This window comes from Paenibacillus sp. FSL H8-0048, assembly GCF_038002825.1.
Lineage (GTDB): Bacteria > Bacillota > Bacilli > Paenibacillales > Paenibacillaceae > Paenibacillus_AQ.
Genome location: NZ_JBBODF010000001.1, coordinates 6,854,744 through 6,912,414, shown reverse-complemented (window position 1 = coordinate 6,912,414; position 57,671 = coordinate 6,854,744). Strand labels below are relative to the sequence as shown.

Annotated in this window: 40 protein-coding genes and 1 riboswitch (2 of these 41 running past the window's edge); of the genes, 19 read left to right on the top strand and 21 right to left on the bottom strand. The window is 54.0% G+C overall.

Features of this window, described 5'->3' with window-relative positions; genetic code table 11:
• Together NSU18_RS29825 and NSU18_RS29820 are read left to right on the top strand one after the other, a co-directional pair.
• Nucleotides 1–1,394 carry the 3' portion of a sensor histidine kinase gene (locus NSU18_RS29825; RefSeq protein ID WP_341017913.1) on the top strand. The gene continues 400 nt to the left of window position 1, outside the view, so 1,394 of the gene's 1,794 nt are visible here — the last part of the coding sequence; the start codon falls outside the window, past its left edge; it ends in the stop codon at nucleotides 1,392–1,394.
• A gap of 60 nt (nucleotides 1,395–1,454) precedes the next feature.
• Entirely contained in the window at nucleotides 1,455–3,044 is a 1,590-nt protein-coding gene (locus NSU18_RS29820; protein WP_341018655.1) for a response regulator, read from the top strand.
• Here the strand turns inward: NSU18_RS29820 and NSU18_RS29815 are convergent.
• The 5 genes from NSU18_RS29815 to NSU18_RS29795 all read right to left on the bottom strand — a co-directional run bounded on the left by NSU18_RS29815 (nucleotide 3,020) and on the right by NSU18_RS29795 (nucleotide 12,564).
• Entirely contained in the window at nucleotides 3,020–5,887 is a 2,868-nt protein-coding gene (locus NSU18_RS29815) for a glycosyl hydrolase 115 family protein (RefSeq protein ID WP_341150780.1), read from the bottom strand. The two genes, NSU18_RS29820 and NSU18_RS29815, sit on opposite strands and share 25 nt — an antisense overlap.
• A gap of 564 nt (nucleotides 5,888–6,451) precedes the next feature.
• Complete coding sequence (locus NSU18_RS29810; protein WP_341151119.1) at nucleotides 6,452–8,362, bottom strand: DUF2264 domain-containing protein; 1,911 nt, start codon at nucleotides 8,360–8,362, stop codon at nucleotides 6,452–6,454.
• Between the two features lie 28 nt (nucleotides 8,363–8,390).
• Complete coding sequence (locus NSU18_RS29805; protein WP_341150779.1) at nucleotides 8,391–9,527, bottom strand: glycoside hydrolase family 88 protein; 1,137 nt, start codon at nucleotides 9,525–9,527, stop codon at nucleotides 8,391–8,393.
• A 44-nt stretch (nucleotides 9,528–9,571) separates the two neighbouring features.
• Nucleotides 9,572–11,383, bottom strand: a complete 1,812-nt coding sequence (locus tag NSU18_RS29800) for a hypothetical protein (RefSeq protein ID WP_341150778.1) — start codon at nucleotides 11,381–11,383, stop codon at nucleotides 9,572–9,574.
• Nucleotides 11,384–11,421: 38 nt separating this feature from the next.
• Nucleotides 11,422–12,564 carry a DUF2264 domain-containing protein gene (locus tag NSU18_RS29795; protein WP_341150777.1) on the bottom strand — a complete coding sequence of 381 codons (1,143 nt, stop codon included), beginning with the start codon at nucleotides 12,562–12,564 and terminating at the stop codon, nucleotides 11,422–11,424.
• A gap of 122 nt (nucleotides 12,565–12,686) precedes the next feature.
• Here NSU18_RS29795 and NSU18_RS29790 point away from each other — a divergent pair, with 122 nt between their 5' ends.
• Entirely contained in the window at nucleotides 12,687–13,517 is an 831-nt protein-coding gene (locus NSU18_RS29790) for a helix-turn-helix domain-containing protein (RefSeq protein WP_341017907.1), read from the top strand.
• Nucleotides 13,518–14,050: 533 nt separating this feature from the next.
• On the opposite strand, the gene NSU18_RS29785 is transcribed toward NSU18_RS29790, so the two are convergent.
• Together NSU18_RS29785 and NSU18_RS29780 are read right to left on the bottom strand one after the other, a co-directional pair.
• Nucleotides 14,051–14,821, bottom strand: coding sequence for a response regulator transcription factor (locus tag NSU18_RS29785; protein WP_341150776.1), 771 nt, complete (start codon nucleotides 14,819–14,821; stop codon nucleotides 14,051–14,053).
• 18 nt (nucleotides 14,822–14,839) lie between these two features.
• Nucleotides 14,840–16,636, bottom strand: a complete 1,797-nt coding sequence (locus NSU18_RS29780) for a sensor histidine kinase (protein WP_341150775.1) — start codon at nucleotides 16,634–16,636, stop codon at nucleotides 14,840–14,842.
• 191 nt (nucleotides 16,637–16,827) lie between these two features.
• On the opposite strand from NSU18_RS29780, the gene NSU18_RS29775 reads away from it, so the two are divergent.
• From NSU18_RS29775 to NSU18_RS29745, 7 genes are all read left to right on the top strand, one after another.
• Nucleotides 16,828–18,168 carry an ABC transporter substrate-binding protein gene (locus tag NSU18_RS29775; protein WP_341150774.1) on the top strand — a complete coding sequence of 447 codons (1,341 nt, stop codon included), beginning with the start codon at nucleotides 16,828–16,830 and terminating at the stop codon, nucleotides 18,166–18,168.
• Between the two features lie 91 nt (nucleotides 18,169–18,259).
• The gene (locus tag NSU18_RS29770) at nucleotides 18,260–19,132 is read left to right on the top strand and encodes a carbohydrate ABC transporter permease (RefSeq protein ID WP_341017903.1); all 873 of its coding nucleotides are present in this window, start codon (nucleotides 18,260–18,262) and stop codon (nucleotides 19,130–19,132) included.
• Complete coding sequence (locus NSU18_RS29765) at nucleotides 19,132–19,962, top strand: carbohydrate ABC transporter permease (RefSeq protein ID WP_341150773.1); 831 nt, start codon at nucleotides 19,132–19,134, stop codon at nucleotides 19,960–19,962. The genes NSU18_RS29770 and NSU18_RS29765 overlap by 1 nt, the downstream gene beginning before the upstream one ends.
• Nucleotides 19,963–20,146: 184 nt before the next feature.
• Entirely contained in the window at nucleotides 20,147–21,313 is a 1,167-nt protein-coding gene (locus NSU18_RS29760) for a YncE family protein (protein WP_341150772.1), read from the top strand.
• Nucleotides 21,314–21,547: 234 nt separating this feature from the next.
• A complete protein-coding gene (locus NSU18_RS29755; protein ID WP_341150771.1) occupies nucleotides 21,548–22,732 on the top strand; it encodes a hypothetical protein in 1,185 nt (394 codons plus the stop codon).
• A 131-nt stretch (nucleotides 22,733–22,863) separates the two neighbouring features.
• Entirely contained in the window at nucleotides 22,864–24,000 is a 1,137-nt protein-coding gene (locus NSU18_RS29750) for a YncE family protein (protein WP_341150770.1), read from the top strand.
• 18 nt (nucleotides 24,001–24,018) lie between these two features.
• Nucleotides 24,019–25,173: a YncE family protein gene (locus NSU18_RS29745; RefSeq protein ID WP_341150769.1), complete on the top strand. Its 1,155-nt coding sequence runs from the start codon at nucleotides 24,019–24,021 to the stop codon at nucleotides 25,171–25,173.
• Between the two features lie 85 nt (nucleotides 25,174–25,258).
• Here NSU18_RS29745 and NSU18_RS29740 read toward each other — a convergent pair whose 3' ends face one another.
• The 4 genes from NSU18_RS29740 to NSU18_RS29725 form a co-directional block, all read right to left on the bottom strand.
• Entirely contained in the window at nucleotides 25,259–31,138 is a 5,880-nt protein-coding gene (locus NSU18_RS29740; RefSeq protein WP_341150768.1) for an S-layer homology domain-containing protein, read from the bottom strand.
• 117 nt (nucleotides 31,139–31,255) lie between these two features.
• A complete protein-coding gene (locus tag NSU18_RS29735) occupies nucleotides 31,256–32,095 on the bottom strand; it encodes a carbohydrate ABC transporter permease (protein WP_341017897.1) in 840 nt (279 codons plus the stop codon).
• Nucleotides 32,096–32,110: 15 nt separating this feature from the next.
• Nucleotides 32,111–33,049, bottom strand: a complete 939-nt coding sequence (locus NSU18_RS29730; protein WP_341017896.1) for a carbohydrate ABC transporter permease — start codon at nucleotides 33,047–33,049, stop codon at nucleotides 32,111–32,113.
• Nucleotides 33,050–33,197: 148 nt separating this feature from the next.
• Nucleotides 33,198–34,541: an ABC transporter substrate-binding protein gene (locus NSU18_RS29725; protein ID WP_341150767.1), complete on the bottom strand. Its 1,344-nt coding sequence runs from the start codon at nucleotides 34,539–34,541 to the stop codon at nucleotides 33,198–33,200.
• A gap of 237 nt (nucleotides 34,542–34,778) precedes the next feature.
• On the opposite strand from NSU18_RS29725, the gene NSU18_RS29720 reads away from it, so the two are divergent.
• From NSU18_RS29720 to NSU18_RS29710, 3 genes are read left to right on the top strand one after another with little or no spacing between them, the layout of a single operon-like run.
• The gene (locus tag NSU18_RS29720; protein WP_341017894.1) at nucleotides 34,779–36,602 is read left to right on the top strand and encodes a sensor histidine kinase; all 1,824 of its coding nucleotides are present in this window, start codon (nucleotides 34,779–34,781) and stop codon (nucleotides 36,600–36,602) included.
• A gap of 39 nt (nucleotides 36,603–36,641) precedes the next feature.
• Nucleotides 36,642–38,264, top strand: a complete 1,623-nt coding sequence (locus tag NSU18_RS29715) for a response regulator transcription factor (RefSeq protein WP_341017893.1) — start codon at nucleotides 36,642–36,644, stop codon at nucleotides 38,262–38,264.
• A 57-nt stretch (nucleotides 38,265–38,321) separates the two neighbouring features.
• Nucleotides 38,322–38,849: a phosphotransferase-like protein gene (locus tag NSU18_RS29710; RefSeq protein WP_341017892.1), complete on the top strand. Its 528-nt coding sequence runs from the start codon at nucleotides 38,322–38,324 to the stop codon at nucleotides 38,847–38,849.
• 68 nt (nucleotides 38,850–38,917) lie between these two features.
• On the opposite strand, the gene NSU18_RS29705 is transcribed toward NSU18_RS29710, so the two are convergent.
• Nucleotides 38,918–39,688 carry a hypothetical protein gene (locus tag NSU18_RS29705; protein WP_341017890.1) on the bottom strand — a complete coding sequence of 257 codons (771 nt, stop codon included), beginning with the start codon at nucleotides 39,686–39,688 and terminating at the stop codon, nucleotides 38,918–38,920.
• A 404-nt stretch (nucleotides 39,689–40,092) separates the two neighbouring features.
• Between NSU18_RS29705 and NSU18_RS29700 the strand changes: the two genes are divergently transcribed.
• Both NSU18_RS29700 and NSU18_RS29695 read left to right on the top strand, forming a co-directional pair.
• Complete coding sequence (locus NSU18_RS29700; RefSeq protein ID WP_341150766.1) at nucleotides 40,093–41,088, top strand: LacI family DNA-binding transcriptional regulator; 996 nt, start codon at nucleotides 40,093–40,095, stop codon at nucleotides 41,086–41,088.
• Nucleotides 41,089–41,171: 83 nt separating this feature from the next.
• Entirely contained in the window at nucleotides 41,172–43,466 is a 2,295-nt protein-coding gene (locus NSU18_RS29695) for an alpha-galactosidase (protein ID WP_341150765.1), read from the top strand.
• Nucleotides 43,467–43,734: 268 nt separating this feature from the next.
• On the opposite strand, the gene NSU18_RS29690 is transcribed toward NSU18_RS29695, so the two are convergent.
• Together NSU18_RS29690 and NSU18_RS29685 are read right to left on the bottom strand one after the other, a co-directional pair.
• Entirely contained in the window at nucleotides 43,735–45,165 is a 1,431-nt protein-coding gene (locus NSU18_RS29690) for a flotillin family protein (protein ID WP_341017886.1), read from the bottom strand.
• A gap of 18 nt (nucleotides 45,166–45,183) precedes the next feature.
• The gene (locus NSU18_RS29685; RefSeq protein ID WP_341150764.1) at nucleotides 45,184–45,738 is read right to left on the bottom strand and encodes a hypothetical protein; all 555 of its coding nucleotides are present in this window, start codon (nucleotides 45,736–45,738) and stop codon (nucleotides 45,184–45,186) included.
• Between the two features lie 511 nt (nucleotides 45,739–46,249).
• Nucleotides 46,250–46,432: riboswitch (cyclic di-AMP (ydaO/yuaA leader) on the bottom strand.
• Between the two features lie 667 nt (nucleotides 46,433–47,099).
• Here NSU18_RS29685 and NSU18_RS29680 point away from each other — a divergent pair.
• From NSU18_RS29680 to NSU18_RS29670, 3 genes are all read left to right on the top strand, one after another.
• Nucleotides 47,100–47,726, top strand: a complete 627-nt coding sequence (locus NSU18_RS29680) for a TetR/AcrR family transcriptional regulator (protein WP_341150763.1) — start codon at nucleotides 47,100–47,102, stop codon at nucleotides 47,724–47,726.
• Between the two features lie 29 nt (nucleotides 47,727–47,755).
• Nucleotides 47,756–50,314, top strand: coding sequence for an MMPL family transporter (locus tag NSU18_RS29675; RefSeq protein ID WP_341150762.1), 2,559 nt, complete (start codon nucleotides 47,756–47,758; stop codon nucleotides 50,312–50,314).
• Between the two features lie 137 nt (nucleotides 50,315–50,451).
• A complete protein-coding gene (locus NSU18_RS29670; RefSeq protein WP_341150761.1) occupies nucleotides 50,452–50,874 on the top strand; it encodes a GNAT family N-acetyltransferase in 423 nt (140 codons plus the stop codon).
• A gap of 78 nt (nucleotides 50,875–50,952) precedes the next feature.
• Here the strand turns inward: NSU18_RS29670 and NSU18_RS29665 are convergent, their stop codons facing one another.
• The 3 genes from NSU18_RS29665 to NSU18_RS29655 are packed head-to-tail and all read right to left on the bottom strand — an operon-like array spanning nucleotide 50,953 to nucleotide 53,301.
• Entirely contained in the window at nucleotides 50,953–51,402 is a 450-nt protein-coding gene (locus NSU18_RS29665; RefSeq protein WP_341017879.1) for a DUF1877 family protein, read from the bottom strand.
• Between the two features lie 48 nt (nucleotides 51,403–51,450).
• Nucleotides 51,451–52,893 (bottom strand): cardiolipin synthase, encoded by a 1,443-nt coding sequence (gene cls, locus NSU18_RS29660; protein WP_341017877.1) that lies wholly within the window; start codon nucleotides 52,891–52,893, stop codon nucleotides 51,451–51,453.
• Between the two features lie 36 nt (nucleotides 52,894–52,929).
• On the bottom strand, nucleotides 52,930–53,301 hold the full coding sequence (locus NSU18_RS29655; protein ID WP_341017876.1) for a winged helix-turn-helix transcriptional regulator: 372 nt from the start codon (nucleotides 53,299–53,301) through the stop codon (nucleotides 52,930–52,932).
• Nucleotides 53,302–53,472: 171 nt separating this feature from the next.
• On the opposite strand from NSU18_RS29655, the gene NSU18_RS29650 reads away from it, so the two are divergent.
• Nucleotides 53,473–54,060 (top strand): NAD(P)H oxidoreductase, encoded by a 588-nt coding sequence (locus NSU18_RS29650; RefSeq protein WP_341017874.1) that lies wholly within the window; start codon nucleotides 53,473–53,475, stop codon nucleotides 54,058–54,060.
• A gap of 270 nt (nucleotides 54,061–54,330) precedes the next feature.
• Here the strand turns inward: NSU18_RS29650 and NSU18_RS29645 are convergent, their stop codons facing one another.
• The 4 genes from NSU18_RS29645 to NSU18_RS29630 form a co-directional block, all read right to left on the bottom strand.
• A complete protein-coding gene (locus tag NSU18_RS29645) occupies nucleotides 54,331–55,089 on the bottom strand; it encodes an alpha/beta fold hydrolase (protein ID WP_341150760.1) in 759 nt (252 codons plus the stop codon).
• An 85-nt stretch (nucleotides 55,090–55,174) separates the two neighbouring features.
• The gene (locus NSU18_RS29640) at nucleotides 55,175–55,417 is read right to left on the bottom strand and encodes a hypothetical protein (RefSeq protein WP_341150759.1); all 243 of its coding nucleotides are present in this window, start codon (nucleotides 55,415–55,417) and stop codon (nucleotides 55,175–55,177) included.
• Between the two features lie 125 nt (nucleotides 55,418–55,542).
• Nucleotides 55,543–57,051 carry a beta-N-acetylhexosaminidase gene (locus tag NSU18_RS29635; protein ID WP_341150758.1) on the bottom strand — a complete coding sequence of 503 codons (1,509 nt, stop codon included), beginning with the start codon at nucleotides 57,049–57,051 and terminating at the stop codon, nucleotides 55,543–55,545.
• 31 nt (nucleotides 57,052–57,082) lie between these two features.
• On the bottom strand, nucleotides 57,083–57,671 hold the final stretch of the coding sequence (locus NSU18_RS29630) for an alpha-mannosidase (protein ID WP_341150757.1). 2,201 nt of this gene lie beyond the right edge of the window; only the last 589 of its 2,790 coding nucleotides appear in the window; the start codon falls outside the window, past its right edge; its stop codon occupies nucleotides 57,083–57,085.

The following is a 57,671-nucleotide window of genomic DNA, read 5'->3' as shown; positions in this document are numbered from 1 at the left end:
GTGCGTATAGTTTGAGCAAAATTACCTCAAATGATACTTATAAACAGACCGTTGCCTTAAATGGTGCCTCCTACTGGTTCCCGCTGACAGAAGAGAACAATGTATTCATTCAAAGCAACCGCAATGACAAGCTCGGCATGACCCGGATTATCCGTGATATTGTGAACGGGAACCGGATCGGCTTCGTGTTCGTCGGCATTAATCTGGAGACCATCCGCAGAACCTATCTGACAAATCTGTATGACAAGGATCACGGCATCCTCATTCTGAGTGAACAGGGCACACAGCTGCTGTCGGCAGGCAAAGAGACCTATAGTCCCGCAGCCGTAAATTTCGTGATGAAGCAGGGGAAGGCCGGCATCCGATCCGGCAACACCATTGTCAGCCTGGAGGGTAAGGATACGCTGCTGAATTACAACATCAACGAGGATGGCTGGATTACCCTGTACAGTGTTCCACTCTCTTCGCTGACCGGGGAGCTGAATTCCATTAAATCGGCAGTGCTCATTATGGTATTAGCCAGCCTGGTGCTTAGTATTCCTCTGCTCATGTTCTTCTCCTCCTTCCTGACAGCGCCGATCAAGACGCTGCTGTTGTCCATGCGGCGCTTCCAGAACGGGCAGTTCGAGGAGAAGGTGGAGATCAAATATTGGGATGAGATCGGCCAGCTGAGCCGGGGCTACAATAATATGGTCAGCAACATCAAGGCGCTTGTGGACGACGCCTATCTGCTGAAGCTGAAGGAGCAGGAAGCGGAGCTGAAGGCGCTGCAATCCCAGATCAACCCCCATTTCCTCTACAACATGCTCGACACGATCTTCTGGGAAGCGGAGGCGGCAGGACAGGACAAGATCAGCGAGATGGTCATCAACCTCTCCCGGCTGTTCCGGTTAAGTCTGAATCAAGGCAAGAGCTTCACCAGCGTAGCCAAGGAAAAAGAGCTGATTGAGCTGTACCTTACGCTCCAGAAGATGCGGTTCCAGGAATCTCTGGAGTATGTGATCGACATTCCTGAGGAGCTGTACCCCTATGTCATCCTGAAGCTCAGCCTGCAGCCCTTCATTGAGAACGCACTGATCCACGGCATCGAACGCAAGCGCGGCGGCGGACGGATTAGTATCAGCGGACAGCGGACCGGAGATCAGCTAAGGTTCGTGATCGAGGATAACGGGGGCGGGATGAGCAGTGAGACGCTGCAAAAGCTTCTTGCCATGCCTGACGAGACAGATGTGTACACTGCCCGGGATGTCGGCGGCTATGCGGTGCAGAATGTACAGGCACGGCTGAAGCATTTTTATAAAGGTGACTATGCCTTGAACTATACCAGTGTTCCCGGAGAGGGCACGCGCGTAGAGATCGTAGTACCGGTGATCGTAAATGACATGCAAGAATAGACACAGCCAGGCGGACAGACAATACAAATACAGATCGGAGGGGATGGTCCCTTGTATAATATGATTATTGTGGATGATGAGGAGCGGGCGCGGGTAGGCATAACCACCCTGATTGACTGGCAGGCGCACGGCATCCATATTGCAGGCGAAGCCAGAGACGGACTGGAGGCACTTGAACTTCTGGATACCTATGCGGTCGATATCATGCTAACGGATATCCGGATGCCGCAAATGGACGGACTGGAGTTAATTAAGATTGTCTCCGAGAAATACCCCAGCGTCAAATCTGTCATTATGAGCGGATACGATGATTTCGCCTATGCCCAGCAAGCCATAAGGTCGGGAGTCAGCAACTATCTGCTGAAGCCGAGCCGCCGGCAGGAGATTCTGAGCACTGTGCTGGCCATCACGGAGCAGATTCAATCGGAGAAGCTGGAGATTAGTACGCTTGAGCATCTGCGGCAAGGCTTCCGGGAGAGTCTGCCCCTGCTGAAGGAGAAGACGTTAAGCCAGCTCATTCTCACCGAGAGTCCCTCTTATTCCCGGCTGCTGGCTAATCTGAAGATGAACCAGCTGGTTTTCCCTTATCTGCTGTACGGCATCATTCTGCTGCGGATCGACAATTTCCAGCTGCTGCATGAGAAGTATATGCATGAGGATACGGAGCTGCTGAAGTACGGGCTGAAGAATATTTGCGAGGAGTCGCTGCCGGAGACTGTGCTGTGTGTTGCCTTCGAGCATCAGGACGATATTGTGCTGATTCTGAATACGGATGAGCTGCCGGATCAGGCTGAATTAAGCGGTTATATCCGGATTATTCAGGAGAATATCGCCAGCTTCTTGAAGTTCACTGTGTCCGCCGGGATCGGAAGCATTGACAAGAATATTGAGCATCTGCGCCACTCCTTCGTGGAGGCCTGCCAGGCTTTGAATACAACCAACTACACTGGCATTGCTAAAATCGTGGAGTACAGCGGGGAATTCGATGCCGAGTCCTCTCAGTCCTCCTATCCCCTGCATGAGGAGCAGGAAGTGCTGAAGGCGGTACGCGGCGGTTCTCCCGGCGACATTGCCGATAAGCTCACGCTGTTCAATGTAGCCCTGAAGCCTGAGACGGTATCCAGGGACCAGGTGATCAAGTCGAGCTTCGCCCTGTTCTTCGCCCTGTATAAATTATGTATTGAGAACAATGTCAATGTAAATAAAGTCTTCGGGCAGAATCTGACCGAGCTGATCCATGTCCTGTCCCGCTCCAGTCTGGATAACCTGTTCCAGTCGCTGCTGGAGACGGCAGAGCGGGTCAGTGAGCATCTGACGTCCAAGAAGAACAGCAACAAGCTGCTCGAAGCGGCCAAGAGCTATATCGGCGAGCACTTCATGAAGGATATCAACCGCGAGATCGTTGCCAGGGAGATCTATATTACCCCCGGATATTTAAGCCTGCTGTTCAAGCAGCAGCTTAAGATCAGCTTCATCGATTATTTGCACAAGGTCCGCATTGAGCATGCCTGCCAGCTATTCAAAGATCCCGGAATGCGGATCGAGGATATCGCTCTGCAGTCCGGGTATAATGATACGAAATATTTCTATCAGGTGTTCAAAAAGTATAAAGGCCTCACACCCAATCAGTTCCGCAGCAATACGGAGTGAGGGGTCAGGAAGCTCTCCTGCGGCCCCAGACAGGATGCCGGCAGCGGCCCGCGGGACAGCACCAGCTTCTGCAGGACCAGCCCGGCATCCAGGCCGTAAAAGCGCAAGGTATGCTGCCCCGCTGTCAGAGGGTGACGGGTCACGGAAACATGGGCATTGTCCATTACTGCGCGGCACCAAGGCCCGTTGCTGTGATTGCCGCCTTCATAATCCGGCGGCAGCGCATCGGCGGTGACCGGCGCTTCCCCGTCGAACCCGGCAGCATACCTCAGCCCGCTGACCGGCGACAAATGATTCGTCGGCGCCAGGAAGACGCTAAGCAGGTATTCACCCTCGTGCCGGACGAACAGCCGGTACTCCAGGTAAGGGGCCTTCTCCGGCCGGCCGAAGCAGACGCCGGTCGGGAACATTTTGACAGCTGACAGCGTCCGTCCGTAGTTCTCGATAATCTTCCATTCCACCCCGCCGCGCGATACGCGGCTGATGGCATGCTCCGCTTCCATAGACACCACTCCATGAGCCTCAATAAAAGTAGCCGGCTCGAATCCCTCAAGATCTGTCCAGTCCACAGCAACAGTAACCGTTACGCTTCCTCCGGCACCTGTCAGGATAATCTCGCCTGTTAAGGCTCCCGTTACCTTCGTCCAGTCCACAGTTACGCCAATCTCCGCCCCGCTGTCTATCCAGCCCTGCTCCTGCTCCAGCCTGATCCAGTCTGCGCTGCTTACCGCCTGATACTGGAACCCTGCTCCGCCCGTGCTGACGGTAATCAGGTATCGCTCTTGCAGCAGATTGGTGAACGGCGGGAGCGCGGCGGTCCCTGCTGTGTATCCCTGCTCTACTCCCTCCACCCCTGCAATCATTGCGGCCTCCCGGCCGGGGATCACTCTGCTGACCTCAGGATAGCTCCAGCCCTCCGCATCCCAGCGGACATAGCCGACATGCGGGGAGCTCATCATGCCCTGCCATTTGCCGTTCGAGATTCCTGTGTTATAGCGCTGCTCCAGCTGCTTGTCGCGCTGAATGGCCTCTTCCACAAGAACAGCATAGCTATTAGCTAATATACTCCCGCGCCCTGCATGCAGCCTATTCAATCCGGCATAGATCTGCATGGCGTTCACATTGGCGGAAGCGGCTGCGGGATAATAGACCAGCTGGTAATATGCATCCCTGAGCGCTTCAGGCAGCTCCAGCTCATACGCTGCCGCTGCCCGCTCCAGACGGAGCGCCTCGGCAAGCAATCGCTGCGCCTCCTGATGATGCAGCAGGCTGAAGGTATCAGGCCTGATAATCTCGGGCTTGCGGCGCCCGTTCATCCGGGTGTAATCCGCCAGCACTTGGGCGATTCCGGCAACCGTCTCCGGCCGGGCTCCGGCCCCGAACTGCTGCCTGGTCCAGCGCTCCGTATACTCCGCCGTCCGGTTAACCGCATCTGTTCCCCAAGCCTCGTAATCATAAGCCAGGTCCAGGAAATAAGAGACCGGCAGTTCCATCGGCTTCAGATCGCCGGCATTCACCACCCATAGCTCACGGATGCCGTAATCGAACGCCATCGTCATCTGCTCCCACACCTTCTCCAGCGGAGTGGTATTCACCCATTCATAGGAGTGGGGACCGCCGTGATAGTCGAAATGGTAGTAGATTCCCCAGCCAGGGGAGCGCTTTTGCTCATGCTTTTCCGGGATTTTGCGCAGATTGCCGAAGTTATCGTCCGACAGCAGAATGATTACATCCTGCAGAACATCCCAGTCCTTAAGCCCCTCCGCTTCGGATGTACCGTACCAGTAGGTCTCAACCTCCTTGTAGACAGCCAGAACCTGCGGCAGATGCTCCAGGTTATACTGCTTCAGCAGCGCCTTCTGGGTCAGGATAATCTGCTTCAGCAGCTCAATATTCTCCTGGTCCGAGCCTTCCAGCGCCGAGTCGCTCTCGCCCCGCATGCCGAGCGTCACCAGGCTCTCATATGCCCCATTGCGCTTGAGTCCGTCCTCCCAAAATGCAGTAATTGCCCGGGAATTCCGGCGGAAATCCCACAGGTTACTTGTCCCGTACTGCGCATAGACCTTCTGCCATTCACTGCCGGCCCGGAACAGCGGCTCATGATGCGAGGTCCCCATCACAATGCCGTATTCATCCGCATGCACCGCATTCGCAATCGGACTGCTTGCCCCGTTCAGGCTGAATTCCGCACTCCACATCGCCGGCCACAGGAAATTCCCCTTCAGCCTCAGAATGAGCTCGAATACCTTGTCATAGAAATGCTCATTGAAATCGCCGAAGGCATGGGTTACCCAGGAGCCGAGCGAAGGCCAGTCATCGTTAAGGAAGATCCCCCGGTATTTCACTGACGGCTCTCTGGAGCTGCGGTTCAGTCTGCTTGCGGGAAGGGCCAGACTCTCCACCTGCTGCGGAACCACATCGGCAAAATACACCCACGGACTCACTCCGATCAGCTCAGAAATAGCATACATGCCGTAAATCGTCCCGCGTTTATCGCTGCCCGCAACGACCAGCGCCCGCTCCACTCCCGGTAGCGGCTGCTCTATAATTTGCAGCCGGTAGCATTCCCGCTTGCCTTCAATAGCAGAGACATCCAGACGGTGCTCTGCAATCAGCCTGCTGATCAGCCCGTTCCCGCCGGCCGGCCCGGCGATAATAACAGTGCCCGTGAGCTGCTCTGCTTGGGTAAGTATTGCAGGCGCGATTCCGCTAACCAGTCTGATATCCGCACACAAAGACTCCGCCACCCGGCGCAGCCCCTTATAGTCAGTCCCCTTCGGGTCCAGATATAGCTGAACCGCCCCTTCCGGGGCGGCAATGATAAATTCCTCGTCCGATATCATGCTCTCATATCCTCCGCTTCTTTCGTCTTCGCATACTTATCACATTATATCGGGAGAGCGGTTACAGACTCCATGGTCTAACTAGCAAGAGTTTGTAATTTGTAAAGGAGGCGGTGTTGGGCGACTTGGGACGTTTAGCGGGTTGGGACGTTCAGGTGGCTGAAAGAGATAGGGTAGGTTGGGCGGGTTACGATGTTCAGGTGGCTAAAAGAGGTAGGGTAGAGTCGGGGGCATTCGTTGACTGGGGGCGTTCGAAGCGAATATTCGGTGATAGTTGTATTCTGTACATTTAAAAACAGTAAAAGGGACAGAATTACTCTTTTAGTTGTATTCTGTACAGCTAAAACTGCCCCAATATGTGAAAAACCGATTATTGAGGCAGTTTAATTGTATGAAATACACCTAAACGGTTATTCGGCTATACATCAGATGATTTAGTTGTACAGATGGCACTTATACATAGCGCTTGATTAGACTAATGAATGGGTTCAGAGACGAAACCACTTGCTATTTCCACTATATTAAATCCAATGCCGACGTCCTATTGAAGATGCAGCTAATGTTTTATTGTAACGGAACTATAATCTCTGACCCGCCAATAGTGGTAATTGAAATGCGCTCCTTGCTGAACTTAACCCTCAGCATTGCTTCAGGCGATTGGTCCAGAATTGAGCTGACTTCGCCCGTACTGTTGGCAGATCCATCTACTGAAGGATCACCGTACACGGCGGAGGCCAGCCAATGAACTCCAGGCTCTAGGGAGACCGTTAAGGTTGGCAGCACTGTCCGGGGACGAAGCAGGTTCGTATTTGCATTTGGCCAGATTAACTCAGCCTTCGAGTAGCCCGTCAGCCCCTTGATGCCGCTTGTGCCCCATGCAGTAGCTGCCGCTGTGCCGATTCCGCCGAACTGCTGCGCAGGCTCCGCTTCCTGTCCCAGCGCGAACCCTCCCTCGGCTGCATCCAGCGCCCGTCCTGTCTCCAGCCGGTGAATGCGAATATGCCAGGGCAGTCCTGCTATGACCCAGGTGCGCACCTCAACGTCCACCCAAGGCTTCCAGACCGACCGCAGGACGTTGTCCGTGATCTCAGATTGCAGATTCCGGCGCCGTACCCGGTAGAGGTTATCTCCCCTTTCGCTCAGCGCAAGCATAGAATCATAGGCACCCTGTGACAATCCCCATTCTGAGCGGGGAACGCTGAATCCGAAGCCCGTGGAATAGACGAATTTCTCGTATTTGGCTGAGGTATGCGTATGCTCATTGGTAGATAAATGCCCGCTGTTGAAGGCGGCCACATGACCGGAAGCCGGTTCGTGGACCAGAACAAGATGCGGCGGATGCTGCACACTCAATGCCGGAAGCTCCGGCAGCGGCAGCTCCGGTTCGCTCCAGAACGGATGCTCCGCGCCGAGGGCAAGCGGCAGGAATGTCTTCAGCGCCCAGTAAGGCGAGCCGGGAGCATTATAATTCTCTGCCATGACCAGATTCGGATACGTGTATCCGATCGTCAGCACACCCGCAGCATCGAAGATCGGCTGGCGGAACCACCAGCGCAGATTGCGCAGGATGATACCTTTGACCACTCCGGCAGGGAAGCCTTCCACCTCTGCATACGCCAGGGCGCTCCAGAATGCAGACTGGGCGAACCGGTAGGCCAGACTGCGGCCGTAGGGAAGCGCAGCGCCGTCCGGGGCGAACCAGCCGATGAATTCAGCAGCGAACAGCCGGGCGCGTTCTTTGAACAAACGGGAACGCTCCGGGTCTTCCCGTTCCATCAGCTTCGCATACAGCAGCGAATAGTAATGGATGGCGAAGGGCCCGTAATAATCACAGTGTCCGTTAACGCCGTCGCTGTACCAGCCTTCCCCCAGATAGAACGCATCCATCCGCGTCAGGTTCCTCTCCAGCTGCACCGCATCATAAGGCCGTCCTACCTTACGGAAGCCGACATTCACTAACACGTTGAAGAACAGCCAGTTGCAGTCGTAGCAGGGATGGGAATTGATCTGGTTTAGCCAGTTGTACAGATGCTCCTGCTCCTGCGGAGCAAGCGGGGACCAGATATGCTCCGGCACAGCCGCCAGCGCGAAGCCGAAGGCGGCCATCTCGACCAGCCGCTGGTCATAGTCTCTCACATTGCCCCAATATTCCTCATGGGCCGGATCGGTGCCGTGCCGGATGCCCTCCAGCACAGTGGCCCATAGCCTACTTTCCCCGCCTCCGGCGAGCAACGGAATCATTCCCCAGAGCACCCGGGAGAAGCCTTCCATTCCGGCAGTGGTTGCCGGATAGCTAGCTCCCGTAATTCCGATCTCAAGTCTGGCGCTGCCTCTGCTATAGAGCGGCTGAAGCGGCTCTGTCAGCTGGTCAAGGGCAGCCAGCAGATCGCCGCGAGTCTTCAGCGGATTGCTCTGAATTGCCAGATTGCCCCTCGCCAGGCCGCCTGCCGCCGGATTTCCAATTACCGGAGTCATCTTATTATTCGTCATTGTCATACTCCTCCTACTCCCAGTAGAACGGGCCTGCTCCCTTGATCCGGGCCAGTGCCTCGACATAGAAGAAATCCCCGTAGATCAGCGGCACATCGATGTTCCGGTCCTCAGGATAGTTGCTGGTGCCGTGAAGCAGCAGCCCCTGTTCGCCGGGATTGTCCCAAGTTCCGTAATTGCGGTAGAGAGATTCCGTGATTCTAAGCGCCCCGTTCCGGTAGACATGAGCCTCAGATTCTTCCACCAGCCCGGCCAGGAGCAGCAGACCGCTTGCTGCGCAGGAACCGGCTGAAGTATCGCGGATCTCACCAACCTCACCTGGAGCGCGGAAATCCCAGTGCGGTACCTGATCCTCAGGCAGCCGGGTCAGGAAGAAATGTGCAACCTGCTTGGACGCATGCAGGTAGCTGAGCTTGCCGGTATGATGATAGGCCAGTGCCAGCCCGTATAATGCCCATGCCGCACCGCGCGACCAGGCCGATTCCGGCGCATACCCCTGTCCGCCCAGCTTCTCTACTACTTCGCCCGTCTCCGGGTTGAAGCTGACAATATGATAGACCGAGCCGTCCGGCCGGATGAAATGCTCCAGCACCGTATCCATATGCGCCTCCGCGATATGCCGGTAACGCGGATCTCCGGTGACTTCGGAGGCCCAGAACAACAAGCTGGTATTCATGCTGCAGTCGATAATGGCCACCCCGCTGTTGTCCTCGCCTTCTCTCCAGGGATTCCAGGCCCGGATATAGCGGCCCTTCAGGTTGAAGCGGGCGGCCAGATAGTTGGCGGCCTTCAGCCCGCGAACCCGTGATTCTTCTCTGCCCGTCAGCTTGTAATTGGCAACGCTGGTCAGCAGCCACATGAAGCCAAGATCATGGTCCAGCTTCACATAGCCGTCCAGCACCTCATCCAGCCGCTCCTCGCAGCGCTCGGCTACAGCCTTCAGGCTCTCATCTCCGCTCCCTGCATAGAGCTGCCAGAGCATGCCCGGCCAGAAGCCCGCAGTCCACCAGCTCGGCACTTCCAGGACATACTTGCCGCCTTGACTGGCATGCGGGAACTCGGCCCCGATGCTGATGCTGTTCGTTCCCGTCTTCTCCAGCGCCTTACCCCAAGCCTCATCTACCCAAGTCTGATCTATGGTTCTGTTCATTTGAATCCCGCCTTTATGTGAATGTAGTACCCGTGCCGTGCGTCTTACATAAACTCAAAAGTAAACACCAATACGCCCTCTGCCCCGGGCTGGAGAACCTGGAAGTCCAGGCTATGCCACACCGTGTCCTTGCCATGGTGGTCCTGGTACACATGTGCGGTAATCTCCGGTCGGACGATCTGCGGATTATAAGTTACCTGAACACCCTGGCCTTCAGCACCCGGTAGCAGTACTCGCCCTGGCCCCGTCAGCTCCGGTCTGCGCCACGTTACGAACCGTTCCGTCCAGCTTGCCGGAGCTCCGTCATACTGATAGGTGTCAGTCAGCTCCAGACGGGGCAGCTCCTCCTTATGCCAGACCAGCGAACGGACCAGGGATTGCAGTCCGGCTACCGGGTACGCCCGGGCCAGCTCCAGCGTCAGCTCATCCTTCACCTCCGCTGCCGATGCATGCAGCACCGTTGCCTCGAACTCCCGGCCGGCCCCCTGAAACTGGCCGTCAATAATTGGCACGCTATGGCCCTGCGACCCGTTGCAGTCATAGCCGTAACGGCCGGCACCGAAATAGTCCGCCGTGTACTCTCCGCTGCCCAGATCAGCCGCGAAAATCTCCCCCCGGCCGCTCAGAATAAATTGGCCCAGGTCATTATGGTTATGCGGCTCGTCGTTATGGCCTCCCTTGGCCGCGAAGCCGTAGGCGCCCGCAGCAGAGACATGCCGCGATACGAGCCAAGCGGCATCAGGCAGATAGCTGCTGCCTGCCTCCCAGGACTCGTTCTCCTGCCCGGCTCTTGTCCAGATCAGATTACGCAGCGCCGGTGCGAAGCGGCTGCAGTGATCCTCCGTGAACGGGGCGCGCAGCGCAGACGGCGGGCGCAGGACATCCGGATAGACGTCCGCCAGATAATGGGAGAGTCCCATATGCACCCGCACCCGGGGGACTGAATCAGAGAAATTGGCGACATAGCTGTCGTCCATAAAGCATTGCTGCTGGAAGCGGGCGATCTGTGCCACCTTCACCTGCTTGAACCAGTCCAGCCTGCCTCCGCTTCTTGAACGGAGCAAATCACTGTAATAAGTGAAATAGCCGAATCCGTAATTCCAGTAGCCCAGCCCCTCCTGGCAGGCCCCGTCTTCCCCGAAGCCCTGCAGATAATAATTCATGCTGCTCTCTGTCTTCAGGAGAATATCCGCCAGCAGGTCCTTGTCCTTCACAAGGAGCAGTGCAGCAGCACCCACAGAACCCGCGCAGACTGCCGCCCAATTGTGAGTGGAGGTCTCCCAGAAATACGGGCCATGCGCAAGGAACGGCTGGAAAATCCTGCGCTCCACCTCACTGCGTATCCGGGAGCGGAGCAGCAGCGGGAGACGCTCCCTGAGCAGCAGCAGACACTCGCTTAACGTAAAGCCTGTCTCGGAGGAGAACAGATCGATATGCCGGTTAATCTCAGCAGCATCATGCTTCTCAGGAAGATGAGCGGGAACACACCACGTGTACTCATCGCAGATCGCCCATAGAATATCTGTAAGCTGCTCCAGAGCTGCTGCGTTCTCCGGCTCCAGCAGACTAAGGAACACATACGTATTCAGCCTTCTTCTGCGTTCAAAATAAGGGCGCTCATATTCCAGTCTCGACCCCGTCTGCCGGAAAAGGGTAAACAAACTATACTTCAGCAGCGGTATAGGCCGCCCTTCCAGCCGCTGTGCTTCTGCGCGAATCTCACTGATACTGGCCTGCAACACTTCAGAAGATGCTGCCTCACTCCAAAAAGCAGCCGAATCTCCCTGCGGATAATATAGGCTGAGATCTGCCGGCTTCATGTTCTCTACGATTGCCTTAAGTTCCTGTATGTTCATGCCTAAGCTCCCTCTCATGTTCAGTCTGTCTGTATTCCTTATTCAAAAGCATGGTCCCGCATCACATTCTCGCCGTTCACAATTCTAAGTGCCGTCCATTTCATGTCCCTGCCCGACCAGAAGGGATCAGCAGGAGGCAGGCCCAGCGGCAGGAACACGGCGGCGCACAGATACAGACTGCCCGTATTAATGTAGCTCTCGGCCAGCTCCGGCTGATTGCCGTAGATCCCCGGCTGCAGCCAGCCGTTCTCATCCAGCGTACCCGGATATTGCATAATCCGGGCAATGACAGCGGTCAAGGCGCAGCGTACCTGGGCCGGGAACAGCGAGTCTTCCAGGAAATGCTGGAGCGCCGCCTGCGACAGCAGCTGAAATGCCCCGAACCGGTAGACGATCGAACGCCCAAGGAACGGATATGTCCCGTCCGGGGCGATGCTGCGCTCCAGCACGGAGGCATATCTCTGCGCCCGCTGCAGGACCAAGGGTCTAAGCCGGGCATACTCCTCATTCTCCTGTTCGAAAAGGGTAACCACATCCACCAGCATCGGCTGAATGACAAAGCTGTTGTAGTAATCCCAGTGGAAATCCTTCCCGTCTCCGTATACTCCGTCACCCTTGTACCAGTCCATGAACATGTGGACCGCATAGCCCACCCGCATCCGGTCATAATCCGGGTCCCCCAGCAGATATAAGGCTGCTTCCACCATCGCACTGAACAGCAGCCAATTGCTGCCGCTGGGAGCGGTCCGCCGCGTCTGCTTCAGCGCCGCAATCAGATTGCCCTTGACCCGTGCGTCCAGCCGGGCTGTAACCGCTTTCGGTGCACGCACCAGCGCATGGGCCAGAAATGCCGCATCGACCAGCGGCTGGCCTTCGGTCTTGAATTCCATATAGTCAGGCGACTGCGGATCGACCGCCGCATCAATCGCTTCCAGCAGCAGCCCGGCATAACGGGCTCTTAAGCGCTCTTCTTCTCCTTCAAGCCCCTCAAGCTCCAGCCAGGGAGCCATTCCGCATGCCAGCCTTGCAAAAGCCTCCAGATGTGCAAACTGGCTGCGCTCGCGATGAAACTCCGCAGGTAACCGTTCTTTCAGTTTCCGTGCGGCAAGCGCCTCCAGGACCGGTGTTCCAATCCGCAGCATCGTATCCAGCCAGTATTTTCGCTGTTCTATCCCACTCATCCCTAGTTCCACCCTCTCAGGTATTCTTCTTCTCTAGTGTATTGTGGTATTATTGCAATGTCTTTGCGAATAATGATGATTTATTGCGTATGTTGTGATCAACAGGAAAGGGGCTGTGACTATTGAAGCATGCCCGGTATTATGAAACATTCGACGGCGATATTCTGGCCGGGATCGGCAATTCTCCAATTTCTCCGACGAGGGATTTCCATATCCATGACCACTATGAAATCTTCCTGTTCCTGGGCGGCAGCGTGAACGGCTTCGTGGACCAATACAGCTATCCGTTGGAGCGAGGCGACGTCCTGTTATTCAACAATCATGAGATTCATAAAATCATCAACCGCTCCCCCGAGCCTTATGAACGGCTGACCATTCATTTCAAAGCACCGCTGGTCTATCCGTTCTGTACGGCGACCACGAATCTGCTGGCCTGCTTCCAGAACCGCCAGCCCGGGGAGAATAACCTGGCCCGGATGGAGGAGCCGCTGCTCTCAGAGTACACCGCCCTCTCCTCACAGCTGATTACAGCCCTGGAGCGCAAGCAGTACGGCAGCGAGGTGCTGGCCCTGACGTACCTAATTCAGATTCTGGTGCTGGTCAACGAGCTGTACAGCCGCACCCGTGCCGCCGTGCCCAGCATTATCTCCTCCCATATTCAGTCTGCGATGAGTTATATCGACAACCACCTGCACCTGAATCTGTCGCTGGGGCATATCGCCGGGGAGCTGAAACTGGATAAATATTATCTCAGCCATCTGTTCAAGCAGCAGACCGGCGGCACCATCTACCGTTATGTCCTGCTCAAAAAGATCGCGTTATCCAAGCAGCTCCTGTCCGCCGGCAACTCTGTGTCCGATACCTGCTACCTGTCGGGCTTCAATGATTATGCCAACTTCATCCGCACCTTCAAGAACATCACGGGCATTCCTCCGGGAAAATACGGCAAATAAAAACGGCAACGCCTATCCTCAGCGCTGCCGTCTCAGCAAGTGGAAACGGCTTCGCCGTCCTTTTAAAGGACGGTACCGTTTCAGCGAGAAATAGAAGAATAAATTATCGTGTGCAACATATAAATTCTTATATTTGAACAAAATGCCTACGGCATCCCTATTGTGATCGGTTTTCCGACCTTATCCGGCCCACACGCCTCTGCCTCACCGAATGTAGTCGGTTTTTCGACCTTATCCGGCCCACTCGTCTCTATCGCACCGAATGTAGTCGGTTTTTCGACCTTATCCGGCCCATTCGTCTCTGCCGCACCAAATGTAGTCGGTTTTTCGACCTTATCCGGCCCACTTCGTATCTATCGCACCGAATGTAGTCGGTTTTTCGACCACATTTGGCCCAGATGACCATGCGCTGTACATGTGTTCGGTGAAATCAGCGAAGTCATTCCTATGACTGATCCAGAATATAGTCATCCTGCCGATGCGAGCTTTCCAGTAGAAAGCTTTCAGACGGTCGCTACCGCTCCTCATACCCGCTACTGCTGCCGCTCCCCTCCCCTATACTCCGTAGGACTTACGCCCGTATAGTCCTTGAACACCTTAGAGAAATAGTGCTGGTCGCCGAAGGACAGCAGCTCCGACAGCTCCTTGACCTTCAGCTCCGGCCGGAGCGCAATCAGCCGGCAGGCTTCGGCTATCTTCAGCCGCATGCTGTAATGCACGAAGGTCTGGTGCGAGTACCGCTTGAAGATCCGGCTGACATAGGAAGGGCTTACGTGGAACTTAAGCGCTACTTCCGTAATGGAGAGCGGAGCGTAGAGCTGCTCCTGCAAATATTGCTCCAGCTGCCGGAACAGCTCCTCGCTGCTCTTAGGCCGCGGCTGCCCGGGTGAGGCCAGTCCCTCCGGCAGCCCCTTTCTGCTGCCCTCCTGCTCCTGCAGATGGGCGACCAGCCGCTGCATCACTTCGGCAAGCTGCTGCGACTCCACAGGCTTCAGCAGATAATCGAACACCTGCAGATTCAGCGCTTTGCGCGTATACTCGAAATCGCTGTAGCCGCTGATCAGCACCGCCTTGAGCGCCGGATTCACCAGCCTGCACTCCCCGATCAGCGCAAGCCCGTCCAGCTTGGGCATGCGGATATCGGTCAGCAGGATATCCACCGGATGCGCGCGAATATATTCCAGCGCATCCAGCCCGTTCGAGGCGGTGGCGGCGATGCGGACAGGCAGCTCCATGGACTGCATAAGAGCCTCGATATTCCGCAGAATCGGCTTGCTGTCCTCGGCAATGATAGCGGTATACATAGCGGTCCCTCCCTGGCTCTAGTAGAAGTCTTTACTCATAGATGCGATAATCTGGACCGTGGCGCCCTTTTCCCCGCCCAAGTGGTTGTAGATGTTGAAGAACAGCCGGTTCCTGTACATCAGCTTCAGCCGGTTCACCGTATTCACAATCCCCATATTGCCAATCCCTGAGGTATCATGCCGAAGCTCGTTGACCCCGGAATCCGAGTCCTCAATATTGTCCAGAATGTCCCTGATCCTGCCCGGCGCGAAGCCTTCCCCGTTATCCCGGATTTCGATGGCCCACAGGCCGTTATATACCTTCACCCGCACCTCAATCCTCCAAGGAGGGTCCGTATTCTTAAAAGCATGCTCAATACAATTCTCCACGAACGGCTGGATCACCAGCCGGGGCAGCTCAATCCGCTCCAGGCCCCCGTCCCCGTCAATCTCCCACTCCAGGTCATCCTCGAAATTATGCTGAATCAGGGACAAATAATGCCCGGTATGCTTCAGCTCCTCCGTCAATGTCACATGCTGATAAGGGGAGGATACAATATAACGCAGGCTGTCCGAGAGATGCTTGCACATTTCGGTCACCACGCTATTCTTTCCTTCCTGGGCGGCAATACTGATCAGATACAGCACATTGTGGATAAAATGCGGCGCGATCTGTGCCTGCAGGGCGGAATTCCGCGACTTCACTTCTTCGTGCAGCGCAAGCTTTTCCCGTTCGATAGATTCCTGTAACCGCTCCAGCAGCTCCTGAAAAGCGCTATTCAGTTGAATCAGCTCATTGTTGTGGGTACGCGGGCCCGCCTTCATATTCAGGTTGCTGTAGTTCATCCGCAGAATCTGGCTGCGCAGCTTACGGATCGGAAGCAGCAGGTTCCGGGTCGAGAAGTAGATGAAGATGAACGAGAATAGAATCAGCGCGGTAATCAGCAGAATAGAGAGGTATTTCACCGAATTGACCGGGCCCAGCACCACATTCCTGGGATTCACCACATAGGTGGTCCAGCCCGTCTCGGCAGAGCGGTGGTAAGCCACATAGTTCTGGCCGCTGCTCAGATAGATTCCGTTAGCTGCTGCAGACTCAGAGGGAGACGCTGCGAATTCGGGGACCTTCTCCCCTTCCCGCAGTGCCGGAGAACTGGAGACCAGCCGCTGGTCCTGATCCATAATATAGACCTTGCCGCCCGCCAGGCCCGCAGCAGATCTGTTCAAGTACCGCTGGTCGAGCTGCACCGCCAGATAGCCGAACACCTGACCATTCTGGTTCCTGATCGCCCGCACAAAAGAGATGGCATCCGCCCCCTGCCGGTACAGCGCGTAACCGCTTGCATTCCAGGTCGGCAGCTGGCTGCTCTCTTCCAGAAACGGCCTGAGCGAAGCCGGGCTATCCGCGTATCCGATATAAGAGGCCACCCGCTCCCCGGTCAGATCATAGATCATCATATCCTCAATGTTCAGACTCGGCCCCAGCGCCTGGAACATGATGTCCTTCAGCCTGCGGCTGCGGGTCAGCCCTTCAAGGGTAAGCTGTGAGTAATCGCCTGCGGACAGCAGCGTGAACACCTCTTTGTTCGACAGAATCCGCTGGGAGAGCTGGTTCTGGTTATTGATGTAGAGGTTCAGCTGATCGCTGACCTGGACAGCCGCCAGCTTCATTTCGTTCTCCGTCTTGTCCTTGAGCGGCTGGATCACCATATAATTCACATAGACCAGGAAGCAGCCCAGCACAATCAGCAGCAGCAGCATGAAGGTGAAGAAGAATTTCGTTTGCAGACTGGCCTGAACCCTTCTCTTGCTTAGTCTGTCGTAAAAAGTAGCCAAGCTAAAGCCCCCCTGAATCTTAGGATGCTGCCTACTTTACAACCAATCGGACGAAATGACAAGCCGTCCCGGAGTTCAGAATATTACACAGAAAGTGTCAAGTACAAACATGTACCTTGCGCCGTCCTCATTCTATAATGGGCAATGTAAACGGATTCAGTTCACAGAAAATTCACTACGGGGGCGATCACATGAGTAAGCAAATGAAGAAAATCGCAACAGGCCTGCTCGCTGGAATCATGACCTTAACGCTGGCGGCATGCGGCTCTGACAATTCAGGCAAGGGCAATGCTGCGGCAACGGACAGCGGAGGCGGTAACAGCGGAGGCGGCAGCGGCAGCGGCAAAAAGGTAACCATTGAACTGGCCATCTCCAAAAGCTCGCAGGATTCAGCGTTCGTGGCTCAGGATGTGCTGGATGAGTTCGAGCAGAAAACCAATATCAAAATCAATCTGCAGCTGCTTCCGGCAGAGCAGACCGCCACCGTATTACAGACCAAGCTGGCCGTTGACGAGGTGCCGGATCTGATTCAATACAATCTCGCCAGTGCGACTACGGACCTGAATCTGGAGCGTAATTTCGAGATTCTCGATAACGAGCCTTGGGTGGGCCGTCTGCTGAATAAGGATGTGCTCTCGGCTTACGATCACGTCTACAGCTTCCATTACAGCCAGGATACCGGGATGCAGGGCGTCGTCTACAACAAGGATATTTCCAAAGATCTGGGGCTAGAGATTCCGAAGAATTACGAGGAGTTCCTGGCGGTCTGCGAGAAAATCAAGGCCAGCGGCATTACGCCGGTCTTCATGCCGTTTAAGGATAACTGGGCGGCGAATATCTGGCCGGCGGCTGCTTTTGCCGACTGGGCTGCCAAGAACGAGCCTTCCCTGTTCGAGGACATTAATGCCGGCCGCAAGAAGTGGTCCGATGTTCCCGAGTTCGCTACCTTCCTCGATCAGCAGTATGAGGTCTACAAGAAAGGCTACACCAACACCGACATTCTCAGTGACAGCTACGATATGGCGGTAGGTAAATTCCTGAACAAGGAAACGGCGATGATGTTCATGGGCGACTGGCTGATTGTAAACGTGGCCGAGAAGGACCCGAATGTGCATCTGGGCCTGTTCGCTATTCCATCTTCAGAGGATGCGAATCTTGGCGCAAGTCCACTGGGCGGCCAGCTGTTCATTCCGAAGAAAGCCAAGCACATGGCCGAAGCGAAGCAGTTCCTGGAGTTCCTCGCCAGCAAAGAGGTCGCCCAGAAAATGGTTGACAGCCAAGGCTCCGTCTCCAACTTCAGCGATGTGACGACACCGAAGCTCCCGGACTACAAGCAAGAGATTGTCGATCAATATATCACGCCTAAAAAGACTACGCTGACCACCGATGCCTACATGATCGTGGACCGCAGCGAGCTGTACCGTCTGCTTCAGGATGAATTCGCCGGCGGCCTGGACGCCAAGGGCGTGCTTAAGGCCTGGGATGAGAAATTCAGCCAGCTGATGAAGGACAAAGGCGTGGAAGGCTTCTAATCCGCTATTCAATCATATAAACCATACCGCAGGCAGAATAAAGTCCGCTCGGGGCTTTATTCTGTCCTGGGCTATATAGGAGTGTGAAGAGATGAACGTATCCAAGAAGCTGTATTCGTATTACCTGATCTGGCCTGCGCTGCTGATCTATTCTATCTTCTTCGTGCTGCCGGCGCTGATCGGACTCTTCTATTCCTTCACGGACTGGCGGCTGGACCGGGAAGCCATTAAGTTCATCGGCTGGGACAACTTCGAGCGGATTTTCACGGATAGAACCCTATTGCTTGCGATGAAAAATACAGCGATCTTCGCCATCGTTACCGTGCTCGGCAAAAATCTGCTCGGCATCGCGCTTGCGGTCGGCCTGAACATGAAGCTAAAATCCAAAAACCTGCTGCGGGCGGTCTTCTACTCTCCGTCGATCCTGAGCGTTTTGGTTATTAGCATTGTGTTCACGCCCATGCTGCGCTCCGACGGGACGATTAACCGCATCTTCGAAGCCGTTGGCTTGCCGTCGCTGAGCCAGGCCTGGCTGACCAATCCGGCGCTGGTCATCTGGACCGTGGCATTTGTGTCCATCTGGCAGCATACCGGCTTTCAGATGGCCATCTATCTGGCCGGGCTCCAGTCGATCTCCAAGGAATATTATGAAGCCGCAACCATCGACGGGGCCGGCTCCTGGCGCAGCTTCCGCAGCATCACCATTCCGCTGCTGCTCCCTGCGATCAATATCAACCTGATGCTGACGCTGATCGGCGGCCTCAAGGTATTCTCCGAGGTGTTCGTGCTTACCGGCGGTGGACCCGGTAATGCCTCTCAGGTGGTCGGCACGATCATCCTCCGCTCCTTCGGTGAAGGCAGCTGGGGGCTGGGCACAGCCGTCAACACCCTGCTGTTCGCAGCCGTAACGGTCATCGCCATTCCACTGCTGATCTTCATGCGGCGTAAGGAGGTATCGGAATAATGAGCTTTTCCCGTAAAATGGCCTGGCGCAACTATCTGGTCGAAGGCTTCCTGATTCTGGCCTCGCTGCTGATCATCCTGCCGCTCCTGATTATGCTGTTCGGCAGCTTCATGACCAGCTCCGAGGTGCTGAAGTTCTCACTGCGGCTCCCGGAGGAATGGAAATTCTCCAACTATACGACCGTCTTCCGCGAAGGCGGTCTGGGACGGGCATTCCTGAACGGGATGCTGATTACCGGCATCTCATCCGTGCTGAATATCTTCACCTCCTCGGCTGCCTCCTTCATTCTGGTGCGCCGGGAGACCAAAATGTCAGGCTTCCTGTATATGTTCTTCTTCATGGGCCTGATCGCGCCGATGTCGACCATCACCACGATCCGTGTCGTGCAGTGGATGGGCTTCTACGGCAGCATCACCAGCGTTATCCTGATCTACGCCTCGCTGAATACGGCGTTCAGCGTGTTTCTGTATAGCGGATTCATCCGGTCCATTCCGAAGGCACTGGATGAGGTTGCTTTTCTGGAGGGGGCTAATACGTTCGATGTCTTCTTCAAGATTGTGACCCCGCTGATCGTCCCGGTCAACGCCACCGTAGCGATTATGGTGTTCATGTCCGTCTGGAACGACATCACCATTCCGCTCTACTTCCTGACGGACAGCTCGGACTGGACGATGCCGCTGTCGGTGTATAATTTCTACGGCAAGTACAGCCGGGACTGGAACCTGATCTTCGCGGATCTGGTGTTAACCTCCCTTCCCGTGCTAATCCTGTATATCTTCTGCCAAAAGTACATTGTTAGCGGACTTACGGCGGGAGCGGTGAAGGGGTAACCTCTGCCCTTTTTGTGGCTTTCTTGGACGAATGGATTATTCGGGCCGGAGCATCCGGACATACCCTACAGCAGACAACCTGATGCGGCATCCGGGAGAATCCGGCGCGCCTGCCCATCCGGTTGTCCGTCCGCCGGGCCCGGCGAGTCCATGAGCCAGAAGCACATGAAAGGGGTTTTTATTTGTGAATACGAATATGATAAACCGCAGAAGAAATCTAGCATCAGGTACTAATCCTTACTTGTTTGTGAGTTATGAACATTCCCTTTACTTTGGCTTTATTGCTGTCATTAATCCTGCACTAAATAAGATCATTGAACGGATTCAGGTGGGCCCAAAGCCCGTATCTATGTGCTTGAATAAGCAGGAGGATAAACTTTATGTAGTGAATAATGCCCAGGATTCGGTCACTATCATTGATGCGTATTCCTTTAGAGTTATGAAAATCCTTCCCATTAGCAGTTCGTCCGCTCATAGCGCTCCTGTTGCTATCTTCGCAGCTCCTCGCGTGAACCAAGTCTATGTAGCCCATTCTGGTGACAAGGCCGTTACCATTATTGACGCTGACAAGGACGAGGTTATTTTACAAGTGGAATTGCCTGACGGAAGTGGCTACCCGTTCGCTTTTGCCGGTCACACGAATAGCGAACTTGTCTTTGTTGCCTGCAAGTCTAAAGATAATGATAAAGGTAATGTTGTCGCTATTGATGTTAATTCTAACACCGCTCAACCTATTGGAGACGATATTGAGCTTGAATTTGACGGGATCCACAACCCCTTGACCTTTACTCCAAGCGGAGCGGGGCTGGTCACATTTGGACCGACTGGCATGTTGACTTTATTTTCATTTCATTTAATTTTGGATTCCAAAGCTACAAGTCTGCTGGACAATACGGTATCCGGAGTCTACCTGGACAACAATTTGTTATTTTGCACATCGCAAAAAGATAGAGCTTATCTGAAAAAATTTAAAAAGCTAACTCTTAGCGGGACAGGAAACATTACCTATGATGAATTTACAGAACCCGCCAGCTTCAAGGGCCAAGATAAAATTCGTGCTTCACGTAGTCAAAATTATATTGGCGTCACCATACAGCCCACCACTTCCCCGACAGGTGGTCTGCAACTCTACGATGTAAACACTTCTAGTTCAAAGTTTGTTCCGCTCTCCTATGTAGGTGATTTAGCGTTTGCCGGTGACAGCACGGCTTATGTAGGAGAGGTGAACTCGATTGTTCCGATTGATGTGGGAACGGCAACAGCGCTGCGCCCTCTTCTGATTGGCTCCAATTCCACTGATCGCATCACCGTCAATAATATAATCTGCGGTTACAGCAATCAATCCTTGTAATGCACATTTAGTATAAAAATTGAGCTGCCGCTTCAAGTCGAACTGGACTTGGGGGCAGCTTTTTTTCTATCTTACTGGACATTAGGACTACTCGGGCCGGAGCATTTAGACATAACATACAGCAGACAACCTGATGAGGCATCCGGGAGAATCCGGCGCGCCTGCCCATCCTGTTGTCTGTCCGCTGGGCCCGGCGAGTCCACGAGTTAGAAGACATGAAAGGGGATTTTATATATGAATATGAATCAAACAGCACAGCAAAGCAGAAATACACGAGGCGGCGTTTCTTATGTCTATGTGTCTTATGTAACTAGCAATGCCGGGTATATCGCTGTTATTGATCCTACTACTGATGAGATTATCAAACGGATTACGACCGGCCGCAATCCTACCGCAATGTGCTTGAATCCCTCTGGGGATAAGCTTTACGTGGCGGATGCCTATGTGCCCGCAGTCTTTGTCTATAGTACGGAGACCTTTAACCTAATAGGAGAAATTCCAATTTCAGGAAAAAATCCTGCTGCTATCTTCGTAGATCCTAGCGGTAAAAAGGGCTATGTAATCAACTATGGAGATTCCAGCGTGGCGATTTTTCATGCCATCACTTTTAAATCATTAGGAACTGCATATTTGTACAGGACACCTCTCGGCTTTGCGGGCAATGAGAACAGTCCATTCCTCTATCTTGCCTGCAATGTACTCCCTCCCGATCCAGATTCTATTCTTATAATTGCCACTGACACTGACACTGACACTGACACTAACATTGACATTGACACTGACACTAATAATAGTGTGGCTAATTTTGACATTGGAACAGACCAGGTATGTATAAATGACACGCCCCCCAACCCCTTGACCGTTCACCCGAATGGACACACTGTGGTGCGGCTTGGAAATAGCGGATACCTTTATTTTGTTAATCCTAATAGTAATTTCATTTCAAAGGAGACCAGTTTGCTGGACAATACAGTATCCGGGGTTTATCTGGACAACGGCATGTTATTCTGTACTATGCGTGAAGAAAGGGACTTTTTGAAATTATTCAAGAACCTGGATATCGATAAGAACGGGAACATTACCTATGATGATTTCAAAGAAATTCCCAGTTACAAAGGTCAGGATAAAATTCGCACTTCGCTTACGCAAAAGTATATTGGTGTCACCATAAAGCCCTATGATTCCCCTCTTGGTGGGCTGCAAATCTACGATGTAGACCATGGCACTTCCAGGTTTGTTGAGCTTGCTTCCATTGGCGATCTTGCATTCTTCTCAGACTCCAAAGCCTATGTGGGAGGATTTAACCATGTTACTCCCTTTGATCTGGCTACTGCAAGACCTCTAACACCCATCGCCATCGGAACAGTGCGCTTCAGAGTGAAGAATGTTATTTGCGGTTACAGCTATCAAACCCCTTAATTCTGACATAACATACAGTAGACAACCTGATGCTGCATTCGGGAGAATCCGGCGCGCCTGCCCCATCCGGTTATCCGTCCGCCGGCCCCGGCAAGTCCATGAGTTATAAGACATGAAAGGGGATTTTATCTATGAATAGGAATCTAACAGCAGAGCACAACAGAAATACAAGCAGCGGCCTTTCTTATGTGTATGCATCTTATGTAGTTAACAATAAAGCAGGGTACGTCGCTGTTATTGATCCCACTACCGATGAGATCATCAAACGGATTTCGACAGGCAAAAGTCCTTCCGCTATGTGCTTGAGTCCCTCCGGGGATAAGCTTTATGTGGCGGATGACATTACGAATGCAGTATTAGTCTATAGTACGGATACCTTTAAGTTTTTAGCAGCATTTCCAGTGGGCAGCAAACCTGTGGCTGTCTTCGTAGAGTCTGGCGGCAAAATAGGCTATGTAGCCAATTATGGAGAAAATGAAACAGGGAGCATGACAGTTTTTGATGCCATCACTCTTCAATCACAGGGTACTGGAATTTTGTTAGATAAGCCTTTCGCCTTTGCGAGTAATAAGAACACCCCTTACGTCTATATGGCCTGCCAGTCACGTCCTCCATTTGGAGATTTTGTTTATATCCTTAACGTAGATGATGATGGGATGGAAAGTCTTGAATATAGTTCAATAGAACCAATATTTGACCAGAACCACAACCCCTTGGCCGTTCGCCTGAATGGACACATACTAGCTGTTCTTGCTAATATTGGATTCCTATATGATTATACCCATGTTCACCATAAAGCGACAAGTTTACTGGACAATACGGTATCCGGGGTTTACCTGGACAACGGCTTGTTATTCTGTACTATGCAAGAACAAAGGGACTTTTTGAAAGTAATCAAGAACCTGGATTTTGATGCGGATGGGAACGTTATCTATGATAATTCCCAAGAAATCCCCAGTTACAAAGGTCAGGATAAAATTCGCACATCACTTACGCAAAAATATATTGGTGTCACTATTCAACCCACGGATTCCCCGACGGGGGGTCTGCAAATTATCGATGTAGCCAGCTTGAATTCGAGATTTGTTGACTTAGACTCTGTCGGCGATCTGGCGTTCTACTCCGACTCCAAAGCCTATGTGGGAGAAGGAAACATGGTTCATTCCATTGATCTGGCCACTGGAACACCTCTAACTGCTATCGACGTCGCGGGAAACAACAATACCGTGAAGAACATTATTTCAGGTTATAGCAATCAATCTTCTTAATGTAAAGGGGATTTCATTATGAATACGAATACGGCGAGCCGCAGCAGGAATCTATCATCAGGTAATCCTTACTTTTTTGTTAGTTATGATGGTAGCAACGGCTATGTTGCTGTCGTTGATTCAAGAAAAAACGAGCTCATCCAACGAATTCCGGTGGGCCTCCAGTCCGGGCCTATGTGCTTGAATTACCAGGAGGATAAACTTTACGTAGTGAATATCGATCAGAATTTTATCACTATCATTGATGCGTATGACTTTAAAACAATCAAAACTGTTCACATTGGCGGCCCCTCTGCCAATAGCGCACCTGTTGCTATCTTCGCTGCTGCTAAAATGAACAAAGTCTATGTAGCCCATTCTGGTGACAAGGTCGTTACAATTATTGACTCCGTCAAGGATGAGGTTATTAAACAAGTGGATTTGCCTAGCGGAAGTGGCTACCCTTTTGCCTTTGCAGGTCATCCAAATAGCAATTATGTCTTTGTTGCATGCAGAGCTAAAGATAATGATAACGGTAATGTTGTCGCCATTTCCTATCTGGATGATAGTGTTTATCCGGTTGGAGATGGAATTGAGCTTACCTTTGACGGCAGCCGCAATCCTCTGACCGTTCGTCCCGATGGGCACACCCAAGTAACGCTTGGACCTGCTGGTATGCTTACCTATTTTGACAATGATTCAATTGGGCGCTCTAATACGTCAAGTCTGCTGGACAATACGGTATCCGGGATCTACACGGACAAACAAATATTATTCTGTACCATGCGTACAGACAAAAACTATCTGAAAGTCATTAATAATCTGGCCATTAATAAGAATGGAATCGTCACCTATAAGAGTTTTGCGGATTTCCCCAGCTACAAAGGTCAGGATAAAATTCGTCTTTCACGGACGCAAGCCTACATGGGCATTACCGTTCAACCTACTGATTCTCCAAGGGGCGGTGTGCAAATTATTGACTTAAATGAAGGCTTATCCCATTTAGTTGAACTTGATTATGTGGGTGATTTAGCGTTCCTCGATGATTCCACGGCCTATGTAGGAGAAGTGACCTCGATAACTCCGATTGATCTGGCGACGGCCACAGCCCTGCCTGGTATATTTCTTGGCACAAACTTCATGGATCTCTTCACTGTCAAGAATATTGTTATTGGTTATAGCAATCAATCCTAATAACATGATCTTGAATATACGCAGAGCAGCAGTTCTCCAATTGCCGGAAACCGCTGCTCTGCTTCATTTATATAGGTAGTTGAAGTTACATATGTCCCAGCAGGTTAGCGAGGACCTGCGCACTCTCGGCACGGGTCATGGCCGCCTGAGGTGCGAATTGCTGATTGCCGCGTCCACGGATCAGGCCTGCCTGTTCGGCAGTAACGGCTGCATTCTTCGCCCATTCCTGAATCCGGGTAGCATCACTGAACAGGCTTGCCGCCATGCTATCCGCTTGCCCTCCTGACAGGTTAGCACTGATCTGGCTTCCCGGCAGGGTCGCATACGCCCGGACGATCATAACCGCCATCTCCTCGCGGGTAATACGTTCATCTGGAGCAAAAGCATCCTTGCTGCGTCCAAGCACAATGCCTGCTTCATTCACAGCGGCAACCGCGTCAGCGTACCAGGCCTTGGCATCCACATCCGTGAAGGCCGATGCGGCTGGGCTTGCCGCCTTAAGGCCAAGCGCACGTGTAATCATGGCGGCGAATTGCGCTCTGGTCACTTCCCCTTGCGGATCGAAGCGGCCACCAGGCACACCTTCGATTATATGCTTCGCAGCCATGGATTTAATGACTGAGCTTGCCCAGTGGCTGCTGCTGACATCGGTGAAGCTCTTATCGTACTCCAGCACAGCGTACTGGCTGAAATGCTTCACTTCAGAAACAAGCTTACGATTACTATCCACCAGCTTACCGCCCACATATTCCACCGCTCCGCTGGCAGCGATATGGTAGACGCTGAGCAGATCGCGGTTGGCCTTAGAATCTACTGTGAAGGTCACAGTCAGCGGCTTGGCAAAATCCGTTACCGGTATTAAGCTTCCGTCCGCAGCAACAACCTCCAGGCTGAAGCTGATGACCTCGCTTGCCGCTGTTAACCGGACAGACCCGTTGATGGCCAGATTATTCATCCGCTGCTGTAAGCTGTCAGCGTCTGACTTCACCGCCGACAGTCTGATGGCAGCTCCCTCCGGTTGAACTCCACCTGCTGCAACGGTATTCAGGATGCTCTTCAGAGCGTCCGGGCTCAGATCCACAGCAACCGTATTCCAGACAAGACGCAACGTATTCGCGCCTGTCATGCTTGTGACTCCTGCCGGCAGCAGAACGGATTCAGCAGCGTCCGTGAGTTGAATGGTTATAGCTCCGCCCGCCGGTGCCTGGAAATCAGCCGCTGCAAGAACTTTCTCCTTCCGTGGGGATGGTGCTACAGTTGGTTTAGGTGTTGGTGTTATAGTCGGTGCCGGTATCCAAACCGGTTCATTCGTTGGAGCCGGTGTTGCTGTCGGCACCGGAGTTGGCGCCTGTGTTGGATTCACTTCCGGCGGCAGCTTCTCTTCTATTACAGTGACCTTTCTTATCACTTCAGCAGCCGCATTACCCGCTGTATCAGTCACATTATAGTGATAGACGTAGCTGCCTGAGGCCGAAGTGTCCAGCACTGGCACTGTCTCACCACCATGCGTAATCGTTGCAACAATACGCTCTGTAATATCGCCATCTCGATCATCTGCCGCCGTAGCTCCGGCATCCGTATAGCTTGCCCCCTTTTCCAACTGAACAGATGCTTCACCCAGCAGGGTAATCACCGGCTTCGTAACATCCGGGTCCAGCGTAACTACGACCCGTCTGGTCACCTCAGCCGCCGCGTTGCCTGCCTTATCAGTGACATTATAGTGGAAGGTATAGATATCTTCCTTGGCCGTATCCAGCTCCGTCAAGCCATATACTTCACTGGTCACAGTTGTCGTAATACGGGCAGTGATGTCCCCGTCCTGATCGTCATAAGCGGTAGCACCCGCATCGGTGTATTCCGCACCGATTGGCAGATTGACTGTTGCTTCGCCAATGAGCGTAATAACCGGCAGTACCGTATCCGGCTCCGGCAGCGTGATCTTACCGCTGGCCGAGCTGTCTGCTCTTGCTTCGCCCTTACTCAGCGTTACTGAGAAGGTGAAGCTACCTTCAGTATCCTCTGCGGCTGCCTGGAAGGCAGACAAGGTAATATCCCCCAGGGTAACTCCCGTATCACTGAAGCCCGGCAACCCGCCAATGGTCTGCGCCAACCAGACCCGGACAGCTTCTTCACTATTCGCTTGCGCCATCTTGACGCTGTAAGCTGCCCCTTCAATCATACTCTTCGCCCCAAGTACAGCCTGTTCATTGGCCGCGCTGACCATGTCCTTCGCCACTGCCAGATAGCTGATCAGCGAAGCCTGGCTGAACGTATTGTTCACCGTATATTTCACCGTACCGCTGACCGGCAGCGTGAAATCATGTTGAACCAGCACTCCGCCCAGGCCAGCAACCAGTCCGGTCTTCACCGTCTCACTCACGATCTTCCCCTCTGCGTCAGGGTAACTGAGAGTAATGTCCATCGTCCGGCTCCCATTATTCCACCAATCCAGATGATAGGAAGTAACCGTATATTTGCCTGCACTCAGAGGCAGGTTGTAGACCAGCGGCGTATTCCTCGTATTCGATCCGTATACTCCGGTCTGGGCTTTATTGGTGATGACTACATCACCGCCCAGCCCTTTGACACTATAGTTAGCGCCCGTATTTGTATGGCCCCATACCGTATCTCCTGTGGACAATTGATCTGCCTTCTGATTCAGCAGGCTGACGCCTGATAGATCCCGGATGGCTGTATATGGCGGGGTGCCTCCATCCCCGGCAACACCCATATCCAGGAAGTACACCAGCCCCTCAGGAACCACTTCCACATAAGCAATGGTCTTCAAGCTTCCATAGGTGCCGGTGACCGCTACCCGTTCGTATGGCTTGCCGAAGCTAACCGCATCCAGATTCCACTTCACAGCCACCTGTATTTTAGAGCCGTCTGCGAGCGTGGCTTCTACCTTGGCTGGCAGCTCCGGCAGCTTCCCTGCATAAGTAGCCCTATCGGGAATGGATGCAAGCTCTCTCACATCTCCGAGCAGCAACAGATTCAGTGCGGAAGACAGACGTTCTGCAAGCTGAGCTGCCCCTTCCTGGTCCAGCCGGTAGAGAACGGGATCATTCAGCGCTGCCTGGGCAGTATCCAGGGCATTCGTGAACAGCTTCCAGTCCTTCTCCGGGTAGCTCTCTTCCCTGCTGACCGTAAGTGCAGCACTCACCGCCTGCTGAAGCCCCGCTGTATCCGGGTTGCCTGCGCCTTCCCCGCCAATGACCGCTACGGAATCCACAGTGAGGGTCCCGCTCAGCACTTTGAGCTGAACCGTATGCTCACCGTATTTCAGTCCACGGAGCGTGAAGGTCTGGTACAGCTCCTTCGCAACACCCGCAGCACCTGATACTACCAGCGTCTCGCCGTCTACCACAGCTTCCAGCTTGGCGGAGCCGTCGTTCGGCCCCAGAATATCAAGTCCCGTACCGGTAAAAGTATACTTCAGCACCGCACCGGCCCCTTGGCTGGTAGAGAGGGAACGCTGATAGACATACATGCCTTTCCCATTCTCATGGGCCCAATTGCCTTCATAGACCAGATTCATTCCCGGGACTTCAGCCAGATCCGTCATCTCCAGGTTATCCAGCTGCTCGGCATAGTAAGGGGTATATCCGTCTACCCTCTCCACCTTCAGATTATCGAAGCGGGTATGATAGAAGCCGCTGGCAAGCTGCACGCGCCCGGAGAGCTTCGGATTCGGATCGGTATAGGAAGCAAGCTCAACCTGATCCAGATAAGCAGTGACCGTATCCCCAGCCACCTGAATGGCAATGTTATGCCACGCGTCATGTGCCGTATTGAAATCAGGAATCTTCACCCCCCCGGAGCCGGAAGCTGCGTTTCCGCTGGCCACCACAGTCCCGCTGGACAGCAGCTGCCAGCCGCCATCGAACCAGAACTTGAGCGCATAAGGGGTGCCGTTAATCGTCTGCGGCCCGCCTTGGTATCTGGCCCCAATCGCTGCGTAATTGGTTCCGCCATACGTGCTATTTTGTTCAAAAGACACATCGGCGCTGGCCTTATAATTAGTCCAGCGGTAATCTCCGATGGCCGTGACCGGGTCGCCGCCGTTCCAGGCACCGCCTACTCCGGTGGTCGTCTGGTCCAGCTGCTGCCGCAGCACATAGTTATTTGTGCCATCCACCAGGTAGCCCTCGAATGCCCCATTGAGGTCCTGCGTATAACGCGGCATAACGCTGTACGGACCGCCGCGCGAGCTGACATAGCTCTCTTCGCCGGTAATCTGTCCGCCCTCTCCGATCACCGGAACACTCCGGCCGCCATAATTGAAGTCATCGGCATATAGCCACTGGTCTTCCGTATTCTGCACGGACCCGGTAGCATCGGTATCCAGCACGGTGCGTTCGCCCTCCACCGGAAGCGGTGTGCTGAACCCTTCCTTATTGCGGTTATCCAGCGTGGTGACAGTGACAATAGAGAACGGCTTCACACGAATGGTGTACTCACCGCTGCCATCTGCCTGAACATCCCCAAGATCTTTCATATAGTTGTTATTAAAAGCCTGACCTGTCTCTGCGCCGCGGGTCTCCCACATCTCCAGAGACGGGTTGCCGGTATAAGCCATGTTGACGGCCTGAAGCTTGTAGATCTTCTCCGTCTCGCTGTCATTGATGATCACCGTCGAGAAATCCTGCTTGTCAGGTGAAGCCAGGGTCATATAGCTTGGAGTCCCGTTACGCCCGCTGACCGGGTTGGTGCCGGTTGCTCCGGTGTAGCTCGCCTGAGGAACGGCCCTCCAGATTCCTGCCGTATTGTCTTCGTTCTCCCAGCCGGTTGTCGCAAACCCGTTAAAATGCTTCAGAACCAGCAGTCCAGCATCATAATGAATGAAGCCTGACCACGGGTCGCGGGCGCTGAGCAGCTCCTTGAACGAGTACTGCCCGCCTTCATAGAAGGAGCCGATCGCCGGCTGATAGATGAAATGCGTCCGGCGCGAATTCACAAAGCCCTTAATAATGGTATTACCCATCTCCAGCGGTCCGCCGGTACCGCCGATCCCCGTCCCGGGCACTAACGGGTCCTTCATATTATTGTGGGGACGGAAGGCCGAATTACTGAAGGTGGCCTGGGCTTCACTATTCCAGATTTCCTTGTCAAGTTCATCCGCCAGCCGCTTGAAATTGCCCTTACTGTCATCATCGGTGTTGTAGTGATAACCGGCAGCGGCTACCGCTTCTCGCAGGGACAGATCATTCACCAGCGCATCGCCGAAGGAGCCGATGCCGACTTCATCGGAAATGACCAGCTTAATGCTGTGGTACAGCTCCTTCTCCTGCTCGTCCTTGAAGTCTGACGTATCCGCTTTGACCCTCTCGCCATACTCCTTCGTCCAGGCCAGATCCGGCGCGTGCTCATTGATATGAGGATTCACATAATCCACCATATAGCCGTATTCTCGGTAAGCGGCCAGAATGGTTTTCTTGTACCACGTATAAATTTTGTCGTTATTGCCCGCCCAAGCCGGAGCATTCCAGCGCAGGAAGCTCACCTTAACCGCCGGATTGACAGCCTTGGCATCGGCCGCAAGCTGGAAGCCGGGATGCCTGGCTACATTGGCCTCCTCATCCTCCGTGCGCATAGTCGAAGGGTCGGGACCGGTAGAGTTATTGCGGTCATTGCCCATCTCGATTTTGACATGGTCCATCAAGGGGCGGTCGCCCCCGAACAGAATCTGCAGCAGCTGTGCATAGGCCTCCGGCTGCTCGGACTTATAGTCCATCAGCAGGGCGCTGGTGCTGTTGCCGCTGAGTACGCCGAACCCCTTGAAGGTCAGCCCGTTAACATTCCCGTCCTTGATGTCCTTACCGTCAAGCTGAATCCGGACCGCAGAAGCATCATTCTCACTGGCAGATGCTACAGACGTACCTAGTGCAGGGAACATTCCGGCTACAAGTGCAGCCGATAACAGCACGGAGAATAGCCTTTTCTTAACACGGTTCTTTCTGTTCATTCATTAATCCTCCTCTTTCTTAATGAAGTAAGCGCATTCAAAATACAGGTATAAAAATACCTGGCAGACTGCGAAAAGCTGCAACTGCCAGGCTGTTACTCAACTACCCTCAATCCACTACCCCTTAATCCCCGAAGCAGCAACTCCCTGTACAAAGTACTTCTGAAGCGCCAGGAACACAATCACTACCGGAATGATTGACACCACACTCGCCGCCATAATCAGGCCATATTCTGCAGAATACTGTGAGATGAACATCCGCAGACCGATCTGGATGGTCTTAAGCTTCGTATCGGTCAGATAGATCATTGGCCCCAGGAAGTCATTCCAGGTGGCCACGAAGGTGAAGATGGTCAGCGTGGACAGCGCAGGCTTGGATAGCGGAAGCATAATTCTCGCCCAAATTCCATATTCGCTCAGTCCGTCAATCCGGGCTGCTTCACATAATTCATCCGGCACCCCCTGATAGAACTGGCGCATCATGAACACCCCGAAGGCCGAGAAGGCTTGCAGCAAAATGATCGCCAGGTGAGTATTGTTCAAGCCCATATAGCGCATCAGAATGAACTGCGGCACCATGTAGGCCTGCCAAGGGATCGCGATCGTGGCGATGTACCCCAGGAAGATCACATTTTTGCCTCTGAAATGCAGCTTGGAGAACGCATACGCGGCGAAGCTGGAAGTCAGGAGCTGCAGAATCGTAACGATAATTGACAGCTTCGCTGTATTGTAGATGAAGCGCCCGAGCGGAATCCGCGTCCAGATATCCTGGAAGTTCTCCCAGCGCGGATTCGCCGGAATCCACTTCATCGGGAAGGAGAAGACATCCTTATTCAGCTTGAGCGAAGACGACAGCATCCAGATGTACGGCACCAGCATTGCCAGCACGGTCAGAATTAACAGGGCATATACAAGCACCATTAAGCTGATTTTAAGTCCTTTACTTTTACCAACCATATCTTATAGATCCCCCTATTGTCCGTATTTCTTCTCGCCGCGGAACTGGACGATGGTGATGCCGAGTACCAGCAGGAATAGTACAATTGCCATGGCACTGGCATACCCGTAATCCAGCGAGCGGAACGCCGTGTTGTAGATCTGATAGACCATGACCCGTGTAGCATTGTTGAGCTGGTTATCGGCGCCGGCGAACAGGTTGATGAAGATATCGTAGACCTTGAACGAGTTGATGACCAGAATCATCAGGACAAAGAAGGTGGTTGGTGCCAGCTGCGGCACAGTCACATTGCGGAATCTTCTCCACGGGCCTGCGCCGTCCAGCTCAGCAGCCTCATACAGCTCCGGGTTAATCCCCTGGAGACCAGCAAGATAGATGACCATATAATATCCCATGTTTTTCCACACGGTGAAAAGCACTACTGTAAACATCGCCCACTGCTTATCCGCCGCCCAGCGGGGCAGCTCCTCCAGCGGAATGCCGGTAATCAGATGCAGGATGTTGTTCACCGGACCCATGGTCGGGCTGAAGATGAAGTTCCATACCGCAGCAACCGCGACCAGCGATGCCACATATGGAAAAAAGAATACCGTTCTCATGAAATTACGGCCCATGATCTTCTGATTGAGCAGAATCGCCAGCGCCAGCGCCACGATCATGGTCAGCGGCACGACACCGATGGTGTAGACAATCGTGTTCCACAAGGCTTTGTGGAAGGTGGTATCCGAGATCAGCCGGGAGAAGTTGTCCAGCTGGGTGAACTTCATCGGATTGGCCCCGTCCCATTTCACAAACGCCAGAATAAAGGCAAAGATCATCGGTACCAGGGTAAACAGGGCAAATCCGATAAAGTTCGGCGCAATAAAGCTATACGCGACCAGGTTATCCCGGAGTCCGCGCGACAACTTGCTTTTTGGGCTCTTATTTGTACGCAATATGGTTTCGTTCTGCATTCGTTCTCCTCCAAACCTTATCTAACATCCCCGCAAAGTGGGAATTACTTCGATGCCTGTTCATGTGAGTGCTGTGATGTCCCTTATTTATATGGAAGGCGGGCCTCCGCCCGCCCTTCCTTCAGGACACTAACGTTACACATTCACCTTAATTGTTCAAAAGCTGGCCTACCCGGTCATTCATATCCTTCAAGCCTTCGTCGATTGTTGCGTTCTTGGTCATGATGTTGTCATGCGCTTCATTCAGAATAACCTCAATGTCCGCACTCTTCTCATGGATTGGCATTTCCAGATAAGTCTGAACTGTATTCAGCGCAGCCTTGCTGTTCTCGTCTGACGGGAAGCCGTCGATGGAGGTAATGGAATTGATAACCTCATCGTTTTTGATCGCAGGAATCGTACCGGTAGAAGCAATCACCTTAGCGCCTTCCGCTCCGGTTACAAAGTTCATGAAATCAAGGGCCGCTTCTTTGTGCTTGGACTTTTGGTTCACGGCCAGGGAAGTAATCGTTCCCAGCGTCGTTCCGGCTTCTACGCCTTCAGGATGAGGATACTTCACGATGCCCCATTCTGCGGACTGGGATTCGCCGCTCTTCACCTTCTCAATCTGAGTGGCAATGAACCAGCTGCCCATGTTCATCATGGCTACAGAGTTATTGTAGAATACGCCGGAGTAATGCGTGCTGGAGGTCTTCAGGGTTGCGTAATCCATCACGATGCCATCTTCCTGCTCCTTCAGAATGCGCTCATAGGTAGGCTTCAGGAAGTCATAGTTGCCGCCGACCACGGTGTTCTTGCCATCCAGAATGCCGAACAGTTGAACCGCGCTGCGCCAGGTGTGGTAGTGGGCGCCATATACTTTTTCCGAGCCGCTGCCGGAGGTCATCTTGCGGGCCAGCTCATCGTATTGGTCGAACGTCATATCGTTGGTCGGATAATCCACGCCTGCTTTGTCGAACAAGGCCTTATTGTAGTAGATCAGCCAGAAGTCACTGCGGAACGGAAGCGCATACACCTCGCCGTTCACTTCAATCTGCTCCACCGTACCGCCGTATACCGAAGGATCGATCGATTTGTCACCCATGTACGTCTTCAGCGGCTCCAGGTGATTCTGCTTCACAAGGTTCGAGTAGCCCGGAATGTCTTTGATCGTCAGAACGTCCAGATCTGCCCCGCCCGAGAGTTGAGTGCTGAGCATGGTCATATAGTCGGTGGAGCCAAGGTCCACATACTCAATAGTTACGTTCGGATGTGCAGCCTTGTAAGCATCGATCAGCGGTTTGTAGTAGGCAGTTGCTTCCCAGTCCCACAGCGCCCACTTCAGTGTTACAGGCTCCTGACTTGGCTCGGAGGAAGCGGTTGCAGCGTTGCCCGAAGCAGGTGCATTCGTTGCAGCAGCGTCTTTCGTATTGTTATTGCCGGAGCATCCGGCCAGCAGGCTCACGGAGAGCGCGGCGCTTAGGGTCATGCCGTAGAATCTTTTTAAGTTCATGTAAGTATCCCCTTTATCCTCTTATGGTCTATCAGTGGCCGGCACATTTGCTTACCCGGCCTTAGTTCAAATTGTAAGCCTTTTCAGACCCGATGGGGATGCAAAATCAAACACAGTTCATTCACTATTCTGTGCTCTTCTCCGCACGGCCTGCCCCAAACCTGTAATTTCTTATCCGAAACCTGTAAAATTCTCAGCTTCTCCCCCTGACCCTATATTGAAACGCAGGAATATGCTATGGTAGTTGAAAACGCTTTATATAGGTTCATTATTCATGAAGGAGTGTTCACCACGGTACGTAAATCTACTATTAAAAGCCGCATTATTCTGCTCATGACCGCCTTTGCGCTGCTGATTGCCTCGCTGCTGTCCTGGTTCAGCTATGAACTGATTACGTATTATCAGCGCAAAACGACCATCCAGGCGACGGAGTTCAACCTCCAGCTCGTCTCCCATATTATTGAACAGGATCTGATTGACCTGACCACCCTGGCAATGACCAGCAGCACCAACTCGTCCACGAACACCCTGCTTACCGAATATTTCGAGTCGGCGGAGGCCAGCCCCAAGCAGGCGCTCAATGTGTTCAACGCGATGCAGGACGATGTGCGGATCAACCGCTCCTATAGCTATGTACGCCGCCTAATTGCTACAGATAACAGCGGAAAGTTCCTGCAGGTGGAGAATTTCGGTACCTCCGTTCCGCTAACGATCCATAATATCGGTCAAGTCACCGGTCTGACGAATGAGGCCGAAGAGCAATGGGACCGGGTCATTAAGGACCCGCTCTCCAATTCCTACGGAATTCCCTTCGTGTTCCCGATCTATGGCCGGGGAGCCACCCGGGTGGGCACCGTCTACCTGCTAGCCAATACCTCCGTCATTACGGACAAGCTGAAGGGCTATGCCCTGCCGGAGCACTCCCGGCTGCTCCTTACGCTCGGCGAGCATCATTATCAGCTTACCGGCGATCAGGTCAAAGCCATTGAAGGTCCGTATGAGCCGGTAGCCTATACCAGTGACAAGCCTGTCGGTCCGGGTACCGAGCTGTCTATGGTGAAAATGCAGGATGATCGTGAAAGGCATATCGTGGTATCGTATCCGGTACGCAGCGGTGTCATGCTCTCGCAGACCTTGTCCAGCGACCAGTTCGCGCCCCGGAGCAATATATGGATTCTCGTCCTGCTGGGCGTCTGTCTGCTCGTGCTTGTCTTAAGCGCAATCATTACGCTGTATTTGACCCGCACGATCAGCCTTCCGGTGGAGAAGCTGAAGAAGCGCATGGACAAGATTGCCCAGGGCAACTTCCTGCTGGACTCGGGTATTGAATGGAACAGCGAGCTGGGCGATGTCGGCCGGGGCATTAACCGCTTGTCCCAGGACATCGTAGCCCTTATGGACAGTCGGCTGGCGGACGAGAAGCAGAAGCAGGAGCTGGAATACCGGATGCTACAGAACCAGATTAATCCGCACTTCCTGTATAATACCCTGAATTCAATCAAATGGATGGCTACGATCCAGAACGCCACCGGCATTGCGGAGATGACGACCTCCCTGTCCCGGCTGCTCCGCAGCATTGCCAAGGACAACCGGCGGCTGATGCCGCTGAAGGATGAGCTGAGCCTGCTGGAGGACTATTTCCTGATTCAGAAATACCGCTATGGCAGCACGGTTACCATGGTCACAGAGATTCAAGAGGAAGCGCTGCTCGCCGGGCTTATTCCCCGCTTCACCCTTCAGCCGCTGGTGGAGAATGCGATCTTCCATGGCATCGAGCCTAAGGGCAGAGGCGATATTGTGGTCCGGGTCACGAAGAGCGGCTTCGCGGATCTACTCATTACGATCGAGGACAACGGGGTCGGGATGAAGGAGGAGCAAATCTCCACCATCCTAACCGTTCCCGGGGACGAGGCCAAGGGAATGCTGGAGAATATCGGGCTGCGCAGTGTGAACGAGCGGCTGCAGCTTGCTTTTGGCGGGGAGTACGGCTTGTCGATTGAGAGCGAGGTCGGCCGTTTCACCAAGATGAAGCTGCTGCTGCCCTTCCGGCTGAGAGAATAGCCCCCGGCGCCCTGCAAACTGAGCAAGGATGTGATGAGCTTGATCAAATTATTAATCGCAGACGATGAAGCCCTAGTCTGCATCGGACTCCAGTCCATGCTGAAATGGGAGCAATATAACATTGAGATTGTCGGCATCGCCCACAACGGTGCGCAGGAGGAAGAGATGATCGACACCCTCCGCCCGGACATCGTAATCAGCGATATCAAAATGCCGATCAAAAGCGGCCTTGAGGTCGCCGGCTCGGTCCGCCGCAAGTTCGGGCGGCTTCCGCTGTTCATCATGCTGACCAGCTACGAGGAATTCCAGTATGCGCGCGGAGCGATTGAGGTCCAGGCCACCGATTACCTGGTGAAGCTGGAGCTGACCCCGGAGGCACTGGCCGAATCGATCCGCCGGGCCATTAGTATTCTGGAGGAGTACCAGACCATGGAGAGCTATCCGAAGCTGGTCCACCGCGGCAATCTCCAGGCCGAGCGGGATAAATTCTTCATCCGGCTGTTAAGCGGTCTGTTCGAGAACAAGAACCAGTACCTGCTGCAAAAGGAGGATCTGGAGGTGGACCTCTCCGCGCCGGCCTATCTGGTCTGTACCTGCCGCATTCTCGGGCCGGACACTGTCCCGCCGCGCGGGGATAAGCTGGTCGCCTTATGCTCCAGCACGGTGCAGATGGCCAGGGATACGCTTGCCGTGAGAAGTGCCTGCTATGTCACCAGTCTGGATCTGCGCAATTTTGCGCTGACCCTGCCTGTGCCGGGCCCGGACCCGCAGCTCTGGATGCCTGACATCCAGAAGCTGCTGGCGGATATGGCTTCGGTGTTGCATAATTATTTCAATGTGACCATTATCGGGGCGATTGGCTTCGCGGCGGAAGATCCGTTTTTGCTGCAGGGAAGCTATCTCGCCGCCCGGAAGGCACTGCCCGCCGCAGTGAAGGAGCGCTCCTTCGTCTTCTTCACGGAAGGCGAAGCCCCGCTGCAGGAGCACCTGCTGTTTGATTTCTCGGAATCACGGCAGGAAATCCGCAGAGCTTTTGAAGAAATGGATACCCGCGCCCTGCACAGCATTATCTCCCGGATGATCGAGAGCTTCGACGGACGGCCTGACCTGCTCGTTCCCGCCACTGATGCCGCCTGCAACATTCTGTATATGGCGACCTCCCTGCTCGCGGACGGAGACAACATGGTGGAGCAGATCTTCGAGCAGGAGCCGGAGGGCTACCGGGCGATCTACCAGATGCATACGATTGAGGAGATTATCAGCTGGCTCGTCCAGTTCCGGGACGGCTGCGTCCGGATGCTCTCCACCCGCAGACAGAGCTATAAAGAGCAGGTGGTGAAGAATGTCCAGGAGTATATCAAAAGAAATCTCGGCACCAAGCTCTCGCTCCATCAGGTAGCGGATGTGTTCAACTTCAGCCCCAACTACCTGAGCCACCTGTTCTCCAAGGTCGCCGGGGTGAACTATGTTGAGTATATCACAGAGACCAAAATCACCGCCGCCAAGGAAATGATGATCCGCGGCGAAGGCCGGATCTACGAAATCTCCCAGAAGCTCGGCTATGAGAGCGCCTTCTATTTCAGCAAGGTGTTCAAGAAGGTCACCGGGCTCTCTCCCCGGGATTATATGCAGCAGATTGAGGGGGATGCGGGAGGGGAGTAAACAAAGGGAAGAAACGAAAGAAAAAATTAAACGAAGCATGAAAGGAAGGAAAGACCAATGAACAAAGGACAAATCGTATTTCTAAACGGAGTGACCAGCTCCGGCAAAACCTCAATCGTCGAAGCCATACAAGCGAGGTCGCCGGAATTCTTTTATGTGGTAGCCAATGATCTGTTCGAAGAAACCATCGGGGAACGTTACTTGCGTGAAGACTACTGGAAGTATCTTAGTGAAGCTATTATCATGATGTATCATACCGCCAAACTATTCTCGGATCATGGCAAGCATGTGCTGATAGACGGCATTATCGTGGAACGTCCCGGACTTGCGCCTCATTATGAGAAGGTAAAGGAGATTTTCAGCGGATACCCGCTATCCATTATTGAAGTATTCTGTCCTCTGGACATCTGCCGCCAGCGCAACCTGGCCCGGGAGCACAGAGGCGAAGACCAGTCTGAGGAGCAGCACAAGCTGATGGCCCATGGTATCGAGTATAGCTTTAAGGTGAACACGCATGAGAACACTTCTGAAGAATGTGCGGATCTGATTGTGGGGCATGTGTTTGGTGAGCACACCGCAGAATGATGGGGATGAGATAGCGTTATTTGCTCGAAAAAAAACGGACGAGGCTGCCTGGATAGGCAGCCTCTCTTCTATTTGCACACAAACTGGATTACGGGCTTCTGCTTCACTACTCTTGTGTCAAACTCGTACCGGGTTGGGTCCGCCTCTGGCAGGTCCTTGATCTTCTGTGTGCCGAACCCCCCAGTTAATGCCCCCTCCTGCTCTTCAGCAAATACGCCTGTGACCCATGCATAACCGTCTGGCCGGACCACCCACGCCGTAGTCATGTCCTCATAGGGATGAAAATCAGCCACAAACACCTGCGCATTCTTCCAGTCAGCCGCATCCGCTCCACGGGTCAAGTCTGCACATAGCGCTCTGACCTGCTTATCCATGACTGCAACCACTTCCCGCTTGTGCGGTGAATCCCCATACTCGATCTGGTGAGGCGGGTTCACCTTTACCGTGAAGCTCCCGACGGTCTCGTAGGAATCTCCCGGCCAGGCATCCGGGGACTCTTCGCTAACCTGCCCATCTGCGTACACATAACCGTCCTCATTCTTGAAAATCACCAGCCAATCCCCGATGTCGGTATGGCCGTATAGCTTGTCTTGGCCCTCAGCATCCTTATATACACGTACCTCCACCTGGAGGGTATGGCCGATGAAGGCATCGAATTTGTCCATCCCCTTGCCCTCTATCTTCTCCGGGTAGTACCAGAGCCGCTCGTTTATGTAATTTTCCATGGCTGTCTGGAGCGTACCGATGGAATATCCGTCCGCTAATTTAGCACTATTGCTGGCGCTGGCGGCTCCGGAGGAGCAGGAGCCTAGCAACAGAGCCAGCCCTGCTATAGCCATTATCCAAATCCCTCGCAGATTCATTTCACCACTCCACTCTATTTCATTTGCTCTTCTGTGCACTATTGATATTTTAGCATGTGACGGACTCAGAGGACGCTATTGCGTGAAAAAACAGACTTTTGGTGGTTTCGCGGACTCAGTGGCCGTTATGTTGCCGTGTAGCGCTGGAAACGAGGGGAATATTGCTCATTATCGGAATCTGCGTCCGCCTGCCCCGGTTGGATCGCAGAATGAATACAAATAACGGCCTATCAGTCCGCGCAGTCTCAGGGCAGCACGATGCTGATGCGGCGGCAAGCAAAATGTAAGCGCTCAAAAAATCCTCTTGAAAGAACCTTCGGCGGATGATAGGATTAAGGCAAATATTTAGTAAATTTATTAACTAAAAAGGCGTGATCAGCTTGGCAACGATTAAAGACATTGCCCGTGAGGCCGGCGTATCAGCCGCAACCGTATCCAGAGTGCTGAATAACGACCTGTCCCTGGCTGTCAGCGAGGAGACACGCAGCCGTGTATTCGCCGTGGCCGGGCAGCTTGGCTACAAGCCCTCACGGGTACGGCAGCTGAAGCGGGAGAATGAGCTGGGCAGCAAGACCGTCACGCTTCTGCTCTGGTGTACAGCCGAAGAGGAACGGGACGACCCTTATTACGGCTCCATCCGGCGCGGCGTGGAGCTGCGCTGTGAGGAGCTGGGCATCCGGCTGGGCCAGACGCTGCGCGGGCACAGCACGCCCGCCCCGCTCCGGCCCGCCGGTGACGGGCTTATTGTAGTCGGCGGAAGCTTCCAGCCGGGATACCTTGCGAAGCTGCACCCGTACCCAGGCACCACGGTGCTGGTCGATCATTACTCGGAGCGCACGGAATATGACTCCGTGCGGACGCATTTCCGGCAGGCTGTCGACCAGGCGCTGGGCCATCTGCTGGAGCTGGGCCACCGCGAGATCGCCTTCATCGGAGGCGGCAGCGAGGAGGAGCGCCGCAGGCATCATTACACCCGGATCATGCAGAGTCAAGGCTGTTATGATCCGGCGCTGATCCGCACGGGAAGCTGGACCAGTGCTAACGGCTACCGGATGATGAGCGAGCTGCTTGCAGGCGTAAGGCGGCCTACGGCCTGCTTCGCGGCCAGTGATCCGCTGGCGGTCGGCGCCCTGCGCGCCCTGCATGATCACGGGATACAGGTGCCTGCCGGGATGGCTGTCGTCGGCTTCGATGATATCGAGATGGCGGCCTATGTTCAGCCTCCGCTGACAACAGTCCGCGCCTATCCCGAGCAGATGGGCAAAGCGGCGGTTCAGCTGCTCGCCGAGCGGTTCGAAGGACGCGAAGCTCCTTCGCACACGATGATCGGCACGAAGCTGATTGTCCGCGAGACCAGCGGCGCGACAACGGATTAACGCAGCCCGGCTGCCCAGCAATCGTAATTTGCTTTTTCTAAGATATCCAAACCTTATCCCAATACACAAGGAGTGTTAAGATCATGAACATTTATGCAGACGGATCACTAGGCTTGTTCCATCTTCAGTCCAAAGACACCAGCTACATCATCCGGCTGGTGGAGGGGTACCCTGCCCATGTCTACTGGGGCGCACGGCTCCGTCATGATGACAGTCTGGCCGGAGCACTGGAGCTGCGTGAACGCGCATCCTTCTCGCCGACCCCGCTGCCGCAGAAGCCCGCCCTCTCGCTGGATGCCCTGCCTCAGGAGTATCCGCAATATGGCAGCGGTGACTTCCGGCGTCCGGCGTACCAGGTGCAACTGGCTGACGGCACACGGATCTCTGAGCTGAAGTATGCAGGCTATGCAATCACGCCGGGTAAGCCGGCACTGGATGGACTGCCAGCGGTCTATGCAGAGAGCGAAGCAGAAGCGCTTACGCTTGAGCTCACCCTGAAGGATGACTACGCCGGCCTTACGGTCAGACTGCTCTATACGGTGTTCGCTGACCATCAGGCGATTACCCGCTCCGTCCGCTTCGAGCATAACGGCGAAGTCCCGCTCCGGCTGGAGCAGGCGCTTAGCGCGTCGGTGGATTTTGCCGATTCCGCTTATGACACCCTGCACCTGAGCGGCGCATGGGCCAGAGAGCGCCATGTTCAGCGCCACCCGCTTAACCCTGGAGCCGCGCTGTCCCTGGAGAGCCGCCGCGGATCAAGCAGCCATCAGGTCAATCCCTTCCTCGCGCTTCTGCGCCCGGGTGCAGATGAAGATCAGGGTGACGTCTATGGCTTCAGCCTCGTTTACAGCGGCAGCTTCAGCGCTACGGCCGAGGTGGAGCAGTTCGGCCAGACCCGTGTAAGCATCGGGATTAATCCGTTCGACTTCTCCTGGCTGCTGGAGCCGGGCGAATCCTTCCAGACCCCGGAGGCCGTGCTTGTCTATTCCAGCGAGGGCATCGGCGGCATGTCGCGCACCTATCACCGGCTGTACCGGACCCGGCTCTGCCGCGGGGTTCACCGTGATCAGGCCCGGCCGATTCTGGTCAACAACTGGGAGGCGACTTACTTCGACTTCGATGCGGACAAAATCGCGACCATCGCCAAAGCAGCAGGCCCGCTCGGCATTGAGCTATTCGTCCTTGACGACGGCTGGTTCGGCAGACGCGACAAGGATAACAGCTCGCTCGGCGACTGGTTCGAGGACCGCCGCAAGCTGCCTGAAGGTCTGGCGGATCTGGCAGACCGGGTCAACAAGGAAGGCGTACAATTCGGTCTATGGGTGGAGCCGGAGATGGTCTCGCCGGACAGTGAGCTGTACCGCAAGCACCCGGACTGGTGCCTGCATGCCGAGGGACGCCGCCGCACGGAAGGCCGCAACCAGCTGATCCTGGATCTCTCCCGCCCGGAGGTATGTGACTATCTGTATGAGACGTTAAGCGCGGTCTTTTCCAGTGCCCCGATCCGCTATATCAAGTGGGACATGAACCGCAATATGACTGAGATTGCATCGGTGAAGGCCGCCCCGGAGCGGCAAAAAGAAACCGCCCACCGCTATATGCTCGGCCTGTATCATCTGCTGGAGCGCCTGACCTCCCGCTTCCCTGACATTCTGTTCGAGAGCTGCTCCGGCGGCGGCGGCCGGTTCGATCCGGGTATGCTGTTCTATATGCCGCAGACCTGGACCAGCGACAACACCGATGCGGTGGAACGCCTGGCGATTCAGTACGGCACAAGCATCGTCTACCCGGCCAGCAGCATGGGCGCGCATGTATCTGACGTTCCTAACCATCAGGTAGACCGCATTACCTCCCTCGCTATGCGCGGCGATGTGGCAATGAGCGGTAACTTCGGCTATGAGCTGGACCTTACCAAGTTCACCGGAGCCGAGAAGGATCTGGCTGCCCGGCAGATTGCCCAGTACAAGGAGATCCGCACGCTGGTGCAGCAAGGGGATATGTACCGTCTGCTGAGTCCGTTTGGCGGCAGCGGTGAGACTGCCTGGATGTTCGTCAGCGAGGATAAGACCGAAGCCTTCGTCGCTTACTTCCGCGTACTCGCGAGACCTAATCCGCCAATCTCGCGCCTTACGCTCAAGGGGCTGAACCCGGAGCTGGATTACGTCATCGAGACCGGGGCTGCCGGCAGCAACGAGCATGTCCACGGCGGCGCAGAAGCTGCTGCAGCAGCTGGAGGCGACAGCTCCGGTCCGTTCCAGAAGGCCTTTGACGGCACACCGCTCGGCGGCGACCGCCTGATGCGAATGGGCCTTGTGGTCTCCGACCTGCGCGGAGATTACGCAAGCTGCACTTACCGCCTGAGAGCAGTGGAGCGCTGATCAACAGCAGATTGATTCTACGGGTGGTGTAGCGCTGAACCTCAGCGGACTTTCGTTCTGCGGCGGTACAACGCTGATCAACAGCTTACTTATCATTATAAGGCTGCTGCTTCGTGCAGCTTCAGACACACCACAGGCGTCAGCCTCCTTTTGGAGATTGACGCCTGTTTTTTGTGGAGAGCTGCAGTCAGGAAGGCGGATTTGCTGCCGGTTCATCAGCTACTTACCGCCTACTTACTTCTACTTCCTGCCTACCACTACTCCTCTCCTAGTCCTGTTCTTGTTCATGCTCCCGGCCAAGTAACCCGCTAAGCGCCTCTGTTACATTCATGCCGGTCAGCGTCTTGGTCAGCTCAGGCACCTGGGCCATGATTTTGGCGATATCGCCGGTGATTTTGTTCACGCCTGCGGAAGCCCCGTCCTGGGAGATGACGGTGATCTTGTCTACCTTGGCCAGCGGGGAGGCGATTTTGTCAGCCAGCTCAGGCAGGATTTTCAGGAATTCCACGGTCAGGGCCGCTTGAGTGAACTGTTTGTACGCCTCAGCCTTCTTCTGCAATGCTCCCGCTTCCGCCGCTCCGGCGAGCTGGACGATCTCTGCATTCGCCTTCCCTTTTGCCAATTCCGCCTCCGCTGTTGCCAATCCGCGCTTGGTCGTCGTAGCTGCTTCGGCTTCCGCCTCCAGAATCTGCCGCTGCTTGGCGGCTTCCGCTCTCATGATTGTCGCCTGATTCTCCGCCTGGGCAGGCTTGATTACCGTTGCCTCCAGCTCCCGCTGTCTCAGCTCGACCTCGATCTCCCGGACTGTGCGGTTGGCTTCAGCCTCCATCTGAGTGATTCGGACCTGTTCCGTAACCAGTGACTGCTTGATCTTGTTCTGCTGCAATTCGTACGCCAGATCCGCCTGCGCCTTCTTCACTTCTGTCTCCAGCTTGAAGTCCGCCTGCTTAATATTCAGCTCCTTCTCGAACAGGGATTCCTTGGCACGGGCGGCGGTTCCCGCCTCTATGGTCGCCTGATGGGCATTGGCTTTGGCAATCGCAGATTCCTTCTCTGCTTCGGCCTGCTTGATCTGAATGTCGCGTTCGGCTTCGGCCTTGGCAATACTGGCATCGCGGCGGATACGCTCAATCTCGGGCACGCCCATATTGTCGATGTACCCCTTATCGTCGGTAATCTTTTTGATGGTGAAGCTGACTACCTCCAGCCCCATTTTGTCGAGGTCCTCTGAGCAGGTCTCCCGCATCTTGCTGTTGATTTCGTCTGGGGTCTTAAGTATAGATTCTACGCTGAGCTGGCCGATCAGGCCGCGCAGATGCCCCTCCACCGAATGCAAAATAATCGTCTCACGGTCCTCTTCCGGCCGGTCAATGAACTGTTCACTGGCGGTGAGAATAGCGGTTGGATCGCTTTTTATCTTAATTTGGGCCACCGCCTCCAGGTTCAGCTTGATGCCCTGGCGGGAGAACATGGCCTGCGCTGGAATAACATCGAAGCTCATCAGCATCATGGAGATGGTTTTATTGTTCTGGAAGCCGGGGATGACGAACGTCCCACCGCCCTGGACGACTCTTTTGCCGCCGAGGCCGTATACGATCATGGCCTGATTGGGCGGCACTTTTTTATACGCGGTCACAATACTGGTTAACGCCAGCAGAATCACTACAACAATAGCTCCGGTTACATATAAAATTAACATTTGCTCCGACACTCCCCGTTAGTTATGTTCCATTTCCCGTTCGAACAGGGTGACCGCTGCGATCCCCTTATCCGTCTTCACAATAATCACCCGATCGCCCCGCAGCAGCGACTGACCGGATTCGGCCCGCACGCCGATGGAACGCATGGTTCCGTGCAGCACATACTTCATCTCTCCCACGGCCCCATCCGCGGCGGCGATGCTGATATACCCGAGCTGGCCGGCCGGATCATAATCCAGTTCACTCATACTGCTGTCGTACCGGGTCATCACCCGGGTCAGCACGGTGTAGAGCAGAATGCCCGGCAGCAGGGCGATTAAGGTACAGACCAGCACCACGGCGAGCAGCTGCATCCCGCTGTATTTGACAAGCATATACCCGGTGCCGCCCCAGACGGTGACAAACACCGTCAACGGAAGAACCGGCAGAAAGCCCGGCCCCCCGCTATCCCCTCCCCCGACATGCAGGTGGCCTGCCAGCCCGTGACCATGAATGCTGCCACTGAGGATAAGCAGAAGGCCCACCCAGAAACAGACGATAAATACAGTAGCGATGGTAATCCCTCTTTTCAATGCAATATGACGATGTAGTAGCTGACTATTTCGATGATGCGGAAACAGACTATTGTGGCGATGCGGAAACAGACTAATGTGGTACATACAAGACTAATTCATATTAAATTGACTAATTAATGTTGTTATATGATTTAAATACGCTCCACTCCGTCACTATTCCTCCTAATTTCCACTTTGGGCTGCTTGGTTAGTAGGGTGCTGAGGCGCAACTTGGCATTACCGGGATTCAGGTGCACTTGTGCTCTTCATCCTCCCACTTTCCGTTGCATTTGAGGGATTTATCCCTCTCATTTCCACCTGCAGCCCATTTTCAGCGCAATCAGAGGGATTTATCCCTCTCATTTCCACCTGCAGCCCACTTTCAGCGCAATTAGTGGGATTTATCCCTCTCATTTCCACCTCCAGCCCATTTTCAGCGCAATTAGTGGGATTTATCCCTCTACTGCGCAGCAAAAAGACCACAGCAGCGGCAGGGCTCTCCGTGGTCGGTTAATCGATCATGGCGCTCATCCTCTCTCTTCGAGGCTTACGGGGTTAGCTGACGGATTCGGGCAGCGAGATTGCCCTACCTCACCAGAGCCATAGCAGCACGCTGGCAAGGATTCACCCCGGGTACCCAGCAGCCCATCCTTAAGCCGCCTGCACCAGTTGGTTCCCCCGTTCCCGTTATGGAATTCAGCCATTTCAAGAACAGTGTCATTTCATTCGGTTGTTGATTGAATCTTACGCCTGCAGCCATTTAATGTAAAACCTCGAGGATGACAAAAGAAGCCAAAATTGCTGTCCCTTCGTGAATGAAGGCGCATTCTTCAGCTCTACTCTTATCTACCCGGGGATTTGCTCGTGCTATCGTCTGTTTACACCCATGTTACTCTTCCTCCCACGTACTGCTTATTGCTCACCTAATCTCCTCCCACTCTCATTCTCACTCCCCTACTCTTACGCCCACACTAACTCTTACTCACTTACCTACTCGCTTACTCTCTTACTCTCTTACTCTCTTACTCTCTTACCTTCTTACCCTCTTACCCTCTTACTCCCTTACTCCCTTACTCACCTACTCACTTACTCTCTTACTCTCCTCCCCTACTCACCTACTCACTTACTCTCTTACTCCCCTACTCATCTCCCCTTACTCCCACACTAGCTCTCACTCACTAATTCACTCACTTACTCCCCACGCCCTCCTAACCTAATTCCCTAACTCCACCTTTCTTCCCCTGCCCACTACTCTAAATTTGAAATATTCACATTTCCGTCACTCGATGCTCATTGTGCAATCTTTCCCTTTGAGCAATAATAGAACCTATAGATTCTATAGTGCTTGTAGATCTTAGGGAAAGGAGGAACGTTGAAATTTGAATTCGAAACTGAATCTGCGGGACAAAAAAAAGAAAGCCACCTCCTACGCCCTAGCCGTAGCGGCCTTCGAGCTTGCGCTTGAGCATGGCATGGACGGCTTCATTGTTGACGATGTTGTTCAGATGGCTGGATATTCCCGGCGTACTTTTGCGAATTACTTCTCCTGCAAGGAGGAGGCGGTAGCCGCCTATTTCATTGGCATAATTGCTATCCAAGAGAAGGAGGAAGAGAATAACCCGCTGGCCGCGCTGCCGCCAGATGCTACGCCGCTTGATGCCCTGTACAATCTGCTGAAGCTGCAATTCACCTCAGAGTTCCTGCATAAGCTGCGGCAGTTCGTCTCCCTGGCGAATCAATACCCGTCCCTGGAGCCTTACATTCTCAATGTCTTCCGGCATTTGCAGATCACCGCCCAGGAGACGCTGGAGCAGTTCACCCGTGGACGGTATGCCGATGGGTATACCCACCTGCTGGCCGGTGCCGTCTACGGGGCCTTCGTGCCCATTCTGGACGGACGGCTCAATGTTATGCTGCCGGGTGAACAACTGAGCGAAGACTCCACTGCTATGTCTTTTGACCAATACCTGAATTCCATGTTTGCTTATTTACGCAACGGCTTCTAAATTCACAGATAAAGAGGAGAAACCAATACATGTCTACCTTTCTATACCGCTTAGGAAAATCGGCTTATGCCAAGCCCTGGGCCTTCATTGCAATCTGGATCCTTATACTCGGAGTTGTAGGTACCCTGATTGGAGTCAACGGCATTCAATCCAGCTCCGAGATGAAAATTGAAGGCACAGAATCGCAAAAAGTGCTGGATAAGCTGACAAAAGAGCTGCCCGCTGCGGCCGGCGGCCAGGCTAGTATCGCCTTCACTGTACCGGACGGGGAGCGTCTTGACACGCCCGAGCGTACAGCGCTGCTGCTGAAGGCTATTAATGATGTATACAACATGGAATATGTCATTAACCCTGCCGAGCTGGCAGCACAAGCAGCGGCCGCCGCTGCCGGTCAAGCTGCCGCTGATCCTTCCGCCGCTGCCGGTCAAGCTGCTGCTGATCCTTCCGCCGCTGCCGGTCAAGCTACCGCTGATCCTTCCGCCGCTGCCGGTCAAGCTGCCGCTGATCCTTCCGCTCCTGCCGGCCAAGCTGCCGCTGATCCTTCCGCTCCTGCCGGCCAAGCTGCCGCTGATCCTTCCGCCGCTGCCGGCCAAGCTGCCGCTGATCCTTCCGCTCCTGCCGGCCAAGCTGCTGCCGATCCTTCCGCTCCTGCCGGCCAAGCTGCTGCTGATCCTTCCGCTGCCGCCGCTCAAGCAGTACCGTTCGGTCCGCTGATCGTAGACGGCGCTCCGGTACCCGGCGTGATGCTGTCGGCTAACGGCAGCATTGCCCTGTTCCAGTTCCAGTTCACGGTGCAGCAGACATCACTGCCAGCGGATGTGCCGGATAATATCATCAATACCGTAGCCGAGGTTGAACAGTCCGGTTCGGGGATTACCGCGATTCCAAGCGACTCGCTCAAAAGCATGCCGGCCATCGGCTCTACGGAGGCGATCGGCGTGGCCGTTGCTGCCATCGTATTGTTCCTGACACTGGGCTCAGTTGTAGCCGCAGGCCTGCCGCTTCTGACCGCGCTTCTCGGAGTCGGCATCAGCGTCGGAGGTGCGTTTGCTCTGGGCAGCCTGATCCAGATGAACGATATCACACCCGTTCTTGCCGTGATGATCGGTCTCGCCGTGGGGATCGACTACTCGCTGTTCATTGTGAACCGCCAGCGCCGTCTGATCCTGGATGAGAAATTAAGCGCAGCCGAAGCTGCCAGCCGTGCTCTGGGCACCGCAGGCAGTGCTGTATTCTTCGCCGGTCTGACCGTTATTATCGCCCTGTGCGGCATGCTCGTCATCGGCATCGGCTTCTTATCGACAATGGCACTTGTGGCTGCAGCCAGTGTTCTAATCAACGTGTTGCTGGCATTGTCCCTGCTGCCTGCGCTGCTCGGACTGGTCGGTGAACGTATCGTAACCGCCAAAGCCCGGACCAAGCACAGCACCGCCGCCAAAAAATCACAGCACAGCTTCTCCCATCGCTGGGCGAATGCCACAGTGAAATACCGCTGGGCCATCATAGTGCTCGTGGTGCTGGTGCTTGGAACAGCTGCTATTCCGGTGACCAAAATGGAGCTCGGTATTCCATCCGGTGCCTCTGCGAACCTGGATACCCCGGCCCGCCAGAGCTATGATGTCATCTCCAAAGGATTCGGCGAAGGCTTCAACGGCCCGCTGCTGCTGGTCGCTGAGACGAAGAATCCGTCTGAGAAGATCTCCATGCCGATCCTGGGCAAGCTGGTTCAGGAGCTGCAAATGCATGATAATGTGACCCTGGTCTCTCCGCTAGGAGTCAGTCCCACTGGCGATCTCGCCATTATAAGTCTGATTCCGAAGACGGGTCCCACTGACACCGCTACCAGAGATCTGGTGCAGGAGCTGCGTGATCCGAATTCCGCTCTGACCTCCGGGAACAATATTAATTTTGGGGTGACCGGCTTCACTGCCATCAATATTGATATGTCCTCGAAGCTGTCCGATGCTTTCCCTGTATACATCGGGATCATCGTGATCCTGTCGCTGATCATTCTGCTGCTGGTGTTCCGCTCAATTATCGTGCCAATCAAAGCGACCGTCGGCTTCGTGTTAAGTATTATTGCCACCTTCGGCGTGACCACTGCCGTCTATCAATGGGGCTGGCTGCATTCGCTGTTCGGCTTCGATACCGGTGGCCCGCTGCTCAGCTTCATGCCGATCCTGGTCACTGGTATTCTATATGGGCTCGCCATGGATTATCAGGTGTTCCTTGTAAGCTCCATGCGTGAAGCCTATGTCCACGGCCGTCAGGGCAAGAACAGTGTCATTCACGGCTATGATCTGGCCAGCCGGGTCGTACTGGCTGCAGGTGTAATCATGGTATCCGTCTTCGCAGGCTTCATCTTCGCCCCGGATGCGATGATTAAGCAGATTGGCTTCGCATTGGCCTTCGGCATCCTGATCGATGCCTTCATCGTCCGGATGACGCTCGTTCCGGCCGTCATGGCCGTCTTCGGCGACAAAGCCTGGTGGCTGCCGAAATGGCTCGACCGCCTGCTGCCGAATCTCGATGTCGAAGGCGATAAGCTGATCGCAAGGCTCAATGCCGAGAGCGGACAAAACAAGTAGAAACGACTTGCCGTTCTAGTAAGGACGGTACCGTTTCAGCGAGAAATAGAAGAATAAATAGAGCCTGCGGCATCGTCCGCAGGCTCTATTTTGATATAATGGCTATAATTGAATTCAGATCCTAAGGAGGCATACCCATGAACATCATAGAACTGGGCCTTACTCAGAATCAGCAGGAAATCTCCAGACTGCTGGAGGAACACAGCCGCCGCATGGACAGCAGCATTCCGGCCTATCAACGTGAGGTAATCTCCCTTGCCGCTTACGAGAACGGCATCTTCATTGGCGGCATTACCGGAGACCTCGTCTGGAATATCCTCAACGTGCACTTGTTGGCCGTTGACCCCGGATACAGGGGACATGGACTTGGCGGAACTCTGCTGAAGGAGCTGGAAGCCAGAGCAGCGGAGCGCGGCTGTAAGGTTAGCGAATTGACCACGATGAGCTGGCAGGCGCCGTATTTTTACCAGAAGCAGGGATATGAGATCTTCGGTGAAATCAAGGATTGTCCCAATGAAGGCCAGACGAAATATTATCTTCAGAAAAAATTGCAGCCGTAACCCCCACTCCCATACAGAAACGGTACCTCCTAGTAACAAGGACAGTACCGTTTCTATAAGCAATGTTAAGAGAATACTTCAAGCCACACTGAAAATCACATGCTTCCCGGCAGCCGCTGCCCTCCGGTAAAAGTCCAGCAGTCCGGTAAACTCACTTGTCACCTGCTCCTTCAGCGCCTTTTTAATATCACCCGTCTCCAGCTTGTCCAGATCCACCTGCTGCATTGCCGCAATAATATCTTCCAGTTCATCCTGCTCCGTGCACGCGAAGAACCCGTCCTCTTCTTCCACCTCAAACACATGCACACCTACAACTGCTTCACTTAACGGGTCGCCTTCGATAGGTTCACTGGCCGAAACTCCGGTTAGCGCGAGATGCAGCTCCTCCCACAGCTTGTCGATATCGTAGTGTTCACTCCCGCCTTCAATCAGCTTCTCCAGCGTATCCATCAGCTCTGTACCATCCATCTCCATCATGCGCTCCAGCGTATCCTCATCCACCATCACATATTGACCCAGCATCCCCATCTGTCCTTCCTCCTTCTATAAAATACAGCTACCCGCGCTCCACCCTCCTTACAGAATAGGCGACAGTAGCCGGGAAATCCCCTCTTTCAGCTTGATTACCAGCGAGCGCTGCGCATAGCGCTCCACGGTCAGCTCCGAGCACAGCCTGACATCATTCAGGAAAATGTCCTGGAGCTGTTCGGCAATCGCCCGGTCGTACACAATGGCATTGACCTCGAAGTTCAGCCGGAAGCTGCGCGAATCGATATTCATCGTCCCGACAGAGGCAACCTCACCGTCAGCGACAATCGTTTTGGCGTGCAGGAAGCCGTTCTCGTAGAGCAGGATTTTGGCCCCGTAATTCAGCAGGTCTCCGGCGTACGCCCAGGTGGCCCAATACACGAACGGATGGTCAGGCTTATTCGGGATCATGATCTGCAGATCCACACCGGAGAGCAGGGCGATTTTGCAGGCATCCATGAAGCTGGTGTCCGGTATGAAGTAAGGGGTCTGGATATACACGCTTTCCTTGGCTGACAAAATCAGCTTAATATACATGTTCTTAAGATGCTCCGTCGACGAATTAGGACCGCTCGTAATGATCTGGACCGGGCTTGTCCCCGTATGCTGCTCCATGTTGAAGACAAATTCCCCGTAATCCCCGCGCTCATGCTTCCCGGCCTGATGCCAGTCGAGGATGAATCTGCCCTGGATATGACTGACGGCGTTACCGGTAATCCGGAGGTGAGTGTCCCGCCAGTAGCCGAACTTCGGAACCTGCCCCAGATATTCATCCCCCACATTGAACCCGCCGATATAGGCAATGCTTCCGTCAATAATGCACAGCTTGCGGTGGTTCCTGTTGTTGATCCGAAAGTTCAGCGGCTTGATCAGAGAGGGGAAGAACACCTCAACTTCGCCTCCTGCTGCACGCAGCTCCCTGAAAAAATGCCGTGAAATCCGCTTGGAGCCGACTTCATCATATAGCAGTCTTACCTTCACGCCTTCACGCGCCTTCAGGACCAGCTCGTCCCTCAGCTTCGTACCAAGCTGGTCCGGCTGGATGATGTAATACTGAATATTGATCTCTGCGCGGGCTGAGCGGATATCCTCGAACAACGCGGCGAATTTCTGGTGGCCGTCACTATAAATGACAATCTCATTATCGCTGGATAACAAGCCGTGCGACGAGCGGATATTCATGTTGATGAGCTGGGCATAGTTCTGCAGCAGCTGCGACCTGTCATCCGCCCCTTCCGCAAAGGCCGCCAGCTGCTTGTCGGCTTCAGCCTGGACATATTCCTGCTCTTCGATGAAGAGCTTGTAGAAATTCTTCTTTTTGAGATTGCGCCCGAAAAAGATATACAAGACAAATCCCAGAATCGGGATGAAAAACAGCACCATCAGCCAGGCCCAGGTGTACCCCGCCTCTCTGCGTTCAATGAACAGAAAGCCCAGGGCCAGAATAATGTTAATGAGGGTGACGACTGTGGTTAGACTTGCAAATTCCATGCTCTTTCCCCTTTCCTCTCTGTCTCTCTCTGCTGCCTAAAAGTCCTCCAGCACCTTGGACCTGTCGCCATGAATTCTATCCAGATGCTCCTCTCCCCAGTAGCATAACAGGTCCAGCGCGGGCTTCAGCCCCCAGCCGTAGGCTGTCAGCTCATACTCCACTCTGGGCGGAATCTCCTGGTAGATGGTCCGCGAGATAATCTCATCGTTCTCCAGCCCTCTTAGCTGGGCAGTCAGCACCTTCTGGGTTAAGCCGGGGATGAGCCGCAGCAGCTCGGAGGTGCGCTTCTGTCCGTTCATCAGATGGTAGATAATTAACGGCTTCCACTTGCCGCCCATGACCTCAAGCGCTGCCTCCACGCCGACTCTATACTTTTTGGGAACGCTATCGCCGCTCTGTTCAGTCATTGCTTCTGCCTCCATTATGTAGGGTACCTCAATGTTCCTATGGAACATACACCTTCCTATAGAACAGCAAAGTGCGTACTTCCGGTTAAGCATGATTCCTGTATATAATAGCATCAGCCAAGCAACAAGGCTACAAACCTGTAAGATAAGAAAGGTCGTGAAGATACTAACATGAGCGTATTAATCGTCGTATCGCATCCGAGACAAGATTCCCTGACCTTCCAGGCTGCCCGCTGCTTCGCAGAGGGACTTACCGCAGCCGGACACGGCTATGAGATATTGGATTTACATGGGATTGGCTTTGATCCTGTTCTGCAAGGAATGGAGGAACTCCATATGACCGCAGGTGAACAGGAGCAGCCCTATTCTCCTGAATTAGAGAGGGAAATGGAGCGGGTGCGGCAGCATGACGGCCTGGCATTTGTATTTCCGCTGTGGTGGTGGCATCTGCCGGCCATGCTGAAGGGGTATATCGACAGGGTGGTGAACAACAGGGTTGCCTACGGCACAAATAATCTGCAGGGTTATCGTGCACTGTGGCTGGCGCTAGCAGGTGTAACAGAGGAGCAGATGAAGAAGCGCAGCTATGATGAAGCAACCGCCCGTCTGCTTAACGTGGGGATTGCCGATTATTGCGGAATCACAGACTCCAGAGTAGAATTCCTCTACGATACTGCGAGTTCCGCACCCGGACACCGTGAGGCATTGCTGGAACAGGCCTATCAGGCGGGGTTACATTATGGCAAGGGGGAAAGCTGACAAATCACAGGAATGAGGGGATTACAGAGTCACATCAAATTCATTCACATAAACGGCGTTACCCGTCACTTCTATAGTATTGCCGTTGTCCGATACCAACACCTGCCGGGTTTCCCTTGTTTGGAATGCTGCTGAATGCATCGTAATGAATAGACTTTGATGTTCTATATTATCATAAATGTATATAAAGTGAATTTAAGATATTTTAGGCATTAATGGTATCATCATGGAGAAAATCTGCAGTCAGTGCAGAGAACTTCTCAGGCTCTTCTATAAAAGGCAGGTGGCCGCAGTCCGGCAATAGTATTTTCGTGGATGCCTGATGCCTTTGTGCAGGATTTCAGCGGTCTCTCTATTGTATGTGTGGTCCAATGCTCCAATGAAGATAAGAACTGGTTGACCAATCTCCGCTAATCTATGAATTGCATAAGGCTTGGACACGTGCGCCAGGCTTGGAGAGAACCGGCAGAAGTTACCGGGATTCCGCACATTCGCTAACGTTTTCTGTCTGGCCTTTTCTTTGGCAGCCGCAGGGAAGTAATAATTCCAAAAGGGGTTAGCGATAAAATGCTCCATGGCTTGTTCAGCACCCTTCAGCCTGACCTGAATATGCTGTTTGATCCCCTGCCATAGCATCCTCGCTGGATAGCTGCGGCCGCTGACAGAAGGCGCTGCCATAATGAGGCGGTCCACATCGCCGGGATAGGCCAGCGTGAAATCTACGGCGACACTGCCGCCCATGGATGAACCCACCAGAGTTACTTTTGTGAGCCCGAGTGTGTCCAGAAGCATCTTCAAGTCCTTCACATTGGAAAAAGGAGTCCGGGGAGTGTCAGAATGTCCATAACCCCGCAGATCATAGCTGATAACATCGTAGCCAGTGGAGAACCTCTCCATCTGCTCCTCCCATATCAGATGGTCATTATAATTGCCATGGATAAAAACGATAGGCTCACCGCTGCCCTTTCTCTCATAAAACAGCGCTCCGCCTTCAACCTCTATGTACTCCGGACTGTTTATCTTATTCATGCCGCTTGACACTTGTTTGTCTTCCATAATTGATCACCCGTCATTATCATTACACATCCTGATGGGATGTTCAATTTATGCTACTTTAATCAAAATGCATCATCCGGTCCATGAACGCCGCACGTGCCAATGTAGTCGGTTTTTCGATTACATTTGGACCGCACGCCCACGCCACGCCCAATGTAGTCGGTTTTTCGATTACATTTGGACCACACGCCTCCGCCACGCCCAATGTAGTCGGTTTTTCGATTACATTTGGACCATGCGCCTGCGCCACGCCCAATGTGGTCGGTTTTTCGATTACATTTGGACCACACGCCCACGCCACGCCCAATGTAGTCGGTTTTTCGCATACATACAAAAAAAAAGCAACAGACGTCCCCCTAAGCGGACGGTATCTGTCGCTGCAACCATAAATTTCGATTTGTCTACTCAAACCATTTATTCAGCCATCTACTCCGCCGCATCCTTCTTCCCCAGCCAAGCCAACTCCGCCATCGCCCGCAGCGGGCCGCGGAGGCCTGCCGCCACTTCAGCTTCGCTCTGCGCTTCCGGCTTGTCGCTCCAGATGGAGAAGGTGGTGCCGACCAGTTCACGCGGATAGGCTCCCGTGTATTCCTGCTTGGCTTCCCCGGTGCGGGCCGGGAACAGGCCGGGATGCCAAGAAGCGCTGATTTTCTCGGCTGTCGGATACGTGTAGCCCGCATGTTCTCCCAGCACATAATACAAATAGCCATCGTTGTAGTTAATCACCTGATGACCCTTGGCGAGAATGTCTTCCACCGGGGCCATCATCGGGTGCCACTTCGTCCAATACGTAATTTGAATGGATGGCTTAGGAGCAACCCGCTGGGTCTGATCTGCACGGTAAAGGCCATCATTCCAGGCACGGACCGTCCAGCCCTTGGACTCCAGATGCTCAGCGACCTCATTAAGGTAATCAATATACGTGTCCACGCCCGTGCCGCCGCTGATGTTCAACACATTCTGAGCATACTCCGCAAGCTGCGGATACTTATCGAACTCCGCGAAGTTGATGAATTCATCCCCGCCGATATGAAAATAGCAGCTGCCGGTAAATAATTCGGCGTATTCGTCAATCAAATCCAGCACGAACCGGCGGGCTGCCGGATTCGTAATATCCAGCGCACCCGGTGCCGGATTGCCCGCTGCATCCTTGAGCAGCCACTCGGGATGAGTGCGAAGCGCCTGTCCGAGATGCCCCGGTGAATCCAGCGAAGGGATAATATCCACATGATAACGCTGTGCTTCAAGGATAATCGCCTTCATCTCCTGCTTGGTCAAAGCCTGCTCCGACACCACCTCAGGATGGCTCTCACTCATCAGCCGGAAGCCTTCGTTCTCGGAAAAATGCAGCTGCAGCGTATTCAGCCGCAGCCGGGACATCTCTCTGATCCGCGTAAGGAGCCAATCTTCGCTGTAGAATTTGCGGCCGATGTCAATATGCAGCGCCCGCTCTCCAATGACCGGATCATCCGTGATGGTTCCGTACGGCACGAAGCCGTCCTCCGCCAGCCTCTGCAGCAACGTCCGCAGACCATACATCACGGTCCGTTCACTTGAGGCGGTAAGCTTGGCAACACTTCCAATCTCAATAACATAAGCTTCCTTGCTGTCCATGTCTGCCGCTGCTTCATGCTCTAACAGCTCAATGACGATATCGCCAGAAGCCATTTCGTCCATTTGCCCATAAGCGACAGTCATGATTCGGTCAGCAGGTGTAAGAATGCCCGCGTACTCACCCAGAACCATAAAGACCGTTTCGTTCAGAACACTGTTATTATCCGCTCTGGCATTGTCCACAATCCGGGCTTTGGACCCGGCAGTCAGCCGCCATTGCTCCCCGGATGCCGCAGCAATTTGTTGCTGTACACCGGTAAGCGGGCCGCTATTGAAGTCGTGTCGGTCTGATGGTTCATTCCTATCCCTATCATTAACCATACTATTCCCACCTCTTCCTTCTTCGCGTAAATCAGCGCAGCCGGATACCAACCGTGGTAATCTCATGTCCGCCAAGCGGAAGCTTAAGCGAAGCGGTGCCTTCTGACTGAAGCTCTTCACCTTCTGCTTCCAGTACATTCGAAGTATAGAAGGCCGCAGCAGGCAGTGCGGCTTCCAGCTTCAGCTCGCAAGGCTCTTCCGTCAGGTTGAACCAGCGGAGCAACACATCGCCGCGTTCCTTGTTCAGCTTCATAGAGGAGAAGGCAGCGGTCTCGCCGTTCCAGCGGACAGCCGAATACACGGCAGGAATCGTACCTGCATGAACCTCTGCCTGTGCGCAGGTCCACGGAATCTGGAACTGGTAAGCGGCAGCAGCGGCACCGGAGGTTACGGCATCCCCGCTATGCGGCAGAAGCAGCATGTCTGCGGTCTGTTCTCCCAGGCACTGGGCTTCCGGCGTAGGGAACCAGCCCCAGTCGCCCATCTCACCGACACTGCGGAGCAGCGTAACGGCAATCGTACCACGGCCATCCCGCAGAATCTCGTATTCGTGTAATCCGAGGTTAGCGACCGTCAGACCTGCATTCTCTCCGGCAACATCCACGAAGCACTGCTGATGC

Bases quoted from the DNA above. Each gene is read 5' to 3' on its own strand.
- NSU18_RS29645 (WP_341150760.1), bottom strand. From the start codon at position 55,089: ATGAATAAGATAAACAGTCCGGAGTACATAGAGGTTGAAGGCGGAGCG.
- NSU18_RS29695 (WP_341150765.1), top strand. From the start codon at position 41,172: ATGAACATTTATGCAGACGGATCACTAGGCTTGTTCCATCTTCAGTCC.
- NSU18_RS29665 (WP_341017879.1), bottom strand. From the start codon at position 51,402: ATGGGGATGCTGGGTCAATATGTGATGGTGGATGAGGATACGCTGGAG.
- NSU18_RS29800 (WP_341150778.1), bottom strand. From the start codon at position 11,383: ATGAACATACAGGAACTTAAGGCAATCGTAGAGAACATGAAGCCGGCA.
- NSU18_RS29735 (WP_341017897.1), bottom strand. From the start codon at position 32,095: ATGGTTGGTAAAAGTAAAGGACTTAAAATCAGCTTAATGGTGCTTGTA.
- NSU18_RS29710 (WP_341017892.1), top strand. From the start codon at position 38,322: ATGAACAAAGGACAAATCGTATTTCTAAACGGAGTGACCAGCTCCGGC.
- NSU18_RS29690 (WP_341017886.1), bottom strand. From the start codon at position 45,165: ATGTTAATTTTATATGTAACCGGAGCTATTGTTGTAGTGATTCTGCTG.
- NSU18_RS29670 (WP_341150761.1), top strand. From the start codon at position 50,452: ATGAACATCATAGAACTGGGCCTTACTCAGAATCAGCAGGAAATCTCC.
- NSU18_RS29795 (WP_341150777.1), bottom strand. From the start codon at position 12,564: ATGAGTGGGATAGAACAGCGAAAATACTGGCTGGATACGATGCTGCGG.
- cls (WP_341017877.1), bottom strand. From the start codon at position 52,893: ATGGAATTTGCAAGTCTAACCACAGTCGTCACCCTCATTAACATTATT.
- NSU18_RS29770 (WP_341017903.1), top strand. From the start codon at position 18,260: ATGAACGTATCCAAGAAGCTGTATTCGTATTACCTGATCTGGCCTGCG.
- NSU18_RS29785 (WP_341150776.1), bottom strand. From the start codon at position 14,821: ATGTATACCGCTATCATTGCCGAGGACAGCAAGCCGATTCTGCGGAAT.
- NSU18_RS29705 (WP_341017890.1), bottom strand. From the start codon at position 39,688: ATGGCTATAGCAGGGCTGGCTCTGTTGCTAGGCTCCTGCTCCTCCGGA.
- NSU18_RS29655 (WP_341017876.1), bottom strand. From the start codon at position 53,301: ATGACTGAACAGAGCGGCGATAGCGTTCCCAAAAAGTATAGAGTCGGC.
- NSU18_RS29720 (WP_341017894.1), top strand. From the start codon at position 34,779: ATGGTAGTTGAAAACGCTTTATATAGGTTCATTATTCATGAAGGAGTG.
- NSU18_RS29650 (WP_341017874.1), top strand. From the start codon at position 53,473: ATGAGCGTATTAATCGTCGTATCGCATCCGAGACAAGATTCCCTGACC.
- NSU18_RS29765 (WP_341150773.1), top strand. From the start codon at position 19,132: ATGAGCTTTTCCCGTAAAATGGCCTGGCGCAACTATCTGGTCGAAGGC.
- NSU18_RS29820 (WP_341018655.1), top strand. From the start codon at position 1,455: ATGATTATTGTGGATGATGAGGAGCGGGCGCGGGTAGGCATAACCACC.
- NSU18_RS29755 (WP_341150771.1), top strand. From the start codon at position 21,548: ATGAATATGAATCAAACAGCACAGCAAAGCAGAAATACACGAGGCGGC.
- NSU18_RS29730 (WP_341017896.1), bottom strand. From the start codon at position 33,049: ATGCAGAACGAAACCATATTGCGTACAAATAAGAGCCCAAAAAGCAAG.
- NSU18_RS29815 (WP_341150780.1), bottom strand. From the start codon at position 5,887: ATGATATCGGACGAGGAATTTATCATTGCCGCCCCGGAAGGGGCGGTT.
- NSU18_RS29635 (WP_341150758.1), bottom strand. From the start codon at position 57,051: ATGGTTAATGATAGGGATAGGAATGAACCATCAGACCGACACGACTTC.
- NSU18_RS29725 (WP_341150767.1), bottom strand. From the start codon at position 34,541: ATGAACTTAAAAAGATTCTACGGCATGACCCTAAGCGCCGCGCTCTCC.
- NSU18_RS29675 (WP_341150762.1), top strand. From the start codon at position 47,756: ATGTCTACCTTTCTATACCGCTTAGGAAAATCGGCTTATGCCAAGCCC.
- NSU18_RS29750 (WP_341150770.1), top strand. From the start codon at position 22,864: ATGAATAGGAATCTAACAGCAGAGCACAACAGAAATACAAGCAGCGGC.
- NSU18_RS29740 (WP_341150768.1), bottom strand. From the start codon at position 31,138: ATGAACAGAAAGAACCGTGTTAAGAAAAGGCTATTCTCCGTGCTGTTA.
- NSU18_RS29805 (WP_341150779.1), bottom strand. From the start codon at position 9,527: ATGAACAGAACCATAGATCAGACTTGGGTAGATGAGGCTTGGGGTAAG.
- NSU18_RS29745 (WP_341150769.1), top strand. From the start codon at position 24,019: ATGAATACGAATACGGCGAGCCGCAGCAGGAATCTATCATCAGGTAAT.
- NSU18_RS29810 (WP_341151119.1), bottom strand. From the start codon at position 8,362: ATGACTCCGGTAATTGGAAATCCGGCGGCAGGCGGCCTGGCGAGGGGC.
- NSU18_RS29775 (WP_341150774.1), top strand. From the start codon at position 16,828: ATGAGTAAGCAAATGAAGAAAATCGCAACAGGCCTGCTCGCTGGAATC.